This is a genomic window from Paracoccus sp. UBA5162, from assembly GCF_002413585.1.
In the GTDB taxonomy this organism is placed as follows: domain Bacteria; phylum Pseudomonadota; class Alphaproteobacteria; order Rhodobacterales; family Rhodobacteraceae; genus Paracoccus.
Genome location: NZ_DHXG01000027.1, coordinates 18,401 through 59,227, shown reverse-complemented (window position 1 = coordinate 59,227; position 40,827 = coordinate 18,401). Strand labels below are relative to the sequence as shown.

General features: G+C 66.3%; 38 protein-coding genes and 1 pseudogene. 20 read left to right on the top strand and 19 right to left on the bottom strand.

Annotated features, from left to right (window positions below; all coding sequences use genetic code 11):
* The 3 genes and pseudogenes from B4A72_RS03830 to B4A72_RS03820 all read left to right on the top strand — a co-directional run.
* Positions 1 to 217: pseudogene (locus tag B4A72_RS03830) on the top strand (hypothetical protein); the annotation flags it as partial.
* 57 nt (positions 218 to 274) lie between these two features.
* A complete protein-coding gene (gene secB / locus B4A72_RS03825) occupies positions 275 to 802 on the top strand; it encodes a protein-export chaperone SecB (RefSeq protein ID WP_292951574.1) in 528 nt (175 codons plus the stop codon).
* Between the two features lie 15 nt (positions 803 to 817).
* Positions 818 to 1,450, top strand: a complete 633-nt coding sequence (locus B4A72_RS03820; RefSeq protein WP_292951571.1) for an HD family hydrolase — start codon at positions 818 to 820, stop codon at positions 1,448 to 1,450.
* 55 nt (positions 1,451 to 1,505) lie between these two features.
* Here B4A72_RS03820 and B4A72_RS03815 read toward each other — a convergent pair whose 3' ends face one another.
* The 3 genes from B4A72_RS03815 to B4A72_RS03805 form a co-directional block, all read right to left on the bottom strand.
* The gene (locus tag B4A72_RS03815) at positions 1,506 to 1,817 is read right to left on the bottom strand and encodes an H-NS histone family protein (protein ID WP_292951569.1); all 312 of its coding nucleotides are present in this window, start codon (positions 1,815 to 1,817) and stop codon (positions 1,506 to 1,508) included.
* Between the two features lie 78 nt (positions 1,818 to 1,895).
* Positions 1,896 to 2,450 (bottom strand): ActR/PrrA/RegA family redox response regulator transcription factor, encoded by a 555-nt coding sequence (locus B4A72_RS03810; protein ID WP_292978111.1) that lies wholly within the window; start codon positions 2,448 to 2,450, stop codon positions 1,896 to 1,898.
* 67 nt (positions 2,451 to 2,517) lie between these two features.
* Entirely contained in the window at positions 2,518 to 3,153 is a 636-nt protein-coding gene (locus tag B4A72_RS03805) for an SCO family protein (RefSeq protein ID WP_292978109.1), read from the bottom strand.
* Between the two features lie 92 nt (positions 3,154 to 3,245).
* On the opposite strand from B4A72_RS03805, the gene B4A72_RS03800 reads away from it, so the two are divergent.
* Both B4A72_RS03800 and B4A72_RS03795 read left to right on the top strand, forming a co-directional pair.
* Positions 3,246 to 4,571, top strand: coding sequence for an ActS/PrrB/RegB family redox-sensitive histidine kinase (locus tag B4A72_RS03800; protein WP_292951560.1), 1,326 nt, complete (start codon positions 3,246 to 3,248; stop codon positions 4,569 to 4,571).
* Between the two features lie 48 nt (positions 4,572 to 4,619).
* On the top strand, positions 4,620 to 6,239 hold the full coding sequence (locus tag B4A72_RS03795; protein WP_292978108.1) for a PAS-domain containing protein: 1,620 nt from the start codon (positions 4,620 to 4,622) through the stop codon (positions 6,237 to 6,239).
* A 24-nt stretch (positions 6,240 to 6,263) separates the two neighbouring features.
* Here B4A72_RS03795 and B4A72_RS03790 read toward each other — a convergent pair whose 3' ends face one another.
* From B4A72_RS03790 to B4A72_RS03780, 3 genes are all read right to left on the bottom strand, one after another.
* The gene (locus tag B4A72_RS03790) at positions 6,264 to 11,045 is read right to left on the bottom strand and encodes a translocation/assembly module TamB domain-containing protein (RefSeq protein WP_292978107.1); all 4,782 of its coding nucleotides are present in this window, start codon (positions 11,043 to 11,045) and stop codon (positions 6,264 to 6,266) included.
* The gene (locus B4A72_RS03785) at positions 11,045 to 12,904 is read right to left on the bottom strand and encodes an autotransporter assembly complex protein TamA (protein WP_292978106.1); all 1,860 of its coding nucleotides are present in this window, start codon (positions 12,902 to 12,904) and stop codon (positions 11,045 to 11,047) included. The genes B4A72_RS03790 and B4A72_RS03785 overlap by 1 nt, the downstream gene beginning before the upstream one ends.
* A gap of 112 nt (positions 12,905 to 13,016) precedes the next feature.
* Positions 13,017 to 13,943 carry a glucokinase gene (locus B4A72_RS03780; RefSeq protein ID WP_292951548.1) on the bottom strand — a complete coding sequence of 309 codons (927 nt, stop codon included), beginning with the start codon at positions 13,941 to 13,943 and terminating at the stop codon, positions 13,017 to 13,019.
* Between the two features lie 289 nt (positions 13,944 to 14,232).
* Between B4A72_RS03780 and B4A72_RS03775 the strand changes: the two genes are divergently transcribed.
* The 5 genes from B4A72_RS03775 (at position 14,233) to B4A72_RS03755 (ending at position 17,942) form a co-directional block, all read left to right on the top strand.
* Complete coding sequence (locus tag B4A72_RS03775; RefSeq protein ID WP_292951545.1) at positions 14,233 to 14,664, top strand: hypothetical protein; 432 nt, start codon at positions 14,233 to 14,235, stop codon at positions 14,662 to 14,664.
* Positions 14,665 to 14,772: 108 nt separating this feature from the next.
* Positions 14,773 to 15,741 carry a TRAP transporter substrate-binding protein gene (locus B4A72_RS03770; protein ID WP_292951542.1) on the top strand — a complete coding sequence of 323 codons (969 nt, stop codon included), beginning with the start codon at positions 14,773 to 14,775 and terminating at the stop codon, positions 15,739 to 15,741.
* Positions 15,742 to 15,746: 5 nt separating this feature from the next.
* Positions 15,747 to 16,241 (top strand): TRAP transporter small permease, encoded by a 495-nt coding sequence (locus B4A72_RS03765; RefSeq protein WP_292951539.1) that lies wholly within the window; start codon positions 15,747 to 15,749, stop codon positions 16,239 to 16,241.
* Positions 16,234 to 17,526: a TRAP transporter large permease gene (locus tag B4A72_RS03760; RefSeq protein ID WP_292951536.1), complete on the top strand. Its 1,293-nt coding sequence runs from the start codon at positions 16,234 to 16,236 to the stop codon at positions 17,524 to 17,526. Before B4A72_RS03765 ends, B4A72_RS03760 begins: the two co-directional genes overlap by 8 nt.
* A 74-nt stretch (positions 17,527 to 17,600) precedes the next feature.
* Positions 17,601 to 17,942, top strand: a complete 342-nt coding sequence (locus B4A72_RS03755) for a DUF2853 family protein (RefSeq protein ID WP_292951533.1) — start codon at positions 17,601 to 17,603, stop codon at positions 17,940 to 17,942.
* Here the strand turns inward: B4A72_RS03755 and B4A72_RS03750 are convergent.
* The gene (locus B4A72_RS03750) at positions 17,933 to 18,166 is read right to left on the bottom strand and encodes a hypothetical protein (protein WP_292951530.1); all 234 of its coding nucleotides are present in this window, start codon (positions 18,164 to 18,166) and stop codon (positions 17,933 to 17,935) included. The genes B4A72_RS03755 and B4A72_RS03750 overlap by 10 nt on opposite strands.
* Positions 18,167 to 18,242: 76 nt before the next feature.
* Here B4A72_RS03750 and B4A72_RS03745 point away from each other — a divergent pair, with 76 nt between their 5' ends.
* The 3 genes from B4A72_RS03745 (at position 18,243) to B4A72_RS03735 (ending at position 22,196) form a co-directional block, all read left to right on the top strand.
* The gene (locus tag B4A72_RS03745) at positions 18,243 to 19,835 is read left to right on the top strand and encodes a DUF2125 domain-containing protein (protein WP_292951527.1); all 1,593 of its coding nucleotides are present in this window, start codon (positions 18,243 to 18,245) and stop codon (positions 19,833 to 19,835) included.
* A gap of 233 nt (positions 19,836 to 20,068) precedes the next feature.
* Positions 20,069 to 21,424, top strand: coding sequence for a TldD/PmbA family protein (locus B4A72_RS03740; RefSeq protein ID WP_292951524.1), 1,356 nt, complete (start codon positions 20,069 to 20,071; stop codon positions 21,422 to 21,424).
* Positions 21,411 to 22,196 (top strand): inositol monophosphatase family protein, encoded by a 786-nt coding sequence (locus B4A72_RS03735; RefSeq protein ID WP_292951521.1) that lies wholly within the window; start codon positions 21,411 to 21,413, stop codon positions 22,194 to 22,196. The genes B4A72_RS03740 and B4A72_RS03735 overlap by 14 nt, the downstream gene beginning before the upstream one ends.
* On the opposite strand, the gene B4A72_RS03730 is transcribed toward B4A72_RS03735, so the two are convergent.
* Positions 22,193 to 23,758: an SARP family transcriptional regulator gene (locus B4A72_RS03730; RefSeq protein WP_292951518.1), complete on the bottom strand. Its 1,566-nt coding sequence runs from the start codon at positions 23,756 to 23,758 to the stop codon at positions 22,193 to 22,195. The two genes, B4A72_RS03735 and B4A72_RS03730, sit on opposite strands and share 4 nt — an antisense overlap.
* 109 nt (positions 23,759 to 23,867) lie before the next feature.
* Between B4A72_RS03730 and B4A72_RS03725 the strand changes: the two genes are divergently transcribed.
* The 4 genes from B4A72_RS03725 (at position 23,868) to B4A72_RS03710 (ending at position 27,620) form a co-directional block, all read left to right on the top strand.
* Positions 23,868 to 24,998, top strand: a complete 1,131-nt coding sequence (locus B4A72_RS03725) for a phosphatase PAP2 family protein (protein ID WP_292951515.1) — start codon at positions 23,868 to 23,870, stop codon at positions 24,996 to 24,998.
* Positions 24,989 to 25,237 carry a hypothetical protein gene (locus B4A72_RS03720; RefSeq protein ID WP_292951513.1) on the top strand — a complete coding sequence of 83 codons (249 nt, stop codon included), beginning with the start codon at positions 24,989 to 24,991 and terminating at the stop codon, positions 25,235 to 25,237. Before B4A72_RS03725 ends, B4A72_RS03720 begins: the two co-directional genes overlap by 10 nt.
* A complete protein-coding gene (locus tag B4A72_RS03715) occupies positions 25,234 to 26,979 on the top strand; it encodes a hypothetical protein (RefSeq protein WP_292978105.1) in 1,746 nt (581 codons plus the stop codon). Before B4A72_RS03720 ends, B4A72_RS03715 begins: the two co-directional genes overlap by 4 nt.
* A 158-nt stretch (positions 26,980 to 27,137) precedes the next feature.
* On the top strand, positions 27,138 to 27,620 hold the full coding sequence (locus B4A72_RS03710) for a hypothetical protein (RefSeq protein WP_292951507.1): 483 nt from the start codon (positions 27,138 to 27,140) through the stop codon (positions 27,618 to 27,620).
* 139 nt (positions 27,621 to 27,759) lie between these two features.
* Here the strand turns inward: B4A72_RS03710 and B4A72_RS03705 are convergent, their stop codons facing one another.
* Genes B4A72_RS03705 through B4A72_RS03675 form a run of 7 tightly spaced genes read right to left on the bottom strand, consistent with a single transcriptional unit; the run spans position 27,760 to position 34,747 of the window.
* On the bottom strand, positions 27,760 to 28,410 hold the full coding sequence (locus B4A72_RS03705; protein ID WP_292978104.1) for a PqiC family protein: 651 nt from the start codon (positions 28,408 to 28,410) through the stop codon (positions 27,760 to 27,762).
* Position 28,411: 1 nt separating this feature from the next.
* Complete coding sequence (locus B4A72_RS03700) at positions 28,412 to 30,760, bottom strand: intermembrane transport protein PqiB (protein WP_292951501.1); 2,349 nt, start codon at positions 30,758 to 30,760, stop codon at positions 28,412 to 28,414.
* Positions 30,761 to 30,781: 21 nt separating this feature from the next.
* Positions 30,782 to 31,450: a paraquat-inducible protein A gene (locus B4A72_RS03695; protein WP_292951498.1), complete on the bottom strand. Its 669-nt coding sequence runs from the start codon at positions 31,448 to 31,450 to the stop codon at positions 30,782 to 30,784.
* Positions 31,447 to 32,130, bottom strand: a complete 684-nt coding sequence (locus B4A72_RS03690) for a paraquat-inducible protein A (RefSeq protein ID WP_292951495.1) — start codon at positions 32,128 to 32,130, stop codon at positions 31,447 to 31,449. The genes B4A72_RS03695 and B4A72_RS03690 overlap by 4 nt, the downstream gene beginning before the upstream one ends.
* A 52-nt stretch (positions 32,131 to 32,182) precedes the next feature.
* Positions 32,183 to 33,982: a sensor histidine kinase gene (locus B4A72_RS03685; RefSeq protein WP_292951492.1), complete on the bottom strand. Its 1,800-nt coding sequence runs from the start codon at positions 33,980 to 33,982 to the stop codon at positions 32,183 to 32,185.
* Positions 33,983 to 33,996: 14 nt separating this feature from the next.
* Positions 33,997 to 34,563, bottom strand: coding sequence for an RNA polymerase sigma factor (locus tag B4A72_RS03680; RefSeq protein ID WP_292951489.1), 567 nt, complete (start codon positions 34,561 to 34,563; stop codon positions 33,997 to 33,999).
* A gap of 37 nt (positions 34,564 to 34,600) precedes the next feature.
* Positions 34,601 to 34,747, bottom strand: coding sequence for a NepR family anti-sigma factor (locus B4A72_RS03675; RefSeq protein ID WP_292951486.1), 147 nt, complete (start codon positions 34,745 to 34,747; stop codon positions 34,601 to 34,603).
* Positions 34,748 to 34,840: 93 nt separating this feature from the next.
* Between B4A72_RS03675 and B4A72_RS03670 the strand changes: the two genes are divergently transcribed.
* A complete protein-coding gene (locus tag B4A72_RS03670; RefSeq protein WP_292951483.1) occupies positions 34,841 to 35,644 on the top strand; it encodes a response regulator in 804 nt (267 codons plus the stop codon).
* A gap of 69 nt (positions 35,645 to 35,713) precedes the next feature.
* On the opposite strand, the gene B4A72_RS03665 is transcribed toward B4A72_RS03670, so the two are convergent.
* The 4 genes from B4A72_RS03665 to B4A72_RS03650 are packed head-to-tail and all read right to left on the bottom strand — an operon-like array spanning position 35,714 to position 38,768.
* Positions 35,714 to 36,583, bottom strand: a complete 870-nt coding sequence (locus tag B4A72_RS03665; RefSeq protein ID WP_292951480.1) for a YihY/virulence factor BrkB family protein — start codon at positions 36,581 to 36,583, stop codon at positions 35,714 to 35,716.
* 55 nt (positions 36,584 to 36,638) lie between these two features.
* On the bottom strand, positions 36,639 to 37,340 hold the full coding sequence (gene dnaQ / locus B4A72_RS03660; protein ID WP_292951477.1) for a DNA polymerase III subunit epsilon: 702 nt from the start codon (positions 37,338 to 37,340) through the stop codon (positions 36,639 to 36,641).
* Positions 37,333 to 37,920 carry a dephospho-CoA kinase gene (coaE, locus tag B4A72_RS03655; RefSeq protein WP_292951474.1) on the bottom strand — a complete coding sequence of 196 codons (588 nt, stop codon included), beginning with the start codon at positions 37,918 to 37,920 and terminating at the stop codon, positions 37,333 to 37,335. The genes dnaQ and coaE overlap by 8 nt, the downstream gene beginning before the upstream one ends.
* Positions 37,917 to 38,768: a shikimate dehydrogenase gene (locus tag B4A72_RS03650; protein WP_292951471.1), complete on the bottom strand. Its 852-nt coding sequence runs from the start codon at positions 38,766 to 38,768 to the stop codon at positions 37,917 to 37,919. The genes coaE and B4A72_RS03650 overlap by 4 nt, the downstream gene beginning before the upstream one ends.
* A 480-nt stretch (positions 38,769 to 39,248) precedes the next feature.
* Between B4A72_RS03650 and B4A72_RS03645 the strand changes: the two genes are divergently transcribed.
* Both B4A72_RS03645 and rho read left to right on the top strand, forming a co-directional pair.
* Positions 39,249 to 39,695 carry a CopD family protein gene (locus B4A72_RS03645; protein ID WP_292951328.1) on the top strand — a complete coding sequence of 149 codons (447 nt, stop codon included), beginning with the start codon at positions 39,249 to 39,251 and terminating at the stop codon, positions 39,693 to 39,695.
* Positions 39,696 to 39,820: 125 nt separating this feature from the next.
* A partial coding sequence (gene rho, locus B4A72_RS03640; RefSeq protein ID WP_292978103.1) for a transcription termination factor Rho occupies positions 39,821 to 40,827 on the top strand: 1,007 nt, incomplete at its 3' end.

Below are 40,827 nucleotides of genomic sequence, written 5' to 3'. Positions count from 1 at the left end.
CTATCTGGCGCGGCATGTCCGGATCACCCGGACGCGGATGGGCGAGACGCCACAAGATCCGCGACGCCCGCCATATGGCGATGGCGCGATCGACGGCGATTATGTGGTCGAGGACGATCAGCGCCACCCCGCCAGCCGCCGGCCACCCGACCTGCCGCCCGAACCAGGCGACGACCAGCCGCCACGGCGCGGCCATTCGGGCTGGACTCGGCATTGAGGCGGAAGGACGCGCCTGATAGAAGCAGCCGCAAGTCCGAACGTGCGAGGAACGAACATGGCCGACGAGAATAACCAGAACGGTGCCGCCGATGGCGCCGAGGCCGCGGCGCAGCCGCAGGTCCGTATGCAGATCCTGGCCCAGTATATCCGCGATCTGTCCTTCGAGAACGCGGTCGCCACCAAGGGCGCGCCGCAGGGCGAGGTCCAGCCCGAGATGACCGTTCAGGTCAGCCTGGACGCGCGCAAGCGTCAGGCCGATCACCAATACGAGGTGATTTCGAAATTCCGCGTCACCTCGACCAACAAGGGTGACGGCCAGACCATGTTCCTGGTCGAACTGGATTATGGCGGCGTGTTTCATATCGAGAACGTTCCCGAAGACCAGTTGCACCCTTTCCTGATGATCGAATGCCCGCGGATGCTGTTTCCCTTCGTGCGGCGCATCATTTCGGATCTGACGCGCGACGGGGGCTTTCCACCCTTCAACATGGATCCGGTCGATTTCGTGGCGCTGTATCGTCAGGAATTGTCGCGCCGCGCGCAGACGCAGCAGGGCGCGCCGGCCGATCAGAAACTGTCCTGACGGCGGTCTTCGGTCATGCCGCCGCGCCAGCGCCGGGCCTGGCAGCGGATGCTGTCGGGCCGCAGGCTGGATCTGCTGGACCCCACCCCCTTCGACATCGAGATCGAGGACATCGCCCATGGTCTGGCCTTCGTCGCCCGCTGGAATGGCCAGACGCATGGCGACTGGCCCTATTCCGTGGCCGGTCATTCGCTGCTGGTCGAGGATATCTTCTGCCGGCTGGATCCGCGCGCCGATCCCGCCGCGCGGCTGGCCGCGCTGTTGCATGACGCGCCCGAATACGTGATCGGGGACATGATCTCGCCGGTGAAATCGGCGCTTGGCCAGGATTACGGCGCGATGGATGAAAGGCTGACGGCGGCGATCCATCGCCGCTTTGGTCTGCCTGCCAGCCTTCCCGCCGCACTGAAGAAGCGGATCAAGACCGCCGACCGGATTTCGGCCCGACTGGAGGCCGTTCAGATCGCGGGTTTCGACGAGACCGAGGCGCGCAAGCTTTTCCCCGTCCCCGGCGAACAGATACTGACCCGGCTCAAGATCGATCTCAGCCCGCCCGCGAAGGTCCGCGCCGCATTTCTCGAACAATTCTCCGCGATTATGCGGGCGCTGGATCAAACGGGAAACAGCGATGAAAAGGGAAAATATTAACCCTTTTTTAACCTTCAGGGGAAAGACGCAATGAAACGCCCTTCCCCGATTGTTTTCAGATCAGCAGATCTTCCAGTTGCTTGCCGCCCTCAAGGCTTTCCTGAACCCAACGCGGCTTGCGGCCACGACCTGTCCAGGTCATCGTAGGATCCTTGGGATTGACGTATTTCGGGGGCACGGTGCCCGCGCGCCGGGGTTTGCCGCCTGTCAGCTCCGCCAGGTTGAACCCATGTTCGCGCGCGGCTTCTTCGACCGCAGCCAGCGCTTCGCGCCGCTTGCGATCCTCGTAGGAACTGATTGCCCGATCCAGCTTGGCGCGTAGATCGCGCATTTCCTTCAGCGTCATCTTGTCAAAATCAACGTTCATTTCTTCTTCGTCCGTGAGAATATTGGTGAACGAAAAATTAGATTATATTGAGAAAGTTTCAACCCTTCGCTGCGCCTGTCAGCGGGGTCCGCGTTTGGCGAGAATTCGCTGAAGCGTGCGTCGGTGCATATGCAGACGGCGGGCGGTTTCGCTGACATTCCGGTCACATTGCTCGTAAACGCGCTGAATATGTTCCCAGCGGACCCGATCGGCCGACATCGGATTTTCAGGAGGAGGCGGCAGCAGGTCACCGACAGCCAGCAAAGCCGACGTCACGTCATTTGCGTCGGCGGGCTTTGCGAGATAATCGGTCGCGCCCATTTTCACCGCCGCGACGGCGGTTGCGATGGCACCATACCCGGTCAAGACGATGATCCGCGCATCTTCGCGCGTCTCGCGCAACGATTCGACCACGTCCAGGCCATTGCCGTCTTCGAGGCGCAGATCGATGACCGCGAAGGCCGGCGCCTGTTCACGGATCATCCGCATCGCTTCGCTGACGCTCAGCGCGGTGCGGGTGGCAAAGCCGCGTTTCTCCATGGCGCGGGCCAGCCGCGTCACGAACAATTCATCGTCATCGACCAGCAGCAAGGACGGATCGGCACCAATCCGGGCAGCGATATCCTCAGCCATCATGTTTCCCTTCTTGCGCGCATCGGCGCGCAGACTGCCCGATGGACGGGCCTGCGGCAAGCGGCTGTCAGGCCGCCACGTCAAGGTTGCAGCCGACGGTTGCGGCGACCTTTTCGGCCGAATCCTCACGCGGGAACAGATCGACCGTCCTGTTTCCCGGCATGACAAGATAGGTATTGCTGGCGTGATCGACCATGTAATCCCGGTCGTTCTTTCCGCCATTCGCCCGGGAATAAATCCGCCAGCCCTTGCTGACGGCCGCGATCTCGGCGTCGCTGCCAGTCAGGCCGATCACTGCGCCGCCAAAGCTGTCGGCAAAGCGGGCCAGCACCTCGGGAGTGTCGCGCCCGGGATCGACGGTGACGAAGATCGATTGCGCATCCCTGCCCTGCGATTTCAGGATGTCCACCGCCTCGGCATTGCGCGCATTGTCCAGCGGGCAGACATCGGGGCAGGAGGTGTAGCCGAAATACAGCAATGTCGGCCTGTCGAAGACCTGCTTGTCCGAAACCCGCGTCCCATCGTCGCGGGTCAGGGTGAATTCGGTGCCCAGGGTGTCCAGCCCACCCGCGCCATCGCCGCCGTCACACCGTGCGATGCGTTCGTCGCTGCCGGACAATGCAAGATAGGCGCCCCCCGCCGCCGCGACGGACAACACGGCGGCAGCCGCGGCGGCAGCCAGGATGATCTTGGCCTCGGTCATGCCGTTTCCTTTCGCCCCATCGGTCATCGCGCGCATTGATCGCGCATTCCCCGACGCGTATCAAGTCGCCGAACGCCGCAGCGAGGCCCCAGATGAGCGCAGATCCGGCCGTGAAAAGCGCCGCCTTCCCGGCCGCCCTTCCGCGCGACCCCGAACCGATCCGCATCCGCACCCTTGCCCTGCTGCGCTGGATCGCCATCGCGGGTCAGCTGGCCGCCGTCATCGTGGCGCATTTCATGAGCATCGGCTTTCCGGTCCTGCCCGTGCTGGTGCTGATCGCCGCGGCGGTCGCGATGAACCTGTGGCTGTCCCTGCGGCCCTTCATGCGCGCCTCGCCCAGCCATGCCATCGTGCAGCTCGGCTTCGATCTGATGCAGAATTCGGCCTTGATGGCGCTGACCGGGGGCATGACCAATCCCTTCGCGCTGCTGGTTCTGGCCCCCGTCACCATCGCCGCGACCTCGCTGAACCTGCGCCAGACGCTGGCGCTGTCGCTGGCCGCGGTGGCGTTGATCTCGGTCGCGGCGATGGTGGCCATTCCGCTGCAGGATGCCGATGGCGGGGTGCTGCGGCTGGCGCCGATCCTGGCGCTTGGGCATTGGGCCGCACTGGTGATCGGGGTGGCCTTCTTCGCGTATTACGCCCACCGCGTCACGGCGGAATTGTCGGCCACGTCGAACGCGCTTTTCGCCACCCAGATGGCACTGGCGCGGGAACAGCGGTTGCAGCATCTGGGCGGGGTCGTCGCGGCGGCGGCCCATGAGATGGGAACCCCGCTGGCGACGATCAAGCTGATCGCCTCGGAACTGGTGGAAGAGTTGAACGACCGTCCCGACCTGCAACAGGACGCGCGCGCCCTGCGCGATTCGGCGGAACGCTGCGGCACCATCCTGCGCAGCATGGGACGGGCCGGAAAGGACGATCTGCACATGCGCAGCGCGCCCTTGCACGCGGTTCTGGAAGATGCCGCCGGACCCCATGCCGATCGCGGCCCGCAACTGGACATCATCGCCGACGGGCCCGAGATTCACCGCGATCCCGCCGTCATCCACGCCCTTCGCAACCTGATCCAGAACGCCGTCGATTTCGCGCAATCCCGTGTCGTGGTCGAGGCCGATCAGGGCGCCCGCCACCTGACGATCACCATCCGCGATGATGGTCCCGGCTATCCGCCGGCCTTGCTGGCGCGCATCGGCGACCCCTATCTTACCAGTCGGCGCGAGGGCCGCCAGCGCGGCGGATACGAGGGCATGGGCCTTGGTCTTTTCATCGCGAAGGCGCTGCTGGAACGGTCCGGGGCAGTGCTGACTTTCGCCAATGGCGGACCCGGCGCCATCGTCACCGTGCGCTGGCCGCTGGATCGCATCCGCGCCGACAGCCGCGTCGCCCTGGGGGACAACCCGCTTCTGTTCGATTGAACAAGTCGGGCATTTTAACTTTTCATTAAGTCAGATCGCCTTACAGTTGTGAAAACGCAATGGGGGCGCGACGACGTGGCTTTCGAGGGATATTGGCTTGTTCTTACCGCTGTTGCGGCCGGGACGATCTCGGTCCTGCTGGCGATCGCGGCGATCCGGTTCTGGGACCGGCTTGCGGCGGGTTCCGGCCGCCGGTCGGGACGCGACCATCTGGAGGGGGCGCTGAAACCCACCATCCTTCTGTTCCGCGGCGGCGCCCTGGTCGATGCGACCGCCCCGGCCCGGACCCTGCTGGATCGGGTCAATGGCCCGGACGATGACTGGACGCGGCTGCGGCAATGGGCCGGGCCGCGCTTTCCCGACGGCATTGCGCGTCTGGACCGGCTGGACGAACTGGGTCGGGTGGAAATGCTGGGTGGAAACGGTGCCGGCAGCGCCGCCCTGCGCCTGACCGCCGAACGCATCGAGGATGCCATGGTCCGTGTCACCATCGTCGATCCGCAGGCGGAACATGCCGGGATCGTCGTCGATTCCATGTCCCAGCAGGCGATGGAGGAAGAGCTTGACCTGCTGCGCAAGTCGCTGGACCAGACGCCGATGCTGGTCTGGCGGCAGGATGCCTGCGACGCGATCACCTGGGCCAATGCCGCCTATCTGCGCCGGGCCGAGGCTCATGCCGGCGGCATGCTCAGCTGGCCATTGCCGCGGCTGCTGGATCCTCCCAAACCTGCTCCGGGCGGCGGGCCCTCCACCCGGCGCGCATCGCTGGAAAGCGACGGGATCATGTCCTGGTATGATTGCCACAGCCATCAGATCGGCGACCAGACGATGATGTTCGCCCTGCCCGCCGATGCCGCCGTCCGGGCCGAGCGCAGCCTTCGCGAATTCGTCCAGACGCTGACCAAGACCTTTGCCGACCTGCCCATCGGACTGGCCATCTTCGACCGCCAGCGGCACCTGCAATTGTTCAACCCGGCGCTGATCGACCTGACCGGGCTGCCGACCGGATTCCTGACCGCGCGGCCGACCCTGTTCGACCTGCTGGATCAGTTGCGCGAATCGCGCATGGTTCCCGAGCCCAAGGATTTCCGCAGCTGGCGCCAGCACATGAACAATCTGGAAAGCGCCGCCGCCACCGGCCACCATGTCGAGACCTGGTCGCTGCCGGGCGGGCAGACCTATCGCGTCACCGGACGGCCGCATCCCGATGGCGCGGTGGCTTTCCTGTTCGAGGACATCACCTCGGAAATCTCGCTGACCCGGAAATTCCGCGCCGATCTGTCGCTGGGCGAAAATGTCATCGACGGGCTGGATGACGGGCTGGCGGCCTTCTCGTCAAGCGGCCAGATCCTGATGACGAACCAGTCTTATCGCCGGATCTGGGGCGGCAGCGCCACCACCCTTGCCGAGGCGCTGAGCGATTGGGAAGGAAGGGTCGAGAACGGTCCGGGCTTTGCCGCCCTGCGCGCCCGGCTGACGGCAGGGTCGGAAACCTCGCGTGACACCGGCCTGATTACCGGACCGGATGGCGCGCTGCTGGATTGGCGGGTCACCCGGATCGGCGGCGCGCGGCAATTGCTGCGCTTCCGCCGGGCCGAGATCGTCGCCACGACACCCGGTCAGGACGGGGCCGCCCCGCTTCTGACCCGGGCCGTGGGCGCGGATTAGGCACCGCCCGCGCGGCCTCCGTCCTCAGTAGTCGCGCTCGAAATAGATGCCCAGCGTGCTCTGACCTTCGCTGTCCACCGAACCGCGCGCGGTCAGGCTTTCGGTCACGTCCAGGTTGAGGTTGATCGTGCTCTTGCCGTTATTGCCGACGGCCACGTCGGTATAAAGATTTTCGCTGAGATACTTGCCCGCACGGACCTGCACATTTCCCTCGGCGTCGGTCTGAAGGTCCAGATCGTCCAGGCCGAACTGGTTGCGCAGATTGCCGACGATTCCTTCGCCGCCGCGCCCGGCCAGCACCGCGATCGCATTGGCAAGCTGGGCGGCCTGAAGCGGACTGATATTGTCCAGGCCCCGGCCGAACAGCAACTGCGACAGGACCTCTTCCTCGGGCAATTCGGGCGAGGATTCGAAGGTGATCTCGGGATCGCGCGCCTCGCCATCGATGATGACCCGGGTCGTGATCCCGTTCTGCGAGGTTTCGGCCACCAGCCGGATCACCGGCACCAGGCTGCCCTGCAATTCGACCAGCCCCTCGGCCAGATCGAACCGCTTGCCCAGCAGATCGACCCGGCCCCGGATCAGTTCCAGCTGACCGATGGGGATCACGTTGCGCGTGGTTCCCGTGACCCGCAGCGCGCCACCCATTTCGGCATCGACGCCGCGGCCGCGGATGAAGATCTGGTTCGGCGCATTGATCTGCAGGTCCAGCCGCGGCGGATTGGCCGGCGGGGTCGAGGGCGGGCCGGCCATGCCGGCATCGCGCGACGCCTGGCTGGGATAATCCTCCAGCCCGGCCTTGGCCCGGGTGCCGCGAACCGGCGGACGCTCTGCACCGACATGCTGGATATCCGGAATGGCCTTTGCCCCGCCGAGTCCGGTCGAGGGGATTCGGATCTCGGTCGCGCCGACATTGACGGTGCCGGCGATCAGCGGGCCCGAGGCCATGTTGCCGCTCATCGTCAATTGCCCGTTCAGTTGCGTCTCGTAGAGGTTCGGATCGCGCGCGACCAGATTGTCCAGCACGATGGTCAGATCCAGATTGCCCGCCTGCAGATCGACCGGTCCGGAAACGGCCAGCGATCCGCCCGCCGCGACGCCGCTCCGCGCATCTACCAGGATGCGGCCGTTCCGAAGATCGGCGGTGACGTTCAATCCCTGCAGACGCACGCCCAGGCCGGGATCGGCCAGTTCACCGCCGCTGAGCTGGATGCGGCCGCTGACCGCGTTCAGCGATGGCGGACCGTTCACACTGACATCGACGCTGACCGGCCCCTCGATGCTGCGCGTGCGAATGAAGCTGTTGGCGATCGAGGCGTTGGTGTTGCCGGAAATGTCCAGGTTCGTGTCCGAGAAATTCCGCGCCGCCGAACCCGAGATTTGCAGCCGCGTGTCCCCCGGCGCGACGACGGCCAGATCGACCGCGAAATCCTGACCCGATTCGCGGATCGTGCCGTCCACGCTCAGCGCGCCGGGCAATTCGCGCAGGACCAGTCCCAGATCGGTCAGCCGGGCCGAGACGTTCATGCCGCTGGCGGTGTCGCCATCGGCATCGACCCGCAACTGCGGATTGCGGACCTGAAGGCGCTGGAAGGACAGGCCCGACGCCGATTGCGTCGCCGCCACGTCGAAGCCGGTCTGGCCGCGCAGGATCGGATCGATCCGGTCCTGCCCGATAGCCAGCCCGTTCGCGCGGCCGGTCGCGGTGATCCGGCGCAGGCCGTTTTCTTCGACCAGACTTGCATCGGCGCTCAGCGAGCCGCGGATCCCATTGCCCAGAAAGCGCAGGTCGGCGGCGTTCAACTGCGCAGAGATGTCGGTCTTGCCGCCGCCAAGGGTGCCGGTCGCATTCGCGCTGAGGCGGGGATTTTCCAGCTGTGCCTGATCGATGGTGAAGACACCGTCGCGTTCGACAGCCATCACCGACAGCCGGGTCTCGCCGGCCAGCGCGCCATCGACCTGCGCCTGCCCGAAGGACAGATCCTGCCCGCTGCCGCGCACCGCCAGCCGCCGCGCGCCATCGCCGCTTTCACGGAAGGTCCCGTCCAGGGTCATCGTGCCGCGCCAGCCGGGGCCGAACGAGGCCAGCGACGCGATCTGCGCGGAGGCCGTCAGGTCGGTCACGCCCTTGCCATAGACGCCGCTTGCGGTGGCCGAAAGCTGCGGGTTCGAAATCCGCACGTCCCGCAACGTGACCGTGCCCTTGTCCTCTTCGGCCTTGACGGCAAGCCGGGTCTCTCCCCGGAAGGCGCCGTCCACCTGCGGCTGGCCGATGGCCAGATCGCGGGCGGTGCCGGTCAGATCCAGGCGCCGGATGCCGTCCTGGCGCTGCACCAGCATCGCATCGGCGTTCAGCGATCCGCCCCAATCCGGCCCGAACGGCGCCAGCGAAGCGATGTCAAGCCGGGCCGTCAGATCGGTTTCGCCCTGACCATAGGTGCCGCGGGCCGTCGCGTTCAACTGGTCATTCACCAGTCGCAGGTCGCGCAGGGTGATCAGGCCGTCCTTTTCCTCGGCCTTGACCACCAGATCGGTGGTGCCGGTCAGCGCCTCGTTGCCATTGGCAAGCCCGAGGCTGAGATCCTGGCCTTTTCCGGTCAGATCCAGAAAGCGCGTGCCGTCCCGTTCCGTCAGGCTGGCCCGGGCGGTAAAGCCGCCGCGCCAATCAGAGCGCAGCGCCGACAGATCGGGCAGTTCGAAGGTCGCCGTCGCGTCCAGCGCGCCCGTCACGAAGCTTCCCTTGGCCTTGGCATCCAGTTGCGGGTTTGACAATTGCAGCGTCTCGACCTGATAGCCGCCATCCTGTTCGGCCGCGATGATGGCCAGGCTGGTGCGCCCCTGAAGGGCTCCGTCCAGCGCCGCGATCCCGATCTTCAGATCGTTCGCCTCGCCACTGACCGACAACCGCCGCGCCCCGGCGGCGCCGGTCAGATTGGCCTCGGCCTGCAGCGCGCCCGAGAAGTTGGGATCGGCGTCCTGCAACGAAGGCATCGAGATCGTCGCCTTCACGTCGCTGGACAGGCTGTTCAGATAGCCCTGCGCCTGCGCGGTCAGCCGCTGGGCGTTGATATCGAAACGGCTCAGTTCGATCCCGGTCTGGTCGCGCCGCGCCGCCAGCCTGATCCGCGACTGGCCGGCAAGCAGCCGATCCACCTGCGGCTGGTCCAGCGCGATATTCTGTCCGGTGGCTTCGGCGTCGATGTCGAAACCCTTGGTCAGGACGTTGTAGTAGCCGGTCACCGATGCGTTCGCGCTGCCCTTGATCGACCGGTTCGCGATGACCGACAGCCGCGCGAGATCGTCATAGCGCGCCTCGGCATCGGCCGAGATCAGGAAGCCGCTGGACAGGCCGGAGACCAGGAAATATCCCGACAGGCCGTAATCCGCGCCGTTCACCGTAACCTCGGACAATTCGACGGCATTTCCGGGCGTGAAATCGAACTGGGCCGATCCGTCCAGCTGCGTCCCGATAGCCTCGGCCAGACCGCGATCGGCAAAGTCCATCCGCTGTCCGCCAAAGCCGATCCTGCCCGACACGTTGGACAGCGCGCCATTATCCAGCACCACCGCGCCCGCCCCGTCCAGCGTCAGCGCGCCGATCGTGACCTGGCCCTGATCCAGCTGGCCGACGCGGCCGGTCAGGGTCCAGCCCTGTCCCTCGGCCGAATCGTATTGCAGTTCCAGCCGTCCCGACTCCACTGTCGTGTCCTGCGCGAAAGGCAGCGCGACGGGAACCTGCGACGCATTGGCGTCACGGCCCAGCGTGATCAGAAGCTGCGCGGTTTCCGGCGCATTCTTGGCATTCAGCGAAAGCCGACCGTCGATCCCAAGCGCATCGGTGGCCAGTTTGAGCACCGGCAGGTTCAGCCGCCCGTCGTCGCCGCGCCAGCCTTCGGCCGTCAATTGCGTTCCGGTTCCGAAAAATGCACGATCCTCGGGCGGCAGCAGGGTGGCGATGTCGCCGCCAAGCTGGACGCGGAAATTCGTGCCGGGGCTGCCATCGGGCCCTGCCCCCGCATTCGCCCCCACCGATCCGGTGACACGCTGCTGGCCGTCCGTCGCCAGACGGATGTCGGCCATGAAATCCTTGATCTCGCCTTCGCCGCTGATCTGCGCCGTGACCGAGGGCTTGTCATAGAGGTTGACGAGGTTCACCAGCAGGCCGTCGGCCGCCTCGTCCAGGCCCAGATTGACGCGCAGGACCTTGGTTCCGTTCGAATAGCCCGCATCCAGCACGAACTGGCCGCGCGGCCCGTCCAGACGGTCGATGGTCAGTTTGGCCGCGCCCTCGCCGCCGGCAAGGCTCATGCTGCCGTCGATGGAGATCGCCGCCTCGACGCCGATCACCGGCTGGCCCAATTCGACGCGGCCGGCGCGGATTTCCTTGATCTCGACGCCGACCGGCAGTTCGGGCAGCGCGAATTCCGTGGTCTCGGCCTTGGGCGCCGCCGCCCCGCCCGCGCCCGGCAGGCGCGGCAGGCTGATGCGTTCGGCCGACAATTCGGCGATATCGACCCGGCCGCGCAACAGCGCCGAGCGGTTCCACTGGATGGCGCCGTTCTCAAGCGTCAGCCAGACGCCATCTGCGTCCGCAATGGTCATCTGGGTGAAGGTCGCGCGCGAGGACAGCGCCCCCTGAAACCCGTCGATCGAGATGCGGCGCCCCTGACCCGACAGGTTCCGCTCCAGCAGCCGGGTGATGAAGCCCTTGTCGTCCGAGACCTCGGCCGAGATGTCGGCCGCGCTTTGCGCATGGGCCGCCAGCGGCAGGAACATCGCGAGAAGAAGAATCCAGATCGTGCGCATCAGAATGCCTGCCCCAGCCCCAGATAGACCTGAACGCCGTTGCCGGTCTTGCCCGAGACCGGCGCGGCGATGTCGAATCGCAGCGGCCCGATCGGCGTCTTGTATCGCACCCCGATGCCGGCGCCGGCATGATCGCCGCTGTCGCCGCCAAAGGAACCTTCGGACCAGACGCGGCCGTAATCGGCAAAGGCGACCAGTCCGATCCGCTCGCGGACCTGGAACCGCATCTCGGCGTTCAGCGTCGCGACGCTCATGCCGCCGGTCATGATCGGGCCGTCCGGGCTGGGAATCACTTCGACGCCCAGCGATTGATAGGGCTGGCCGCGCACGGTTCCGCCGCCGCCCGAAAAGAACAGATAGTCGCGCGGCGTGTTCCGGATATCGCTGCCCAGCACGCTGCCCAGCCGGGCGCGGCCGGCCAGCGTGAACCTGTCATCCTGGCCCAGCGAATAGAAACCGCGCGCCTCGCCCAGCAAGCGGACACCGTCATCGGTGCCGCCGAAGCCCTTGAAGGGCGCGGCATCGGCGCTGAGATAATAGCCCTTCCTGGCGTCGGTCGGTTCGTCGCGCTGGTCCCATGTCACGCTCAGCGGGAAAGCGAGAACCTTGAAATCCCGTTGCCCGTTGGCGTCGAACACGCGCGAGAACTGGTATTCGACGGCCAGGTTGGTGGTCAGCCGGTCGCTGAAGATACGGTTGAAGCCCAGCCCGACCGAAGCCGAATCGGAATCGTAATCCTCTTCGCGCATCCGGGCCAGCCGGGTTTCGACATAGGCGGTGGTATCCGGCGTGATCGTCGCCGGACGGTCGAGACGGAAGGTCAGGTCCTCGTCGCGCCCGCTGGTCTTCGAGCCGATATCCTTGACCTTGCCTTCGATCCGCAACCGCTCGCCCCCGCCCAGCAGGTTGCGGTGCATCCAGTAGGCCGAAACCATCGCACCATCGGTGTTCGAGATTTCGAATCCCGCCCCGATCCGGCGCAGTTTCTGTTCCACCACGGTCAGGTTCACATCCATGCTGTTGTCCGGCCCAAGCTGGTCGGCCTCTTCCAGCGTGATCGCCGAGAAGACGCCAGTGCGGCGCAGCCGCTTGCGAACCGTCTCGATATCGTCGGGATCGAAGGGCTGACCTTCGGGCAGGCCCGCGATCTTGCGCAGGCGGCGCGGCTTCATCCGCTCGTAGCCCGTCATGTTCAGCCTGCCGAAGGTAACCGCCGGGCCGGGATTCAGCCCGATTCGGCTGTCCACGGTATTCTGGTCGTGATCGGCGACGATGCTCTGGCTGCCGACAACGGCCTTGGCGTGGCCGTCATTGCGCCAGCCATCCACGCCCGCCGCGGCGGCCGCCTTGATCGTGCCGGTGCCCGCGGTCTCACCCACGGCATATTCGCCCGGAATGTCGGATCCGGGCGCGACAGGCGCGATCTGGGCGCGCGAGAACTTGAAGCCGGGACCGGGATCGACGCGGATCACGACCTTGCGCACGACCCGGGGCGCATCCAGCGGCGCGACCTCGGCCGCCTCGACGCCGTCCAGCGTGATGTTGATGACCGGAGAATAGAACCCCTTGTCATAGAGCAGGCCCAGGATCCGGGCATAATCGGCGCGGGCCGCGGCGAAGACGTCCTGCCCGGTGGTGCGATCCTCGTCCAGCGCGCCCTTGATGAGCGAACTGTTGCGAATTTCGCGATCCAGCCCGTCCTGGTTGCCGGCGACCGTGATTTGCAGATCGACCGGACCTTCGGATTGGCTGCCGCGGCCGAACAGGCCCGAGAACGGGGACGAGGATTGGCCAAGCGCCATTCCCCCGAAACCCAGTGCCGTGAAGACGACAAGTGCCGCCCGCAGATATGCCCGCATCGTCCTGCCCTGCAATTCTTGCTTTTGGCGATTTGAGCAGGATTGCGCCGCGGAATCCAGCAATTCCTGCGAAAAGGGGGGCCGCGTTAACCTTTTTTGGCGCATCGTGGCGTCAGGACAATGCGGCCAGGCATCCCTGAAGCGCGGCCATGTCGTCACGGATCAGGAAGATCGGCGTGTTTTCGGGAATATGGCGCATGAAGGGCTGGGACAGCAGCCCGGTGCTGAAGCGGTCTATCCGGTCGGCGATGCTGCGCCCGACGCTGCCGGCCAGATACAGGCCCTCCAGCGGCATGAAATGCAGCGTCAGTTCGCGGCACATCAGGCCGACCATCTCGGCGAACAGATCATAGGTCGCGACGGCCTGCGGATCGCCGGCCTCTGCCGCCCTGGCGATCCTTTCGCCGGGAACCGGATCGGTGCCGGTGCGGGCGGCGTGGAACCGTGACAGGCCACGGCCGGAAAAGGTTTCCTCGGTCGAGGTGAAGGCGCGGGCGGCCTCGGCGCCGACGGTTTCGGACAGGCGCTGCCAGATGTTGGCGGGCAGGTGGGTGTGCCCTTCTTCGGCCTCCATCGCGGTGATCGCGCCACCGGGCAGCGCGCGGACGGCGCAGACGTTGAAGCCGGTCCCAAGCCCCACGACCAGCGCCTGACCGTTGCGGGCGCGATCCTCGGGCGCCTCGCGCAGGACCGCCAGCCCGTCGCCCGACAGCGACGGCGTGGCATAGCCAAGCGCGGTCAGATCGTTGATCAGCCGCACATGATCCGCATCGGTCAGCCGGGCAAGGCGGTGTTCGTCGAAATCCCAGTCACGGTTCGTCAGGCTGGCCTTGCCGCCGCTGACCGGCCCCGCCACCGCGATACAGACCGAGGTGATGCGCGGCTGGTCCTGGTCCTTCTGAAAGCGCCGCACGACATCGTCGAAACTGGCGAAATCGTCGCCGCGAAAGCGGGTCACGGTGTTATCGTCGATGACCCCGTTTCGCGCGATGGCAAGCCGGGCATTGGTGCCGCCGACATCCCCCAGAAGCATCGCCATTCCGTTACTCCTCGCCCTGCATTTTCTGCCGTTCCCCATCCTTAGGCGAGATCCGGGAAAGTTGCGAGAGGGCGAAGGCCATGGACGCGCCGGACCCTGTTCCGGCCGCCGCCGACGGGGTTTGCGCCACGAATCCGGCCATCGCGACCGGCGGCCCAGACGCCGCGCGGGGCAGGGGTCTTGCCGGCCGCCAGAAGCGGCGTTGTCCGGGGCCGGAATCGCCGCAGGGGAACAAACCCCCGAAATCGCGCGTTTCAGCATCAGAAAACGCAAGGAAAGGCCCGAACCGATGATCCGCTCTGCAAACCGCATCGCCCGCCTGACAATGGCCGGCAGCGTCGTTCTGCTGACGGCCCTGCCCGGACTTTCGGCAATCCGTTCCGATCAGCCAATCCAGGGGTGGCCCGCCATGGAGGGCGTGGACATCGCGACCCTTCTGAACCAGGCGCAGAGCCTTCCGACCTCGGATATGGCGGTCGGTGATCAGCCCTATTGCGCGGTGAACGACGAGATCAGCTCTACTCTGAAGCATGATTTCAACGAAGCCCCCGTCGATGTCAGCCGGCGTGACGGGACCGAATTGTGGGGCTCGGACCAGATGGGAACCTGGACGCTGGTCGCCACGCGGCCCGATGATACAAGCTGCATCATCGCCTCGGGGATCGGCTATGACGATCGCAAGGCGGCCGAGGTCTATTACACGACCGCCGGCCTGCGCTGACGGCGAGGCTTGATCCTCCGCGCCATTTCAGGCTTTTCTTGCGGCCGGAACCGCGATTGCGCATGGCCTTCGGGTCATGCAGGATCGCGCCGCAAGAGGGAGGATCTCATGAAACACATCTGCACCGCCGCGCTTTTGGGCGCGGTCTTCGCCACGCCCGCCGCCGCCAGAGAGGTGAAGATCGGCTATGCGCTGGCCGAGGACAGCCATTACGGCGTCGCGGCCAAGGCCTTCGAGAAATCGGTCACCGACCAGTTGGGCGATGCTTTCACCTTCAAGGATTTTCCCTCGTCGGGACTTGGCGGCGAACGCGAAGTGGTCGAGGGTGTGCAGCTTGGCACGGTGGACATGACCATCGTGTCGACCGGAACGCTGTCGAATTTCGTGCCCGAAGTGGGCGTCTTCGACGTGCCGTTCCTGTTCAGCAGTCTCGATCATGCGCGCCGCGTCCTGGACGGCGAGATCGGGCAGGAAATGCTGGCCAGGTTCGACGAGGCCGGGCTGCACGCGCTGGCCTGGGGCGAGCAGGGCTTTCGCCATATCACGAATAATCGGGGACCCATCACCACCCCCGCCGATGCCAAGGGGCTGAAGATCCGCACGATGGAAAACCCGGTCCATATCAAGGCGTTCGAGGCGCTTGGCGCCGCGCCCACGCCGATGGCCTGGCCCGAGGTGATCGGGGCGCTGCAACAGGGCGCCATCGACGGCCAGGAAAATCCGCTTTCGGTGATCGTTTCGGCCAAGCTGAACGAGGTGCAGAAATACCTGACGCTGGACGGCCACGTCTATTCTCCCGCCGTCATCCTGATTTCCCCCGCGCTGTGGAACAGTCTCGACGACAGCCAGAAGGCCGCTTTCGACAAGGCCGCCAAGGATGCGGTCACGGCGATGCGGGCCTATGTCGATGAGGTCGAGGCTTCGGGTGTCGAGACACTGAAACAGGCCGGAATGCAGGTCAACGAATTGACGCCCGACCAGAAGGCCGCCTTCCGCGCCGCGCTGGAAGGCCCCTACAAGGACTACGAGGCGCAGTTCGGCAAGGATCTGATGGACCGCATCCAGGCCGAACAATAGGGCCGATGCGCCGGCTGGAACGCCTGTTCGTGGTGCTGAACGGCACCGTCGTCATCGCCGGCCTCGCGGTGATGGCGGCGGTCGTCGGCGCGAATGTGGCCGGGCGCTACCTGCTGGGATTCTCGCTGACATGGTCGGACGAGGTCGCGCGCTACACGATGATCTGGCTGACCTTCCTTGGTGCCGGGCTGGCCCTGCGCGAGGGTGCCCATGTCGCCATCGCCAATGCGCAAGAGGCACTGCCCGGCCCCGCGCAGCGCGCGCTCCGCTGGGCCATCCTTCTGATCCTGTTCGCTTTCTTCGGTTTCATGGTCTGGGTTGGCATCGACTACATGAATCGCATGGCGATCCAGAAATCCGCCGCGCTTCGATTGCCGATGTACTGGGTCTATGCCGCGATGCCCGCCGGCTTCGCGCTGATGATGGTGCATCTGGCGCTGATCGCCCCGCGATACCTGCAGGCGGGTTTCAACGCCACCGACGAGGCCGCGCGTGGTTGAGATCCTGGTCGCCGCCTTCCTGATCCTGATGATCCTCGGCGTGCCGGTGGCCTTCGCGCTGGCGATGGCGGCCTTTGCGGCGGTGTCGCTGGCGGGCAGCTATCCGCTGGTGGTCGTCGTCAAGGAGATGTTCACCGGCCTCGACAGCTTTCCCCTGCTGGCCGTGCCCTTCTTCATCCTGGCAGCCGAAATCATGTCGGCGGGTGCGATTTCCGCCATGCTGCTGCGCTTTGCCGCGCAATTCGTGGGCCATCTGCGGGGTGGGCTGGGCTATGCCAATGTCCTGACCTCGACCCTGTTCGCGGGAATTTCAGGCTCGGCGCTGGCGGATGCGGCGGGGCCGGGGGCGATGATGGTGCGGATGATGGAGAAGGGCGGCTACAGCCGCGCCTATGCCGGGGCGCTGACCATCGCCACATCGGTCGTCGGCCCGATCATCCCGCCCTCGATCACGATGATCATCTATGCGCTGCAGGACCGCAACGTGTCGGTGGGGTCGCTGTTCATGGCCGGGATCCTGCCGGGGCTGCTGATTTCCGCCGCGATGGCCGGGGTGAACTGGTGGATCAGCCGCAAGCGCGGCTATCGCAGCGCCGAACCGCGTCCGCCCGTCCTGCAGATGATCCGCAACACCGTCGCCGCGCTGCCGGCGCTGGCTCTGGTGGTGCTGATCGTGGGCGGCATCCGCGGCGGTGTGTTCACGCCGACCGAGGCATCCGTCATCGCCGTCGTCTATGCGATCCTCGTCAGCGCCGTGATCTATCGCGGCTTCACATTCGCGGATCTCTGGGGGGCGTTCTGGCGGGCCGGGATCATGTCGGTCGCGGTGCTGATGATCCTTGCCGGCGCGCGCGCCTTTGCCTGGGTGCTGATCATCGAGGGCGTGCCGCAGGCGATGGCCGACGCGGTGATCGCGATGAACCTGTCGCCCGTCGCCTTTCTGCTGATGGTCAACCTGCTTCTGCTGGTCTTCGGCATGTTCATGGACCCGCTGCCGGGGGTGATGATCCTTGTGCCGATCCTGGCACCCATCGCCAACAGCCTCGGCATCGCCGCCGATCACTTCGCGATCATCGTGATCGTCAACCTGACCTTCGGACTGATCACGCCCCCGGTCGGCGGCCTGATCTTCGTCGTTGCCTCGGCCACCAACCAGCGCCCCTCGGCGCTGATCCGCGAATTGCCGCCCTTCTTTCTGGCCGCGCTGGTGGTTCTGGCGATCCTGACCTTCGTGCCCGGCCTTTCGACCTGGCTGCCCGCCATCAGCGGCTTCTCGCGCGGCTAGGGGCGGAATTTGTTGATAAATGTCAGACCTCGCCGCATCCTGCCCCGGTCCGATACGAAAACCCGGAGGGAGAGATGAGCAAGCGTGACGAACTGATCGGGAAATATGCCGGCGACATCCGCGACAAGCTGGGGGTCGAACCCGACATGGACCTGCTGCGCAAGGTGACGATCGGCTGCGGTCCGTCGATCTACAACAACGACGCCGAAACCGTCGCGGCCAGCGACGAGGCCGAACTGGACCGGATCCGAAAGAACTATCTGATGAAAAAGCTGGGGCTTCCCGACGGTCCGGCACTGATGGAAGGCGTCCACGCGGTGATCGACAGATACGGCCGGTCGAACCGCAGCAAATACCGCGCGGTCGTCTATTACCTGCTGTGCCAGCACTTCAAGAAACAATCGGTCTATGCCTGAACCGAGGCCATCCGCCTGATCGCGGCGGCATGGGCGGCCGATGCCGCAGGGCCATCGGCCGCCAGTGCGGTCGCGGCCCCAACCGGCGCCCGGCAATCGGACGCGGCCAGATTGTCGAGGCGGGCGGTCAGATCGCGCAACATCGCCTCGGCCAGGGAATTGGGCGGGGCGGGGCGGTCAAGGGTCAGGATGGCCGGACCGTCGCGCGTCTCGCGGCGGATCACGGAATGTTCCCTTTCCCTCCGCGGGAGGCTGTGTCAGACAGTTTCGCAAAGAATTTCGTGTCGAAAGGTATCCGTCATGATCCGTTTGCTTGCCACCTCGGCCGTGGCGCTGATCGCGGGGGCCGCGCCGGTCCTGGCCGAACTGACGCCGGCGCAGGTCTGGGACAGTCTCGAAAGCTATTACACCGCGATGGGTTACAAGGTCGAGGTGGGCCAGCGCGACGAATCCGGCGACACGCTGACCGTTTCGGACATCACGCTTTCGCCGCCGGCGGCGGACACGGCCAGCACGACGACGATCACCGTGCCGAAGATGATCCTGCAGCAGACCGGCGATGCCAAGGTCCGCACGATGATCGAGGGCGATACGCTGATCGATTCGATCACCACCCCGCCCGAGGGCGAGCCGGTCGAGTTCGATGCCACCGTGTCGCTGCCCGACAACGAGATGATCAGTTCAGGCACGCCCGACGCGATGACCCACGAGGTCGTCTATCCGCAGATCAAGGTTGCGGCGACCTTCACCGGCGGCGCGGCGCAGGACGGCAAGGCACCCTTGACGATCCTGCTGAACGACGTGAAGGGCCGCCAGCAGAACCAGGACGGCACGGCCGGCCGGATCACCTATGATCTCAGCGCCGCCGGCGTGGACATCGCCCTCAGCGCGAAAGAGCCTGTGCAGCAGGACGGCTCGGGCGGGACCGGACAGATCGACGCCAGCGGCAATGTCACGGATCTGACCGCAAGCGGCTGGATGCAGATGCCGTCGGACGCGCCCTCGGAACCGCAGGCGCTGAACAGCGCGCTGGCATCCGGGATGGCGCTGGACGGAACCCTGACGATGGGAAGGGTTTCGGGCGAGTTCGTCTTTTCCGGTCAGGACGAGGACGGCCAGCCGCAAGACGGCAAGGCCAGCTATGCCGCCGGCCCCAGCAGCATGGCGTTCTCGATGTCGAAGGACGGGCTGGGCTATGAAGGCTCGGGCAAGAACAGCGCGGTCGAGATGACCCTCGGCTCGCTTCCCTTCCCGATCACCTATGCCGTCGCCGAGACCTCGGCCAAGATGATGCTGCCGGTGACCGCTTCGGACCAGCCGCAGCCCTTCACGCTTGCCTACAGCCTCAGCGGGCTGACGATGGGCGATGCGATCTGGGGCCTGTTCGATCCGCAGGCCAAGCTGCCCCGCGACCCGGCCAGTCTGACCGTGGATCTGTCGGGCAATGCGCTGGTCGGCAGGGACCTGCTGGATCCGGCGCTGGCCGAGAAGATGCAGCGCGAACAGGATCCTGCGGCCAGTGGCGATCTCGCCGCCGGGAACCCGGCCGATCAGCCCGCAGGCCCCGACATGCCCTTCGCGCCGCAGGATCTGACGATCAACAGGATTGCGCTGGATGCGGTGGGGGCCAAGGCCGATCTGACCGGCCAGCTTGCCTTCGGCGATACGCCCAACGAGCCGGTCGGCAAGATCCAGGGCAGCTTCACGGGCCTGAACACCCTGCTGGAGACATTGTCGGCCATGGGCCTGCTGCCGCAGGAACAGCTGATGGCGACGCGGATGATGCTGGCCATGTTCGCCCGCCCCTCGGACAGCGATCCCGAGACGATGACGACCGAGATCGAATTCCGCGAGGGCGGGTCGATCTTTGCCAATGGCCAGCAGGTGAAATAGGCCGCAAGGCAAGCCGGGTCGGGGCAGGGTTGTCCCGACCGTCTCGCGCCATGGCGCGCATCACCGACCGCGCATCGACGCCCGCCCGGAATCGGGATGCGGCAGGCTGACCGGGCCGCGCCCGCTGGCGTCCGTGCCCCGGTTTCGCGGCGCAGTCCGGCCGCGGATCACCCTTTTCATTTGCGCATCGCTTCGGGTCGCGGGAAAAGAGGACGCCGAACAACGAGGACTTCATGAGCAGCACAACCCCCCGATTGCAGGATCTGGCCCAACGGCTGATCCAGGCCGCGACGGCGGCAGGCGCGGATCAGGCCGATGCGCTGGCGCTTTCGGGCCAGTCGGTCAGCATCGACGTGCGCGCGGGCGGGCTGGAACATGCCGACCGCGCCGAAGGGGTCGAGATCGGCCTGCGCGTCCTGATCGGCGGGCGGCAGGCCTGCGTCTCGGGTTCGGACCATACGGATGCGGCGATCGCACAGATGGCCGACCGCGCCGTCGCCATGGCCCGCGAAGCGCCGGTCGATGATCATCTGGGGCTGGCCGCGCCCGGGCAACTGACCGATCGGCGCGACGCCTCGGGGCTGGAATTGTCCGATGACAGCGCCGATCCCGCCCCCGACCACCTTCAGGATCTGGCGCTGCGGGCCGAGGCGGCGGCGCTGGCCTTGCCGGGCATCGCACAGGTCGAATCCGCCAATGCATCCTTCATGCGGCGTCAGCTTTGGCTGGCGGCCTCGAACGGGTTTTCCGGCGGCTACGGACGGACCGGCCACGTGATTTCGGCGGTGGCGATCACCGGCGAGGGGCTGGGCATGGAACGCGATTACGCCGCCGAATCCCGCGCCTTCACCGCCGACCTGCCCGAGCCGGAAGAGATCGGGCGACTGGCGGCCGAACGCACGCTGGCCCGCGCCGGGTCGCGCAAGCCGCCCACCGGGGCGTTTCCGATCCTCTATGACCGCCGCGTCTCGGCCTCGCTGATCGGGCATCTGCTGGGCGCGGTCAATGGCAGCGCCATCGCGCGGGGGGCCAGCTGGCTGCTGCGCGCGCTGGATCAGCCGGTCCTGCCGGCGGGCTTCGACCTGACCGAGGATCCGCTGCGCCCGCGCTATCCCTCGTCTCGGCCCTTCGATGTCGAGGGGCTGGCGACGCGCCGGCGCAGGATCGTCGCCGATGGCGTGCTGCAAGGCTGGACGCTGGATCTGGCGACGGGGCGCAAGCTGGGGCTGGACAGCACCGGATCGGCGGCGCGCGGGCTGGCCTCGGCGCCCTCGCCCACGACGGCGAACGTGATCCTGACACCGGGCGCGAAGACCCGGGACCAGATGATCGCCGAGATGGGGCGGGGGCTGGTCGTGACCTCGATGCTGGGGGCCTCGATCAATGGCACGACGGGCGATTATTCGCGCGGCGCCGCGGGTTTCTGGGTCGAGAACGGCCAGATCGCCTATCCGGTCAACGAATGCACCATCGCCGGCAATCTGCGTGACATGCTGATGCGCATCGAGGCGGCCAACGACGCGCTGCCCTGGCGCGGGGCCGAGGTGCCCAGTCTGCGCGTCGAGGGAATGACCGTTGCCGGGGCCTGAGGCCGATCTGGCGCTGCTGGCGGATGCCGCGCGGCAAGCGGGGCCGATCGCGATGCGATACTGGCGTCAACAGCCGCAATCCTGGGAAAAACCCGACGGCGCCGGCCCCGTGACCGAGGCCGATCTGGCCGTGAACGAGACGCTGGAGACGATCCTGCGACGCGCCCGGCCCGATTACGGCTGGCTGTCCGAGGAAAGCGAGGCCGATCCCTCGCGGCTGGATGCCAGCCATTGCTTCATCATCGACCCGATCGACGGCACCCGCGCCTTCATCGCCGGGCAGGAGGGTTTCGCGCATTCGCTGGCCGTCGCGCATGGCGACCGGATCACCGCCGCCATCGTGCATCTTCCGGCGATGGATCTGACCTATACCGCCTTCGCCAACGGCCCGGCGCTGCTGAACGGCCGGCCCATTGCACCCAGCGATGCCGGGATCGCGGGCGCGCGCGTGCTGACCTATCGCGCCGCCGCCGAGCCGGGGTTCTGGCGCGACGGCCGCGTGCCGGGCTTTCGGCGCGAATTCCGCCCCTCGCTGGCGTGGCGGCTGTGCCTTGCCGCCGAGGGGCGTTTCGACGCGGCGCTGTCGCTGCGGGCGGCCTGGGAATGGGACATCGCGGCGGGCAGCCTGATCGCGGAACGCGCCGGCGCCGCGGTCAGCGACCGGCAGGGCGCGCGGATGCGGTTCAACGGGCCGCGCGCGATGGTGGACGGGCTGATCGTCGCCGGCCCGCGTCTGCACGACCAGATGCTGACGGCGCTGAGGCGCGGCTAGATCAGCCCGGATTTCGTCACCTTCAGCAGCCCCGCGCGGCGCAGCGAATCGACCGGATAGCCATCCGATCCCATCAGCTCCAACGAGAAATCAGGCTCCAGTTTCTTCAATTGCTGCAATGCCCGGCGCGCGCCCTCGTGGTCGTTCAACTCATAGCGGATGGCGCTGAGAAAACGCAATGCGGGGCGATTTTCGGGCGCGTATCCGTGAGTGGTCGAAAAGTATCGCTCGGCCGCGGGCAGATCGCCCACCCGCATGGTGGCGATGGCCCGACGCAGGATCCAGGCGGCGGGGCCCAGTTCGGACAGCGCGCTGTTATGGGCGGCGCTGGCCTCGGCCTCGGCCTCGCGGTGGTGGCCCATGCTGGTCAGCGCGCTGGAATAGGCCAGACGCGCGATCGGATTTTCGTCGTCGATGGCCATGGCGTGGCGCGCCATGTCAAAGGCGGTCTCGCGCTGACCCTGATAGGCGGCGACCATTGCGTTCACGCCAAGCGCCGAGGGATTGCCGGGCGACAATTCGCGCGCCCGCGCGGCCATGTCGGCGGCCAGTTCCGCGTCATCCTCGGGGTTCTTCGACAGACGTTCCAGCAGCATCGTGTGGCGAATATAGGAGCGCAGCGACAGGATCACCGCCTTGTCGCCATTGGGGTCGATCTGGGCAAGCTGTTCATCCGCGCGTCTCAGCCGCGGCGCGGAATAGCTGAACACGTCCTGCAGCGGCATCCGGCGCAGACGCGGATCGGGCACGGTCTCGCGCAGGGCCTCGACCCCGTGCAGGATGGCGACGGTGACGCTGCTCGCGACCTGACGCAGATGCGCCAGCGTATCGTCGGCCGGGATGGTGAAACGGCGCGACCACAGCATCCGCCCGTCGCTGCGCAGCCGGGCCGCGAACAGGATGACGATGCTGCCCCCCGCCTTGTTGGCCATCGCCCCCAGCTCGATCCCGACCGAGATCCGGCCGATGCCCGGATCGCCCTGCACCACCTGCAGGGGCAGCATGTCGCTGACCCGTGCCGCCGCTTCTTGCAGGATCATCGCCGCCGTCACCGCCGCCTGCGGATCGGCCGCCATCGGCGATTGCAGGATCAGCGCCGGGGCGCCGTCCGGTTCCACCACGCTGGCCAGGACCTGGTCGGCCTGATCCTCGTAGTGGCTGCGGGCGTCACGCAGCCAATCCTCGAATTCGGGGTCGGGAATATCCAGGTCGGACGCGAATTCCGGCCGCTGCCCATCGGCACCGGGGCGGCCGGTCACGTCCAGCCGCACAAGATCGGTGTCCAGCCCGACCCAGCCCGGCCCGGTCAGCAGGGCGTGCCGCCAGGGTCCAAGGGCGATCCGGATCTCGCGCAGCAATTGCCGGATGCTGGCGGCGCCCTGTTCCGGCTCTCGTTCGCTGAACAGCAGATCCTGCAGCCGCGGCCGAGCCACCTGCATCTTGACCGAGGATCCCAGTACAGCCAGCGCACCGCGCGCCTTCATGCCGCGCGGCGTCAGACGTTCGCCGCCAGGTCCCGTCAGATCGACGGGCCCGGCCAGACGCAGGATCAGGTCGCTCACCGGAGATTGTCCGTCGCTGTGATCAAGAAAATGTGTTACCCTTAAACGATAAATTTTGACACGGCAAACCGGTCGTGGTGGTCGGAGCAGGCGGGAAGGTGGTTCTCCGATGGCAGTTTTAAACGCGCAAAACGCTCAGAATGCGCAAAACGCGCAAAATGCCCAGAACGCACAGAATGCCCAGGGCGGCGGGATCGGGCCGGGGTCGACCCTCATGGCGGCCGCGTTGATCCGCACCCGCGAGGCCATCGCGGGCACCGAACAGATCCAGCCCGTCGCCGGCCAGACGTCGGGCCTGGACATCACCGCGCGGCTTGAACGGCTGGACGACATCGACCGCGAGGCGGTCATGGCGGGCGAATTGCTGGAGGACATCAGCTTTTCCGCGACCGGCTACGACCCCGCCGAGAACACCGCCCGGACCATCACCGTCCTGCGCCGCAAGACCGGCACGAATCCGCTGAAGGCCAGCTATACCGAACTGGCCGCGATCACCCGGCCCGGCCTGGACGATTTCCGCCAGGCTGCGACATTGATCGGCAGCTATGCCGAACTGCGCAGCGACCGCGCCGCCGAAATCCAGGTCCAGACCCAGCATCTGGTCCCCTTCTTCGCCGCGATCCTGCCGATCGAGGCCAGCCGCGCGCCCGCCACGCTGGAAATGCTGGATCTGGCGCAGGACATGGCGACGTTCGTCGTCATGCGCGTCAAGCTGAACCTGGGCTGCCCGCGCCCGCCGCAGTTCAGCGACCGCATCCAGCCGATGATCGCCTGCCCGTCGCATGCCTCGCTGCCCAGCGGCCATGCCACGCAGGCCTTCACGCTGGCCACGATTCTGGCGCTGTTGCAGGATCCGGATGCCGGCGTGGCGTCCGACAGCCAGCTTTACCGACTTGCCTGCCGGATTTCGATCAACCGCACCGTCGCCGGCGTGCATTTTCCCGCCGACAGCGCAGCGGGGGCGGTTCTGGGCATTCAGCTGGGCCGGTATCTGGCGGCACGGGCACGCAAATCCGCCTTCGGCAGCGCCGGCGAGGTGGGCCGGGGCGATTTTGACGGCACGCTGTTCCACGATTCCGGCCAGCCGCGCGATTTCCACTATGCGATCCTGAACCAGATGGTCGCGGGTGCCGATCCTTCGACCAGCTTTTCAACGGACGCCGCGCGCGTCAGGCCCGCTCCGCTGTGGGGATCGTTGTGCAAGCGCGCGGTCGCGGAATGGGGGCAGCGGTGGAGCTGAAACAGGAACCGAACGATCCGAATTGCGGGAAGGCGCAGCCGGAATGGACCGCACCCGTTGCCGCCTACACTCGCTATCGCCCCGGCCTGTCGCCCTACATGCATTATTGGCAGCAGCTTCGCGCCCGCCGCGGCCAGACCGCGCCGCCGCCGGATCACCAGCCCGAGGACGGAGCCAAGCTGCCCGGCCAGATGGCAGAGGCGCTGGAGGATCTGATCCGCCGGAGCTTTGGCGAATGATCGCGCTGGCCATCATGTCGGCCTTCGAGGATTTCGTGAACGATCCTGCCGGCGTGCTGCCCGATGATGCGATGAATCCCGACCCGCAGGAACTGGACGACAGCGACCTGGACGATCCGGCGTTGGCCTACCTGGAGGACGCGGCCCTCCCCGACCCCGATCGCGGCTGCATCCTGGCGGTGATCGACGATGCCATCCCCTTCGCGCATGAGCGGCTGACCCTGCCGGGCGGCGTCAGCCGGGTGGCGGCCTTCTGGGCGCAGGACGCGGCCTTCGCGGGCGGTCCGGGGCTGGATCTGCCCTCGGGGATCGAATTGCGGGGGCCGGCGATCGGGCAGTTGCTGCAACAGGTGGCGGCTGGTGCACTTCCGGGCGAGGACGCGATTTATCGCGCCAGCGGCGTTCTGGACTTCCGGCGCGACAGCACGCCTTCGACAGCCTATTCCGATCCGCACGGCGCCGCGGTCGCGCTGCTGGCCGCCGGTTTCGCGCCCCAGGATCCGGCCGGGCGCGACCATCCCCTGATCGCCGTCAATCTTCCCCCCAGGATCACCGAGGATTCGATGGGCACGCTGGCCCCGGTCTCGATCCTCGCCTCGATCCTGTTCATCATCACCCGCGCCCGACGTCTGTGCCGCCTTGTCGAGGCGCGGCGCGGCCTGTCCGCCGGATCGGTCCGGCTGCCCGTCGTCATCAATCTCAGTTTCGGACTGACCGCAGGGGCGCGCGACGGATCCAGCCTGCTGGAACGCTTCATGGATGCGGTGTCGGCGGTCGCCGCTGCCGATCTGGGTCCGGTCCATTTCGTTTTGCCCACGGGCAACAACCGGCAGTCTCGGCTGTTCGCGCGGCTGAAGCCGGGCGAGGACATCGGCTGGCGCATCCAGCCGGACGATCGCACCATCACCCCGATCGAGATCTGGGGCCCGGTCCATGACGGCCCGCCCGATGGCAGGTTCCAGATCACCGTGACGCCGCCGGGCCTTGCCCCGACGACCACTGCCTTCACTGCGCCCTGGCAATATTCGCTGCTGACCGGCGCGGACGGGGCCGAGCTGGGCCGCGCCTACTACACGCCGCGCCTGCTGGAGAACGGTCGCTGGCGCGAGGGGGCGACGGTGATCGTCAATCCGACCTGTCCGCAATTCCCCGGAGAGCCCTGGGCGATGCCCGGCGAATGGCGCGTCGGGATCGCACCGGGATCGTTGGACGGGGTTTACGAGACCTCGGTCCAGCGTGACGAGGTGATCCGAGGCTTCCCCCGCGAGGCCCGGCAAAGCTGGCTCCATGATCCTGCCTACCGCGCCGAGGACGAGGCCGGACGGCCGATCCTGTCCGATCCGCCCGCCAGCGGCGCGCGTGTGGTGCGGGACGGTGCCTTCAACACCTATGCCGGCGGCGCGCGGCCAATCCGCGCCGGCGCGGTCGAGGCGGCGGGACTGTCGCTGACATCCTATTGTTCGACGCTGGGCGATGGCCAGGGCGGGGATTGCCTGCTGCCGGTCGATCGCTCGCATGGCCTGAGCGGAATGATCGTGCGCGGGCGCGCCAGCGGCGGATTCTCGATCCAGGCGGGAACGTCGCTGGCCGCGCCGCAATTCGCCCGCTGGCTGGCGGCACGCCTTGCCGCGGGCGACGCGCCCGCCGACCGGGGCGCGATTCGCACCCTGGCCCAACTTCACGCCGCCCAGCCGAACCCGACGCCGGTTCTGGACGGAATCGACCGGTTTTTGCCCTTCTAGGGTAAAAAAGGCCCTTCTCGACTGCTGTCCTGCCGCGTTCGTGGCGGTTTCACGCGGCGGGATTCACGCTGTTTTCACGGCGCAGCCCGATAACCGCCTCAGGACGACGCGGAAAAGACCTTGGCAAGACCCGCGTCAGAGAAGAGGAAGTGACCGATATGACCAGTCAGCCTGTGTCGAATTTCAATCACGTGATCGCCGCGCTTCAGCTTCTGGGCGCCGGACCGGGGGGTGCAGAGAATGAGCCGGTCCGCCGCGCGCTGGAAACCCTGAATGCGGCGTATCCGGGGCGGTCCGGGACCGAGGCTCCTCTACCCGGTCCCGACCGCCCGACCTGGGCCGCGTTCCGCCGCCTGGAACGCGAGAACCAATTGCTGATCGATCACGCCGAGATGCTGGCCTGCGCGCTTGGCGCCTGCCCGAACTGCTGGGGCAGGCTGCATGATTGCGAGGAATGCGGCGGTCTGGGCCGACCGGGCGCCTTCAATCCCGACCGCGCCTGTTTCGATCACCTTGTCCTGCCCGTCATCTGTCGCGTCATGGGCTATGATCCCACCGAAGCGTCCGATCACGGCGCAGACCCGCAATCCCGTCCCGAAGGCAGTCCGGACGGGGTCCGCCCGCTGAGCAGTTCCTTGTAACGAGTTCCTCCCTGCTCGACGTCCCGCTTGCGGGCGGCCCTGGGCGGACGGTCTTCGGACCGTCCGCCCTTTTCGCCTTCGGCGTCACGGCGACCGGGACGAGGGCGGGATGACTGATGCCGCACGGATCGTCGGCGGCCTAGAACAGCGGGTTCACGGCAAAGGGATCGGCTTGGGTCCGGGTGGCGATGCTGCGGCCCGGCCCTGACAAGGTCGCGATCTGGCGGGCCAGCAGCGCGATGGCCTGCGAGACGGCGGCAGCCACGGCGGCGGGCTGTTCGCCCGCCATCGGAACCGAAATGTCGAAGCTGCGGGCCTGGTTGGACCCGCCGCTGCCCTCGTCCGAGACGAAATAGCGTCCCGACAGCCGATAGATGTTATTCGCCTGCGCCAGCGCCTTTTCGACCCGCACCTCCAGCACGCGCTGTGGCGGCTGGGCCAGGGGCCATGGCTCGCCGATCACCGTCGCGCCCGAGACGTCCGAAATCGCGCGCGCCAGGCTGAGGGTAAAGGCCCGTTGCGGGCTGTCGGCCCACAGATCGTCCGGCGTGGAACGCACCGCGCCATCGGGCGTCTGCCAGGAAACCTCCTGCCCCGAGGCATATTCGGGCAGCGACACGTCCTTCAGTTCGGCCGTGCCCAACCGGTTCGCGACCATGTCGCCGGTGGCGGGCGGGTCGATCAGATAGCGGGCGGTCTTTTCCGGGTTGGAACAGGCCGCCAGCGCCAGAAGGCCAAGGGCCGCGATCAGCGGGGCGGTCCTGCGCGAGGCGAAAGGCATCGTCATCATCTCATCGTCCCAGAATGAAGGCGCGGGGGTTGCGTTCGATCAGGCGCGCCAGCGATCCCACGGCTTCGCTGGCCCGGCGCAATTCGCGCAGCAATCCGATCGTTTCGTTGTTGAAGGTGGACCGATCGCCATAGGCGCCCAGCACCGCGTCGGCCCGCCCGGCGGTCGCCTGCAGACGCTGGATCAGTTGCGGCAATTGCTGGACCGACCGGGCCACCTCGTCGGCGGCGACGCTGGCCGATCGCAGGGTGTCGTTCAGACTGCCGACCGCGTTGCCGTCGCGCAGATCGTCCAGCAACCCCGAGGCCGAAGCCAGAACCTTCGACAGATTGCGCGGCAATTGCGCGGCATCATCGCTGCCCAGCATGGCACGCAGATCGGCCAGGATCCCCTCGGCCTGATTGCTGACCTCGGCAAAGCCGAACTTCTCGACCGCGGCGGCGGTCGCGTCGATCTGATCGACCATGGCCGGCACGTCGGCGGCGGCCAGCCGGACCGCCTCGGCGGCGGCGGCGGCCTCGTCGACCAGCTTGCCCAGATTGGCGGCGGCGCCCGATTGCTGCACGTCCCCCGCGATCCGGTCGATCTGGCCGGCGGTGCGGTTCAGCGTATCGATCAGGCTCGCGATCCTGGCCGGCAGCGCGGCAGCCTGGGGCGTGCCGATCACGTCGCGGATTTCCTGCAGGGCGGCGTCAAGCTGCGCCCCGATCGAGGCAAAGTCCACGTCGCGGACCGAGGTCGCTGCATTCTGAACCGAATCCATGATCTGGGGCAGCCGCTCGACCGCCTGATTCAGCTTGTCGGCCACCTCGCGCGCATCGGCCAGCGCGGTGCCCGCATTCTCGGCCGCGCCGGTCTGGCGGAAATCCAGCACCATCTGGCGAATATCGCCCAGGGTCTGCTGCGCATCCTGCATCGCGGCGCGAACGCTTTCCGGGATCGCGCGGGTGTCCTGCGACGCGGCCAGCGCGGTCACCGCGTTCATCATGTCGGTCGCCGATTGCAGCACTTCCTCGATCGGCAGGTTGCCGATGCGGGTCATGAATCCCTGCGCGCTGGCGGTGAAATCCTCAAGATCGCCCTCGACCGAGGGCATGATCGGATTCGGTTGCGCCGCGGTGTCGATCTGCGCGGGGGCCGCGCCCGGGATCTCGACCAGTTCGACCATCAACGTCGCGCCGAGAAAGCCCGAAGCGGCCAGCCGCGCGCGCAGCCCCTTGGCCACGGCGTCCTGCAGGAAGGCCAGCGTCTGGTCGGCCGTGGTGCCGTCGGGCAGGCCCATCCGCGCCGGCGAGATGGCGATATTGACGCGCTGGCGCACGGCGGTCGTGCCCGAGGGATCCTTGCTGACATCGATGGCCAGATCGGTGACCTGGCCGACGCGGAGACCTTCGTACTGGACCTCGGCGCCGGTCTGCAGCCCGCGCACGGAATCGCCCACGAGGATGCTCAGCCGCAGCAGGTTGTCGTCCTCGCCGGTGAACACGGCATTGCGCGCCGCGTCCTCATCGGCCTGGATCGCATAGACCTGGTCGCGCCCGATCGGCTGGCCTCCACTGACCAGAGTGTCGAAGGCAACCCCGCCCTGCAACAGCGAGGACAGCGAATTGACGTTGAAGGCCAGTCCGCTGGTTCCCAGCGACAGCGAAAAGCCGGAAGTGTCCCAGAATACGGTCTGGGTCGTCAGCCTTTCGTCATACGGGGCCTCGATGAAGGCGTCCACGATCACCTTCTGACCGCTTTCGTCCAGCCGCAGGTTTTCCATGCGACCGGCCTCGAGCCCGTGGAAAAGGATCGGCGCGCCCTCGGTCAGCCCGTCGGCATTGTCGGTCGTCAGCCGGACCCAGGTGCCCTTGGCGTCCTCGCGGATCAGCGGCGGCCGGACCAGGCCCACGAAACGGGTCTGCGGCTGAGCGACCTGCGCATCCCAGTATCCCTCGATGAACGAGCCGGTCAGAACCGTGTCGAGCCGCGTCACCCCCTGCGCGGTGACCTGCGGGCGCACGATCCAGAAGGCGGCATCGGCGTCGATATAGGGTGCCACGTCCTTGTCCACGCGAATCTGGACGATGACCTTCGACAAGTCAGGGGTAAAACTGACGGATTCCACCTGCCCGACGGTGATCTCGCGAAAGCGCAGGACCGTCTCGCCGGGGGTCACGCCGGTGGCATCGGCGAATTCGACCTCGATCAGGCTGCCGCGTTCGGCAAAGGCATTCCAGGCGATGGCCAGCGTGACCACCAGCGCGATGATCGGCACCAGCCAGATCACGTTCACGCCGGCCTGCGCCGCACGGACCGCGGTCTTGCGCACCGGAGAGGCCGGTTTCGGCGGCGGCGTATCACTCATTCCCTGTTGCTTCCCTGCCCGTCAGTCTTCGGTCCGGCTGCGCAGCGGCAATCCGCGCCAGATCAGTCTTGGATCGAAACTTTGCGCGGAAAGCATTGTAAACGCAACAGACAGCGCGAAAGACGCAGCGGCAGGACCGGGATGGATCGAGGCGACAAAGCCAAGCTGCACCAGCGCCGACAGGATCGCGACCACGAAGACATCGATCATCGACCAGCGGCCGATGAATTCGACCACCTCGAAGATCTTCAGCCGGGTATGGGCCTGTTCGGTCGTGGCGGGGCGTCCCGCGACCATGGCCAGCCAGGCGATGGCCACGAATTTCGCGATCGGCACCACGATCGAGGCCACGAAGACGATCGCCGCGATGTCGTAATTGCCATAATGGATCAGTTCCATCACGCCTTCGATGATGGTGGATTCCGTGTTGCCCTGAAGCCCCGCGAAGGTCTGCGTGCTCATCATCGGAAACAGGTTCGCGGGAATATACAGGATCAGCCCGGCGAACCACCAGGCCCAGACATGCTGCAGCCGGCGCCGGTCCGGGGGCACCAGCACGGCGCCGCAGCGGGCACAGCGTGTCCGGGTTTCGGGCCAGACCCTGCCGCAGGAATGGCAACCCAGCAATCCGGCGCGGTGGGCGGTCATGACCGGGCCGCGATGGCCGGTTCCGGTTTCGGCCCCGCTCATGGCTGACGGACCTCGACCATCTCGCGGCCATCCGTCTTCTGTCCGGCATCCTCGATGGCGTCCCAGATCGTGGTCTGGCACATGAAGCCGCGCGAGGCGAGGTTGACCAGGATCAGCGCGCAAAAGGCCCAGAACGCCGGGCCCAGATGGACCGTGGCAAGACCGGCCACCTTGACCAGCGCAACCGAGGTGCCGATCACGAAGATCTCGGCCATGGACCAGGGTCGCAGCGTCTCGGACAGGCGAAAGGCGGTGGCGGCGTGGCGATAGGGCGCGCTGCCCTGCGCCAGCGGCACCAGCGTATAGACCAGCAGAAAGGCGCGCAGGACCGGCAGGCCGATCACCATGGCCAGCACCGCCAGAACCAGCGGCAGCAACACCCCGTCGGCAAAGGCAAGCGCCACGCCGAACAGCGAGGTCGCATTGCCGAATCCCATCCGCGAGATTTCGAGAAAGGGAAAGAACACCGCCCCCAGAAGCAACACCATCGAGGTGAAGGACAGCGCGATCAACTGGCTGAACGCGCCGCCGCGCGGCTTGGCCAGAACCGTGCCACAGCGGATGCAGCGCGCGGTTTCGCCCTCGGCAAGCTCTTCCTCGACATGCAGCGCATCGCAGCGCGGGCAAGCCAGAAGCCCCTCGCCCGTGCTCAGATCGTATTGGCCCTGGATCACGCTCATGGAATGAAAGATAGCGTCGCCGCGCGGCGGCGCAAGGCGCGACAGTCCGGCGTCAATGCCGCGACCCCTCGCGCGCCGCCGAGGTCAGCACGACATTGCGCGGATCGGACACGCCGATCATGCTGGGCGCGACGATCGTGAATTCCAGCCGCAGCGCATAGCGGTCGTCCATCGACTGGATCTCGGCTTCGCCGTCCAGCTGGGTCGAGAACGCCTCGATCAGCTGACCGCCGAGACCGGTGCCGTCGCCATCGCTGTCGCGCGAGGCATCGCCGACCGAGTTCTCGATCACCAGCAGGGCGCGGCCCGGCTCGGTTTCCGACAGCCGGATCGAAACCCAGGGCGCGGAACCGCCGGCCGGCGTCCCGGCATATTTCAGCGCGTTGGTGAAAGCCTCGGTCGCAAGCAGCGTCAGCGGCACGGCCTGATCGGGCAGCAGCGTCAGCGGCGCGATCTCGGTGCTGATATTCAGATCGCTGCCCGGCCCGACCGAGGCATTGGCAAGCTGGTTGACGATATCGCCGATCAGCCGGTCGGCCTCGACCGCGTCCAGATGCTCGGCCTGGTAGAGGTTGCGATAGATCGTGGCCAAGGCGGCAACCCGGTCCTGCACCGACCGCAGCACGCCGCGCGCCTGGCTGTTTTCGATCATCCGGCTTTGCATGTTGATGATCGAGGCGATGAGCTGGAGATTGTTCTTGACGCGGTGATGAACCTCTTTCAGCAGAACGGTCTTTTCGGCGACCGCCTCCTCCATGGTTTCCTCGTCTCGGATCAGGATCCGGGCCATGTTGTGAAAGGTCTGGCTGACATCGGCGATTTCGGTGGGCGCATCCGACAGGACCGGCGGCGGCTCGGACCGGTTGCCGATGGCAAAGCGGCGCATCTGGCCACGCAGCACGGTGATATGGCGCAGCACCAGACGGAAAACGGCGAAATAGGCCACGCCCAGCGAGGCCAGCCACAAGGCGATGGGAATCGTCACGGCGCCGAAACGCGACAGCTGGAACAGGCCCAGCCCCGCGATCTTCGGGCTCCAGCTGCCCAGGGCATAGACCAGGCCGGGCACGACGGGAACCACGGTAAAGACCCGTTCCTGACCGCTGCCCGAAATCGCGCGGAAACTGGTCTCGCTGCGCGACAGCAGCCCGATCAGGTCGGTGTCGCGCGGGATGATGTCGCGGGCCGATCCGTCCTGGGACAGATCCGATGTCAGGATTTCGCCGCGCTGGTTGAAGGTCACGATCCGGGCGCCGTCGGTCGCGAAAGCCATCGCGTGCGTGGATTGCAGCAATTCATGGGTCAGCGACAGGCCGACATAGCCCAGCAATTCCCGGTCGCGATACAATGGCTGCATCACCAGAACCACCGACCGGCCGCTGACGATGCCCCGTTCGACGGATGTAACCATCGTGCCGGGCTGGGCGAGAAAGGCCTTGAAGGCGGGCGATTGGCGCATGTCGGCGGCAACGCCCCCATTCGCGCCGGAATTGCAATCGCTGCGCCCGTCCAGCCGGGTGAAGCCGGCATAGACATAGGTGGCGCTGCGTTCGATGAAATTGCGCATCAGGTCGGCGCAGACCTGTGGCCGGTCCAGCGCCTCCAGCACGGCGGGACCAAGCGCGTCGGCCGAACCGAGCGCGCTTTGCAGCAGCGCCCTTTCGCCCGCGGCGGCCGATGCGGTGCGGCCCATCAGCGCGATCTCGGCGCTGCGTTCGGCTTCGCGCGCCAGGTTGAGGTTCTGGATCAGCGAAATCAGCCCCAGCGGCAGGATCGCCACCGACAGAAGGGTGCCAAGCCGGAAGCCCAGCCCGCGGGTGAATTCCAGCCTGTCGCGAAGCCGTCTCAGCATCGCGCGCCCTTTCCTCAGCGGGTGATGCCCTGATTGGCAGACATCACCGCCAGCGTTGCCTGATCGGTCATGTCCAGTTCTTCCCCGTGTTCGAGATGCAGCAACTCCGCCAGCTTGCGGCGGCCGCGATTGGCGCGCGACTTGACGGTGCCGATGGCGACGCCGGTCATGCCGGCCGCTTCCTCGTAGGAAAAACCCGATGCGCCGACAAGGATCAACGCCTCGCGCTGTTCATCCGGCAGTTGCTCGAAAGCGGCGCGGAAATCCTTCAGCGCAAGCCGTCCGTCATGATCGGGCCTCGTGGCCTGGCGGGCGGCATGGATGCCGTCGGTGTCGCTGACCTCGCGCTTTGTCTTGCGGCGGGCCGAATAGAAGGTGTTGCGCAGGATGGTGAACAGCCAGGCACGCAGATTGGTGCCGGCCTGGAACTTGTCCATGTTGGTCCATGCCTTGACGATCGTGTCCTGCACCAGGTCGTCGGCGGAAGCCCCCTCGCGTGTCAGCGACAGGGCAAAGGCGCGCAGCGCCGGAAGGTGATCGACCAGCTCGTCGCGGGGATCGGTCTGCGGGGTTTTCGTCATGGGGTGCGCCTTCGCGGCAGAATGCTTGCGGGAATTGTCATTCCTGCTCGCGCAGTTGCTTGAGAAGGTCGAGGAACCGATCGGGAACCTGTTCGTTGGCATCCTGCTCGTAGACCCGCCTCAGGTTCTCGTCGATCTGTTTTTCGAAGGCGGCCTTTTGCCGCTCATCTCGTTTCGGTGTCATGTTTTTGTTAGTCCCGGAAATCTTGTGCGCACCCTAGCCAACCTGTAGGGGTTAGGGAAGGTTCCGCAACATGCGAAATTCAAGGACAGGAAAATGTCGTCAGCCAATCTCGCCCAATCGATCGGACGCGAGCTTCCCTATCTGCGCCGCTATGCGCGCGCGCTGACCGGAAGCCAGACCGCCGGGGACAATTATGCCGCAGCCACCCTGGAAGCGATCCTGACCGATCGGTCGGTGTTGCAGGACGAGGATGATACCCGCCTCGGCCTGTTCCGCACCTTCCATGCCATCTGGCAGAGTTCGGGCCAGCCCGTCGCCGAGGCCGATTCGGTCCGCGAAAGACGCGCCCAGGATCATCTGCGCCGCCTGACGCCGAATTCGCGCGAGGCGCTGTTGCTGCGCACGATCGAGGAATTGCGCTATGACCAGATCGCCCGCGTGATGCAGGTCGATCAGCGCGAGGCCGAGGAACTGGTCCAGATCGCGCTGAACGAAATGGGCCAGGCAATCAGCGGCAAGGTCATGGTGATCGAGGATGAGATGATCATCGCCATGGACCTGAAAGGCATCGTTCAGGCGATGGGTCATGAGGTTACGGGCGTCGCCCGCACCCATACCCAGGCCGTCGATCTGGCCGGAAAGGCGCGCCCCGACCTGATCCTGGCCGATATCCAGCTTGCCGACGGATCTTCCGGCATCGACGCGGTGAACGAGATGATGCGCGAGATGGGCGATATTCCGGTGATCTTCATCACCGCCTTCCCCGAAAGGCTTCTGACCGGCGACCGTCACGAGCCGGCCTTCCTGATTTCCAAGCCCTACAGCGAGGAACAGGTCCGGTCCGCCGTCAGCCAGGCGATGTTCTTCGCCTCGACCGAGGGGCTGGACGCGGCCTGACCCTTCGCCGGGCCGGGTTCCGCCCGTCCCGGCCTGCGGCCCTTTCATCTCGGGTCGCGGTCCGGGCGTCTAGTCGCGCAGCCCCTCGCGGGCCTCGCGGGCGGCCCTGATGCGGCGGCGGCGGGCCAGTTCGACGTTGATCAGCGCGCCCAGAAGGACCGAGAAACCCGCGAGGTAGAACCACATCAGCAGCGCGACCACGGTTCCGATCGAGCCATAGATCCGGTTATAGCTGTTGAAGCTGCTGAGATAGGCCGAAAACGCGACCGAGGCCGCCGCCCAGAGACAGGCCGCAAACAGCGCCCCCCAGGTAAAGACCGGCGTGCGCGGCGTCTTCACATTCGGGCCATAGCGGTAAAGGATGCCGATGCCCAGGATCACCAGCGCGAACATGCCCGCCCAGGGCAGCGCGGTTACCAGCCATGCCCGCAGGGGCGCGATGACCATGAAGTTCAGGACGACCGGCACGATGACGATGGTCGCAAGCCCGGCCAGCGAGATGCCGACGATGGCCAGGGTCAGCCCATAGGCAAGGATGAAGCCGAAAATGGTGGAATGCGAGCGGACGCCGTAGGCCGCGTTGAGCCCGCGCACCAACGCATCGACCCCCGCGCGCGCCGCGATGGTCGCCACCATGAACGAGATGAACGAGGCCCAGCCGATCGAGGTGTTCTCGGCCGAGGTCAGCGACCGCACCTGTCCGTCGATCAGCTTGGCGGCGCCTTCGGGCAGGAATTCGTGGGCCACGTCGACATAGGCCATGATCACCGTCGGGTCGAACCACAGGCTCCACAGCGCGATGATCGCGGCCAGTCCGGGAAAGACCGCGAACATTGCATAGAAGGCGACCCCTGCCGCGATCAGGCCCATGTGGATCTTGTCCATCCGCTCGAAGATGGCGGACCAGAAACTCCACAGATCGCGGATCAGGCTCAGCATCTGGCCCCCTTCGCGCCCGGCCGGGCCGCGGGATCGCGGCGGGGGCGCAACGATCTCATGTGCCGAACCGCAACCACAGCGAAGCCTCGCCCATCCGTGCCGTGAATTCGGCGTGGGCGGCGGCCTCGGCCTCGGTCAGGCGGGGCGGCAGGGGCGCGGGGCGCGGGGCCCTGCGGATCAGACCGGCGGCCTGTCGTTGATCCGTGCCCGTTGCGCCGGGACGGTCCAGCACCAGATCGGGCTGGCGGCCGCCGATCAGTTCCAGATAGACCTCGGCCAGCAATTCCGAATCCAGCAATGCACCGTGCAGATCGCGGTTGGAATTGTCCACGCCGAAGCGGCGGCAAAGCGCGTCCAGAGACGAGGGCGAGCCGGGAAATTTCTCGCGCGCCAGCGCCAGCGTGTCCAGAGCCCGCGACCAGGGAAGCGTGGGAAACCCCGCCCGGCGCAGTTCGGCATTCAGGAATTTCATGTCGAAGCTGGCATTGTGGATCACCAGCCGCGCATCCTCGGCGACGAAATCGACGAAGCTTTGCGCGATCTCGGCGAAACCGGGCTTGTCGCGCAGGAAATCGTCGCCAAGCCCGTGAATCTCGAACGCCTCTTGCGGCATCGGGCGTCCTGGGTTGATGTAGACGTGGAAGGTACGGCCGGTGGGCAGATGATTGATCAGTTCCAGTGCGCCGATCTCGACGATGCGGTCGTCCTTCTCGGCGTCGAAGCCGGTCGTTTCCGTATCCAGAACGATCTCACGCATGGGCGGCGATCTCCTTGCAGATGGCTTCGACGGCGGCGCGCGCGCCCTCTGGTGTATCGGTCGGGATGATCCAGTCGGCAAGCGCGCGTTTCCGCACATCCGGCATCTGCCGGTCCAGGATCATCTGCAGGGTGTCGCGATTCATGCCGGGGCGTTCCAGCACCCGCCTGCGCTGTGTCTCGGAGTCGGTGCTGACGACGGCGACGCCGTCAAGCTGGCCCTGGCCATCGCCCTCGAACAGAAGCGGGATGTCCAGGACGACAAGTGCGGCATCGGAATGGCGCGCGACAAAGGCCCTGCGGTCGGCGGCGACAAGCGGATGGACGATGGATTCCAGCCGTTTCAACGCCGCCGGATCGGCCCCGAGCGCCTGTTTCAGCGCCGGACGGTCGATGGCGCCGTCCTTCAGCGCCTCAGGGAAGGCGGCGGCGACGGGTTCGACCGCCGCACCGCCCCTGGCATAGAGATCGTGCACGGCCTGATCGGCGTCCCAGACCGGATGTCCCAGATCGCGAAACATCCGCGCCGTCGTGGACTTGCCCATGCCGATGCCCCCGGTCAGTCCCAGAAGAAAGCTCATCCCAGCACCACGCGGCGGGTTTCCTCGTCAACATCGGGGCGGTGGCCGAACCAGCGTTCGAAGCCGGGGGCGGCCTGATGCAGCAACATCCCCAGCCCGTCCACGGTGTGACAGCCGATCTGGCGAGCGGCGGCGAGAAACGGCGTTTCCAGCGGGGTATAGACCAGATCGGTGGCCAGCGCTTGCGGCTGCAGAGCGTCCAGCGGCACCCGCAGCGGCTGCTTGCCGGTCATGCCCAGCGAGGTGGCGTTCACGACCAGACCGGCCCCTTCCAGCATGTTGCCGGCCTGCGCCCAGTCATAGACGACCAGACGCGCGCCAAATTCGGACTTGATCTGTTCCGACCGGATCCGGGTGCGGTTGCTGATCCGCAATTCGCGGACGCCGCTGTCCAGAAGCGAGGCGACGACCGCCCGCGCCGCGCCGCCGGCGCCGATAACCGCCGCGGGGCCGGCATCGGGCCGCCAGTCGGGCGCGTTCTGGCGCAGATTGGCGATGAAGCCATAACCATCGGTGTTGTCGGCATGGATCTTGCCGTCGGGGCGGAAGATCAGCGTGTTGGCGGCCCCGATCAGGGCCGCGCGGTCCGAAACCGCGTCGGCAAGGGCCAGCACCGCCTCCTTGTGGGGAATCGTCACGTTCACCCCGACAAAGCCCGCCCGCGGCAGGACGCGCAGCACGTCGGCCAGATGCTCGGCCCGAACGGGCAGCGGCATGTAATGGCCCGCGATGCCGTAGCGTTGCAGCCAGAATCCGTGCAGGCGGGGCGAACGCGAATGGGCGATCGGCATCCCGATGACGCCGGCAAGCGGGATCTGTGCGGCCGGTCTGGCGGGATCGTCTTGCATCTGCTTTGTCCATTGATCGTTTCGGGCAGAGTAATCCTTTGGCGACGATGGAAAAAGTCCGAACGCGGCCGCAACGCGCCATTGTTGCAGCGAAGACCCGGCTTTTGTGGACGGAATCGTGGGGGAATCGGTCCGGGGCATGTTGGTACGCCTGAGGATGGCTGCAAGGACACGAATTCCGCCCGGGACATAACCGGAACGAAGGCTGGCAATCCACAAGTGGACAAGACCCGCGGCGCCGCGATACGGGTTGTGGACACCCCCGACAACAACCGTGTCGTCCCGAAGTTGTCCAGATATCAAATTCATGAAAACAAAAGATATTATCACTTTCAAAGAAGTTTTCCCGGACTTATCCACAGGCGCGCAAATGGTGGATAGGTGCGGGGAGCGATGCCCAGTCCCGCAATCCACAGGCCCTACTTCAACTACATTCCTTTTTCATATCTTTTTATTTAAGTGGTCGGAAACGAGGCCCCGATGACCGACCTGATGATCGCGTTCTATCCCTATGTGAAAGCCTTCCATGTGATCGCGGTGATCTCGTGGATGGCTGGGCTGTTCTACCTGCCGCGTCTGTTCGTCTATCACGCCGAGCGCGGCGCCGAGGCAGCGGAGCCGACAGACAGCTTCCGCATCATGGAGGAGAAGCTGCTGCGCGTGATCATGCGGCCGGCGATGATCGCGACCTGGGCCAGCGGATTATGGCTGGTGGCAACGCCGGGTATCCTCGATTGGACGGCCCTGTGGCCCTGGTTCAAGGCCACCGGGGTGCTGGGAATGACCGGATTTCACATCTGGTGCGCGGCCGAGCGGCGGCGGATTGCGGCCGGAGCGATCCGTCGCGGTCGGTCTTATCGGCTGATGAACGAGGTGCCCACAGTGCTGCTCATCGGCATTGTCGTGTCGGTCATCGTCAAATTCTAGGTGGGCGATTGACTCGCCGGTTCTGCCGGCCTATGTCGCGACCAAGCCCGGCCGTCCGGTACGGGGATTCCCACACGAATATGACATGACCGACCTTCGACGCGGGGGCGGCCTACGGTGACGATATGAGCGATGAGCGCCTGAACCTGTCCGAACTCAAGGCGAAAAGCCCGGCCGACTTGCTGTCCATGGCCGAGGAATGGGAAATCGAGAACGCCTCGACCATGCGCAAGGGCGAGATGATGTTCTCGATCCTCAAGGAACATGCCGAAGAAGGTTGGGATATCGGCGGCGAGGGGGTGTTGGAGGTCGTGCAGGACGGTTTCGGCTTTCTGCGTTCGACCGAAGCCAATTACCTGCCCGGGCCCGACGACATTTATGTCAGCCCCGACATGATCCGGCAGCATTCCCTGCGGACCGGCGACAGCGTCGAGGGCGTCATTCGGGCCCCGGGCGAGAACGAGCGGTATTTCGCGCTGACCAGGGTCGAGAGGATCAACTTCGAGGATCCCGAGAAAGCCCGCCACAAGGTCGCCTTCGACAACCTGACCCCGCTCTATCCCGATGAACGGATGACGATGGAGATCGAGGATCCCACGATCAGGGATCGCAGCGCGCGGATCATCGACCTGGTGGCGCCGATCGGGAAGGGGCAGCGGTCGCTGATCGTCGCGCCTCCGCGGACCGGCAAGACCGTGCTGCTGCAGAACATCGCCCATTCGATCGAGCGCAATCACCCGGAATGCTATCTGATCGTTTTGCTGATCGACGAGCGGCCCGAAGAGGTCACCGACATGCAGCGCAGCGTGAGGGGCGAGGTGATTTCATCGACCTTCGACGAACCGGCCAGCCGGCACGTCGCGGTGAGCGAAATGGTGATCGAAAAGGCCAAGCGCCTGGTCGAGCATAAACGAGATGTTGTGATTCTTCTGGATTCTATCACAAGACTTGGTAGAGCGTTCAATACCGTGGTTCCCAGCTCGGGCAAGGTTCTGACTGGTGGCGTCGATGCGAATGCCTTGCAGCGGCCAAAGCGTTTCTTCGGCGCTGCACGGAATATCGAAGAGGGCGGGTCGCTGACCATCATCGCGACCGCGCTGATCGATACGGGCTCGCGCATGGACGAGGTGAT

Coding starts and splice junctions, on each gene's coding strand:
- secB (WP_292951574.1), top strand. CDS start 275: ATGGCCGACGAGAATAACCAGAACGGTGCCGCCGATGGCGCCGAGGCC.
- B4A72_RS03820 (WP_292951571.1), top strand. CDS start 818: ATGCCGCCGCGCCAGCGCCGGGCCTGGCAGCGGATGCTGTCGGGCCGC.
- B4A72_RS03815 (WP_292951569.1), bottom strand. CDS start 1,817: ATGAACGTTGATTTTGACAAGATGACGCTGAAGGAAATGCGCGATCTA.
- B4A72_RS03810 (WP_292978111.1), bottom strand. CDS start 2,450: ATGGCTGAGGATATCGCTGCCCGGATTGGTGCCGATCCGTCCTTGCTG.
- B4A72_RS03805 (WP_292978109.1), bottom strand. CDS start 3,153: ATGACCGAGGCCAAGATCATCCTGGCTGCCGCCGCGGCTGCCGCCGTG.
- B4A72_RS03800 (WP_292951560.1), top strand. CDS start 3,246: ATGAGCGCAGATCCGGCCGTGAAAAGCGCCGCCTTCCCGGCCGCCCTT.
- B4A72_RS03790 (WP_292978107.1), bottom strand. CDS start 11,045: ATGCGCACGATCTGGATTCTTCTTCTCGCGATGTTCCTGCCGCTGGCG.
- B4A72_RS03785 (WP_292978106.1), bottom strand. CDS start 12,904: ATGCGGGCATATCTGCGGGCGGCACTTGTCGTCTTCACGGCACTGGGT.
- B4A72_RS03780 (WP_292951548.1), bottom strand. CDS start 13,943: ATGGCGATGCTTCTGGGGGATGTCGGCGGCACCAATGCCCGGCTTGCC.
- B4A72_RS03775 (WP_292951545.1), top strand. CDS start 14,233: ATGATCCGCTCTGCAAACCGCATCGCCCGCCTGACAATGGCCGGCAGC.
- B4A72_RS03770 (WP_292951542.1), top strand. CDS start 14,773: ATGAAACACATCTGCACCGCCGCGCTTTTGGGCGCGGTCTTCGCCACG.
- B4A72_RS03765 (WP_292951539.1), top strand. CDS start 15,747: ATGCGCCGGCTGGAACGCCTGTTCGTGGTGCTGAACGGCACCGTCGTC.
- B4A72_RS03755 (WP_292951533.1), top strand. CDS start 17,601: ATGAGCAAGCGTGACGAACTGATCGGGAAATATGCCGGCGACATCCGC.
- B4A72_RS03745 (WP_292951527.1), top strand. CDS start 18,243: ATGATCCGTTTGCTTGCCACCTCGGCCGTGGCGCTGATCGCGGGGGCC.
- B4A72_RS03740 (WP_292951524.1), top strand. CDS start 20,069: ATGAGCAGCACAACCCCCCGATTGCAGGATCTGGCCCAACGGCTGATC.
- B4A72_RS03725 (WP_292951515.1), top strand. CDS start 23,868: ATGGCAGTTTTAAACGCGCAAAACGCTCAGAATGCGCAAAACGCGCAA.
- B4A72_RS03715 (WP_292978105.1), top strand. CDS start 25,234: ATGATCGCGCTGGCCATCATGTCGGCCTTCGAGGATTTCGTGAACGAT.
- B4A72_RS03710 (WP_292951507.1), top strand. CDS start 27,138: ATGACCAGTCAGCCTGTGTCGAATTTCAATCACGTGATCGCCGCGCTT.
- B4A72_RS03705 (WP_292978104.1), bottom strand. CDS start 28,410: ATGATGACGATGCCTTTCGCCTCGCGCAGGACCGCCCCGCTGATCGCG.
- B4A72_RS03700 (WP_292951501.1), bottom strand. CDS start 30,760: ATGAGTGATACGCCGCCGCCGAAACCGGCCTCTCCGGTGCGCAAGACC.
- B4A72_RS03695 (WP_292951498.1), bottom strand. CDS start 31,450: ATGAGCGGGGCCGAAACCGGAACCGGCCATCGCGGCCCGGTCATGACC.
- B4A72_RS03690 (WP_292951495.1), bottom strand. CDS start 32,130: ATGAGCGTGATCCAGGGCCAATACGATCTGAGCACGGGCGAGGGGCTT.
- B4A72_RS03685 (WP_292951492.1), bottom strand. CDS start 33,982: ATGCTGAGACGGCTTCGCGACAGGCTGGAATTCACCCGCGGGCTGGGC.
- B4A72_RS03680 (WP_292951489.1), bottom strand. CDS start 34,563: ATGACGAAAACCCCGCAGACCGATCCCCGCGACGAGCTGGTCGATCAC.
- B4A72_RS03675 (WP_292951486.1), bottom strand. CDS start 34,747: ATGACACCGAAACGAGATGAGCGGCAAAAGGCCGCCTTCGAAAAACAG.
- B4A72_RS03670 (WP_292951483.1), top strand. CDS start 34,841: ATGTCGTCAGCCAATCTCGCCCAATCGATCGGACGCGAGCTTCCCTAT.
- B4A72_RS03665 (WP_292951480.1), bottom strand. CDS start 36,583: ATGCTGAGCCTGATCCGCGATCTGTGGAGTTTCTGGTCCGCCATCTTC.
- dnaQ (WP_292951477.1), bottom strand. CDS start 37,340: ATGCGTGAGATCGTTCTGGATACGGAAACGACCGGCTTCGACGCCGAG.
- coaE (WP_292951474.1), bottom strand. CDS start 37,920: ATGAGCTTTCTTCTGGGACTGACCGGGGGCATCGGCATGGGCAAGTCC.
- B4A72_RS03650 (WP_292951471.1), bottom strand. CDS start 38,768: ATGCAAGACGATCCCGCCAGACCGGCCGCACAGATCCCGCTTGCCGGC.
- B4A72_RS03645 (WP_292951328.1), top strand. CDS start 39,249: ATGACCGACCTGATGATCGCGTTCTATCCCTATGTGAAAGCCTTCCAT.